Origin of the sequence: Paenisporosarcina quisquiliarum, assembly GCF_043641925.1 — a bacterium.
Taxonomy (GTDB): Bacteria; Bacillota; Bacilli; order Bacillales_A; family Planococcaceae; genus Paenisporosarcina; species Paenisporosarcina quisquiliarum_A.
This window is the reverse complement of sequence record NZ_JBHZRU010000009.1, coordinates 57,672-115,342: the sequence shown is the minus strand read 5'-3', so window position 1 is coordinate 115,342 and position 57,671 is coordinate 57,672. Positions and strand designations below refer to the sequence as shown.

Here is a 57,671-nt window from a genome sequence, read left to right as displayed (position 1 = left end):
TTGGCGGACAAGTAGGCTCAGGTAAACAATGGGTCTCATGGGTACATGTTTCAGATGTAGCTGCAGCACTTCTATATGCCATTGAGAATGACTCGATTAAAGGACCGTTTAATGTGACCGCTCCAGATCCAAAACAAATGAATGAATTCGGAAAAATATTAGGTGAAGTATTACATCGACCACATTGGATTCCTGTTCCTGCATTTGCATTAAAACTGGCACTTGGTGATAAGAGTCAACTAGTTTTAGAAGGTCAACGTGTTATGCCTGATAAATTATTAACCAACGGCTTTTCGTTTAATTACCCTCATTTGAAACAAGCATTACAAAACATTTACGCATAATTCGATATAGAAAACGCAACCTATCTAAAAAGAAAGGTTGCGTTTTTATGTGGAAAAATCATATTTTAGGAATCGTCGCTGCATGTTCCATTTTACTAATCGGAATAGTTGTTAATCCATTCCAAGCTGAAGCGGAATCACTTAATTGGGGCTTCAAAAAGGGTTCACAAGAGCAACAAGCTCAAGCAGGAAGTGCGTTTGACGAATTATTAAAAAAACATGGTGCTTTTTATAAAGGAAATGACACAGACAAAATCATGTATTTAACTTTTGATAATGGATACGAGAATGGACACACTGCGCCAATATTGGATGCACTAAAGAAAGAAAAAGTTCCTGCTACTTTCTTTTTAACAGGTCATTATGTTAAAAGTGCTAAGGATCTAGTCAAGCGAATGATTGATGAAGGACACGAAATCGGGAATCATTCTTATGATCATCCGAATATGGCAAATTTATCAGAAGAACGCATGAAAGAGGAATGGCATAAGTTTGATGAGCTGCTAAAAGAAGAAACGGGAATTAAGAGAACACGTTTCGCTCGCCCACCAGAAGGTGTATTTAGCGAAAAGTTACTCGCTTACGGGAACGAACTGGGTTACAGACATATGTTTTGGTCAGTTGCTTTTGTTGATTGGTACGCGGATCGTCCCCAAGGAAAAGCTTATGCCTATAACCATCTGATGAATCAAATTCATCCTGGCGCGATTATCTTGATGCATACCGTTTCACCAGATAATGCCCAGGCACTCCCTGATTTTATTCGAGATGCAAAAAAGATGGGGTACACATTTGAATCATTGGAATCGCTTGTAAATAAATACGATGATTCCCCCTTGTCTTTCCATTAACTCCAGTGTCCTATATACTGTAGACACCAGTAGTAAAGGACGTGAATGAATTTGTCTCAACAAACTCTTATTGAAGTAGGTCAAAAATTTCCTTTGACGATTAAAAGGCTCGGCATTAACGGCGAAGGAATTGGATACTTTAAACGAAATGTAGTTTTCGTAAAAGGTGCACTACCTGGAGAAGAAGTAACTGCGCAAGTAGAATTAGTAAAACCTACTTTTGCCGAAGCGAAAATCCTTAAAATTCGTAAATCTTCTCCCCATCGCCAACAAGCCCCCTGCCCGATTTATGAGGCTTGTGGTGGGTGTCAATTACAACATATGACATATGCACAACAACTTGTAGAAAAACGCGATATGGTCGTTCAGTCACTAGAGCGATACGTAAGAGATTTAGCACCAAGCATTGAAGTTCGAGAAACGATTGGCATGGATAACCCATGGCAGTATCGAAACAAAAGTCAATTCCAAGTTCGTAAAGATGGAAATAAAGTGCACGCTGGTCTTTTTTCAGAAGGCACTCATGAATTACTAAATATTGACGAGTGTATTGTTCAGCATCCTGATACCACTCGCGTGACTAATGAAGTAAAACGAATTCTAGAAATGCTTCAGATTCCTATTCATGACGGGAAAACACAGAATGGACTTGTTCGCACAATCGTTGTTCGAACCGGTTTACGAACTGGCGAAATTCAATTAGTTCTCGTAACGACTCGAGCTGAAATGCCAAAACGTCAGTTAATTATTGACAAATTAGCTGAAATTGATCCAGCAATTGTGTCAATTGTCCAAAACGTCAATCCAAAACAAACGTCACTAATATTTGGAGATCGTACAATCGTTCTTCATGGTAAAAAAACATTGCATGAAAAATTAGGTGAACTGTCATTTGATTTATCAGCACGTGCTTTCTTCCAACTTAACCCCTCTCAAACCGTACGATTGTATAATGAAATCAAGTCTGCTGCAGCTCTAACAGGTAATGAAACGGTTGTGGATGCTTATTGTGGAGTTGGTACAATTGGTTTGTGGTTAGCTGATCAAGCAAAAGAAGTTCGTGGAATGGATGTCATTGGCGATAGCATTTATGACGCGAAGAAAAATGCAGAAAAACACGGCTTTACTCACGCAACTTATGAAACCGGGACAGCGGAAGAATGGCTGGCGAAATGGAGTACAGAAGGTTTTGTTCCGGATGTTTTAACAGTCGATCCCCCACGTACTGGGCTTGCCGATAGCTTATTGCAAATGATTATAAATGTGAGACCGAAACGTTTTGTTTACACATCTTGTAACCCATCTACTTTAGCGAAAGATTTGAGTCAATTACGCAAAGTATACGATATAGAATATATTCAACCAGTTGATATGTTCCCTCAAACAGCTCAAATTGAAAGCGTCACATTATTAGTTCGTAAATAATTCTATATTCGAGACACGCTCATTTAAAGTGTGTGCGAAACTGTAGGCAAACTCAGATTTTTTGAGGGTGTCTACAGTTTTTTAAATCCAAGTCGAAACTTCCATTAAAAAAACGCATTCTTTTTATTTATTAGAGGATTGAACTTTTTGTTTCTAGGGAATAAAGACAGTAATGTTTATGCAATTATATTATAGAAAATTCGATTGACGGAGGAATTCTGATGAAGTGGAGAGGTCGAGGACAAAGCGCAAATGTTGAAGATCGTAGAGGAAAAGGTATTGGTGGTGTTGGAATAGCTGGTGGCGGTATTGGTCTTGTCATCGTTATTATCATGACACTAATCGGCGGTGGAGGTCCTGGAGACATCCTAAATAATATCACCGGTACATCTACAACAGATAATGGAACATATGAAGAGACCGAACAAGAAAAAGAACTCGCCGATTTCGTTTCAGTTGTTCTTGCTGACACAGAAACTGTTTGGACAGAACTTTTTGAAGAACAAGGCAAAGAATACCAAGAGCCTGTTATGGTTCTTTATACAAACCAAGTCGAATCTGCATGTGGTACAGCCGGTTCAGCAGTTGGACCGTTTTATTGTCCAGGAGATTACAAACTATATATTGACTTAAGCTTTTACGATGAATTAAGACAAAAATTTGAAGCACCTGGTGATTTTGCAATGGCTTATGTCATTGCGCATGAAGTTGGGCATCACGTTCAAACATTACTAGGCACAAACAAAGAAGTAATGGCCATGCGTAATCAAGTAAGTGAAGAAGAATTCAATCAATACCTAGTCAGATTAGAATTACAAGCAGATTACTATGCAGGTGTTTTTGCACGGTACGCTGAAGGACAAGGTTATCTTGAAGCTGGTGATGTAGAAGAAGCAATTACCGCGGCAAGTGCAGTTGGTGACGACAATATTCAAAAGAAATCTCAAGGGTATGTTGTACCAGAAAGCTTCACACATGGTACGTCTGAGCAACGTATGAGATGGTTTAAAAAAGGATATGAATCCGGCACGATTGAAGACGGAGATACATTTAGTGCTAACGAGTTATAAAAAAAAGCAGCAGATCACTTCGAGACTAACTCGAAAGGATCTGCTGTTTTTTTGGCGTGATTAAACTGATTAAACTAAAGACAAATAACACAAATGAAATGAGCCATAAAAAACTAAACTGGTTAAAGAACTCTAAAAAGACGCCTCCCATAAATGGCCCAGTTAAACTTCCAATGCTAAAGAAAATACCGCATAAAAGATTTCCAGAGGGTAATAAAGCCTTTGGTGTCAAATCAGCCATATAAGAAATCCCTAAAGAGAAAGTAGATCCGACAAACAAGCCAGCTATTAGAAATGCCGCAATAAGTGCCAAGCTGTTATTTTCTAACACAGCGGCTGCACTAAATGAAAAAGCACCACCGAATAACGAAAAGAGTACCACTTTTTTCCTTCCGATTCGGTCACTTAATGCGCCAAGGGGTAACTGTGACAATATTCCACCGGTTGAAAAGGCAGCTAAAATAATCGAAACACTTCCTACATCCAGCTGATTGCGTAAGGCGTAAACAGGAAAAATCGCATGCAAACTAGACTCTAAAAAACCATAACTAAACGGAGGAATAAAGGCTACCCATGCAAATCCAATCGTTGCCCCAAACCTTGCCCACGTCCCCCGCATCGTAGAAGTTTCATGCATATGTCCAGGAAAATCATTATCAAGGAAGAAAACAAGTGACCATGCTGACAAACATAATACACCAGAAACGATGAATGGTAAGCCTTCAAAAACATTTATTAGCGGAACAAACAATGGCCCGGCTGCAAAACCAATTCCAAATGACAACCCGTAAAGGGCAATGTTTCGGCCTAAACGTTCTTTAGACGAAAAACTCGTGATCCAAGTTTGTGTTGAAAAATGAAGTAAATGGTCTCCTATTCCAATAAACAGTCGGAGCACAAACCAAAAAATCACACTTTTCCATAATGGAAATAGAAGCAATGACATAAATACTAATATTCCACCAATCATGATGATTGGTTTATAACCAAATCGACGTAGTGGCTGTTCCATGAATGGGGAAACTAAAAGCGTTCCTATGTATAAGCCTGTTGCATTTAATCCGTTTAACGATGCAGAAAGCCCATCCTGTTCAAAAATAATAGATATGAGCGGAAGTAACATTCCTTGTGAAAATCCGGAAATGGACACAATGGTAACTAAAATCCAAAACCTTCTTTTTTCTGATGGTGTAAATTGCTTCATGATGCTCTCCTCTATTCAAGTTAAAATCGTGTTCAATTCCTTTAAGATTCGATACAATTTTAACATAAGGGAGGAATGCAAGTTGAAATATATCATGACAGAACACGGTTTTGAGACAAACCTTGAATTTGGAAAGCTTACGATTTCTTCAAATGAAAGTTATGGTTTTAGACCTTATCAATTATTGGTTTCATCATTGGTTAGTTGTAGTGGAGGCGTATTAAGAAAAGTTTGTGAGAAAATGCGGATGCCGATCGAGGAAATGGAAATCGAAGTAAAAGAAGTCGTAAGAAATGAAGAAATAGCAAATAGACTTGAAAAAGTTCATATTCATTTTAAATTAAAGGGATCGAATCTCGAAGAAGTAAAATTACAAAAGGCAATGAATTTAACAACGAAGAATTGTTCGATGGTTCGTTCTGTTGACCAATCAATCGACGTACACGAAACGTTTGAGATTATATAATTCCATTAGCAAAGGCTCAGACCATATCTGATTTCAGATGTTGGCTGAGCCTTCTAAATATCGCTGTTATCTAATTGAGTATCCATATATCGATTCACGGCTTATAGTGCCGGTGAAATGTTCGAACCCCCTCCTTTTAAACTTTTGAATGGTTTCGACTTTTCACTACGGCCTCCCCTCTCTTGTTGAAGTAAGTTAACCTTAACATCTTAATTGAATTTTGTAAATATTCTAAATACATTAAATATTAAAATATTTCTAAAGTCCTACCTGAAGTTGATAAAGAATTAAAAATCCGCTAGTATGGAAAACAATAAGCGAGGTGTTTTAAAATGGGCAAATCAATTACTGATAAAGAACAACAAGTCACTTATCTTAAAGAACGTTTGAACATTTTTTTAGAAGTACTTGATTCAATCGAACCAGAAACAACGAAATTGGAAGATATCGATCGTCTAATTTCAATGATGGATGATTTAGAAGACAAAATGGAACAATTTAAAAACAGTCCAAAATAAAAAAATAAAGGGGTTGTCTCAAATGTCATTTAGTGACTTAGAGACAGCCCCTTTTTATATCCCTGCAACTTGACTGGGGAATTATATACTTTGCGTGGAGATAACACGAATTGATCTGTATAAAAACAGTCCGAAATGTTTAATTTACAATAGCCAATTAATCTATCATCCCCTATCCTTTTTTAAAAGATTATTTAGGCGTATAATAGATGATGAAAACAATTTGGAGAATGATTGAGAGGGGCAAAACCATGTACTTAGAAACATTAGAAAAAAGCATATATGATTTAATTACAGAAACATCAACAAACTTACCTAAAGATGTCCGTCGCGCAGTACGCAATGCGAAAGCTGCAGAAAATGCTGGCACACGTGCGGCTATGAGTTTAGATACAATCACAAATAATATACAAATGGCTGATGACAATGTATCACCCATTTGCCAAGATACAGGAATGCCTACATTTAAAATTAAAACGCCTGTAGGTGTAAATCAATTAGAAATTAAAGCGGCTATTCGTCGTGCTATTGTAACAGCTACAAAAAATGCAAAACTTCGCCCAAATGCTGTGGATTCTTTAACTGGTGAAAACAGTGGTGATAACCTAGGCGAAGGTGTTCCAGTTGTGAAATTTGAGCAATGGGAAAAAGATTATATTGAAATGAAACTCATCTTAAAAGGTGGCGGCTGTGAGAATAAAAATATACAGTACAGTCTTCCTGCCGAACTCGAAGGAATCGGACGCGCTGGTCGTGACTTAGATGGAATTCGAAAGTGTATTCTTCACTCTGTCTATCAAGCACAAGGACAAGGATGTTCAGCAGGGTTCATAGGCGTTGGAATTGGTGGAGATCGCGCATCTGGTTATGATTTAGCGAAAGAACAACTTTTCCGCTCTGTTGAAGATGTAAACCCACATCCACAATTAGCGGAACTAGAAAATTACATTGTTGAAAAAGCAAATACACTTGGAATCGGCACGATGGGATTCGGTGGAGAAGCAACTTTACTTGGCTGTAAAATTGGTGTCATGCATCGTATTCCTGCTAGCTTCTTCGTTTCAGTTGCTTATAATTGCTGGGCTTATCGTCGTTTAGCTATCAACATTAATCCAACAACTGGTGAAATTAATGAATGGCACTATCAAGACGGAGAAAAAATTGAGTTTAAAGATCAAGGAGCCGATCAATCTGCTGAAGAAGCGGCAACTCGTATTGTTGAACTTCGTGCACCAATTACAGAAGAAGAAATTCGTCAATTACAAGTTGGTGATGTTGTTAAAATTAGTGGCATGATGTATACAGGTCGCGATGCCATTCATAAATATTTATCAGAACATGATGCTCCTCTTGACCTTAACGGCCAAATTATTTATCACTGTGGTCCTGTTGTTATGAAAGATGATGAAGGTAACTGGCACATTAAAGCAGCTGGACCTACTACATCGATTCGTGAAGAGCCTTACCAAGGTGATATTATGAAGAAGTTCGGTATTCGTGCAGTTATGGGTAAAGGTGGCATGGGACCAAAAACCTTGGCGGCATTAAATGAACATGGCGGCGTTTACTTAAATGCGATTGGTGGCGCAGCTCAATACTATGCAGATTGTATAAAAGGCGTCGAAGGAGTAGACCTTATGCAATTCGGAATTCCTGAAGCTATGTGGCATTTAAGAGTGGAAGATTTCACCGCTGTTGTAACAATGGACTCTCATGGGAATAGTTTGCATGCGGATGTAGATAAATCATCACTTGAAAAATTAGCGCAATACAGCGAACGTGTCTATAAATAATTCTTTCTATTGTCTTTGAAAACATTTCCATGTTATAATCATTCTAATCTAATAATTGTTATTTAAAACGCTGGTATTCCCTAGGGGAATGCCAGCTTTTCGTACATTATGGGACATATGATATTGACTATCATTATCAGGAGGTGCCACATGGAAGCCGTTCAACAACAAAATCAGTCTTTCTTTATCACTAGAATTTTACCGCATATTGAATTGATTGCAGCCCTTCTATCTGGTGTGTTAATTGTCATCGCATGGTTGTTTGGTAAAAATGGGGATAGTGCAATTTCCATTACTCTTTTTCTCCTTGCATTTTTTATAGGCGGTTATGCAAAAGCAAAAGAAGGAATTGAAGCGACTATTCACAAAAAAGAACTAAATGTGGAATTGCTGATGATTCTGGCTGCCATTGGATCTTCTATTATTGGGTATTGGGTAGAAGGCGCTATTCTCATATTTATTTTCGCCTTAAGTGGTGCTCTCGAAACGTATACGATGAATAAAAGCCAGCGTGAAATATCAGCTTTAATGAAATTACAACCCGAAGAAGCCTGGTTAATGGAAGCCTCTGGACAATCTAAAAGAGTGCTTGTTAAAGACTTGCATGTTGGAGATATTCTTTACGTTAAACCTGGAGAAAGAATTCCTGTTGATAGCATGGTAATCACAGGACATTCAAATGTGGATGAAGCTGCTATTAGCGGCGAATCTGTCCCAGTAACCAAACAAACGGGTAGCGAGCTTTTTGCAGGGACCGTGAATATGAATGGTTCCTTAACCATCAAAATGACCAAACCGAGTTCAGAGTCCCTATTTCAAAAGATTATCGATTTAGTACAATCTGCACAAAGTGAAAAATCACCGTCGCAACAATTCATCGAACGATTCGAGAGTCGCTATGTGAAAATTGTTTTAGTTACTGTCGGTGTTATGCTATTTCTCCCCCACTTCCTTTTGGGCTGGGACTGGACCACGACTTTTTACAGAGCAATGGTTCTTCTCGTAGTAGCATCACCTTGCGCTTTAGTTGCTTCGGTCATGCCGGCAACATTGTCCGCAATATCGAACGGTGCTCGGAGCGGGATATTATTCAAAGGTGGCGTTCACTTAGAGAATGTCGGGGATATAAAAGCAATCGCACTTGATAAAACAGGTACATTAACTAAAGGCAAACCCGAAGTGACCGACTTCTTCGTAACAGACGGTTATGTAGAAAGTGAAGTGCTCAGTCTTCTAGCAAGCATTGAAGCACAGTCGAATCATCCTCTTGCCCAATCAATTGTCCAATATTCTAAATTACAAGGAACAATTATTAAACAATCGATTGAAATAGAAGACATCGCCGGTTGGGGAATTAAAGCAACAATTGATGGGATTGAGTGGAAAGTTGGTAAACCTAAATTTGTCGGTGAAGAAAAGGCAAAACACTTCAACAACGGAGTTGCTCAATCTCTCGAAGACGAAGGGAAAACGGTTATTTTCATGGCCAATGAACATGAAATTGTCGCACTTGCAGCTATGAAGGATACGGTACGCGAAGAGTCTAAAGCAGCGATTGAAGAGTTGAAAAAATTAGGCATTACCACAATTATGCTAACTGGTGATAATGAAAGAACAGCAAAAGCGATCGCTGAAGAAGCGGGTGTAGATGCGTATTTTGCAGAGTGTTTACCGGAAACGAAAGTTAATCACTTAAAAGGCTTTTTAGAAACATACGGTATGGTCGGTATGGTTGGAGATGGCATTAATGATGCACCAGCCCTTGCAACTGCAACCACAGGTATTGCAATGGGCGGTGGTACAGATGTTGCACTTGAAACTGCTGATGTCGTTCTTATGAAAAATGATTTATCTCGCATTGCTTTTGCAATTCGTTTATCTCGAAAAATGAATCGCATTGTAAAGCAAAACATCATTTTTTCGATTGCCGTTATTGTTTTATTAATCATAAGTAATTTCTTCCAAGTGATTAATTTGCCATTAGGAGTACTCGGTCATGAAGGTAGTACGATTCTTGTTATATTGAATGGATTAAGACTTCTTCAAAGAAACGTATAAAAGCAGGAGCTGTCATATGACGGCTCCTGCTTTTTTCATAGCTATTTTTTCTTTCCGTTCTTGCATCACTGCATTTATTTGTCCACCCACCATCAAGATTGTCCCCGAGAAATACAACCACATCATCAAGACAATAATTCCTCCGATACTTCCATAAGTAGCAGAATAATTAGCAAAGCTACTAACATACAAAGAAAAACCAAGAGAAACAACAATCCATCCTACAGTAGCAAAAATTGCGCCTGGAATGACACTCTTCAAGTACAATTTTTTATTCGGTGCAATCCAATAAAGTAACATAAAGACGATAAAGATCATTACTGGAGGAATCGTCCAACGAACTTGATTCCAAACACCTAAGAATCCTTGTTCATACCCTAAGTAAGAAAACAGGAATGTACCAATCTGTTCCCCAAATATCGGCAATGCGAGTGCAACTACAAATAATACAATAAGTAACAACGTGAAAATGACGGAGATCCCTCTTGCAATAAAGAAGGGTCTTGTTTCATCTAAATCATATGACCGATTTAGAGACTTAATCAAAGCATTCATTCCATTTGAAGCCGACCAAATCGTCGCTATAATACCCACTGAAAGTAATCCCCCATTGCGATCTGACAGAACTTCATCTAACGTCCCATCAATTAAGGTATATACTTCGCCAGGTGCATATGTACGCAATATATGAAATAACTGATCTTCTTGTAGATTTAGATATGGTAGTAATGTCACCAAGAAAATTAACAATGGAAATAATGAAAGTAAAAAGAAAAAGGCTAGTTGCGCACCGAGTGCGGTGACATCAACATGTTGAATACGTGCAAGTAATTCCTTAAAGAATCCTTTTGATGAAGTGACATCAAAAGGATAATCAGGATCTGTCTTCTTCTTTTTAAATTGCATCATTTTTAGCTTACTTAAAAAATTAAAAGAGGAACTCGATTTTTGACTTCCTCTTGGTTTAATTGGTTGGTCTTTGTTCTCCATGGAACCAAATCCCTTCTATAGAGAATTTTTTTCTTCATACACATGCTCAGGTAATACTGGCATTGTGAACTCTTCATCTTCCTTCACAATTGTTTTGTACTCCTCTTTCGAATGCACAAAAGCTTCTTTTGTATCTGTCACTAACGTCTTAACTTGTGGAGATAGTGTTTTTAGCTCGTCCACTTTACCTGATAGGTATTGAGCGTCACGAGAAAATTGATTGTACACAGATTGTATTTTATCGGCTTTTTCTTGTAATTTTAATTTAAAATCCTCGCGGTTTTGTGAATAATATTTAATATCTGATGATAAATTATTAAGTCTGTATTTCACATCTTCACGTGTTGTACGATCTAATAAACTAATTCCCGCTCCTGCTACTGCACCAAATAAAATCCCTTTAACTAACATGCTTTCCTTCATAAAAAATTACCTCCTATTTGTAAAAATCAATTGTGTTTTAATATACCCAAGTATGTACATATTAAAACAATGGTACTCATCAATTTGACTTTCTATGCTCATCATGAAATGATTAACTATACCGCTTGAAAGGCAGGAATTTAAAATGAATTTAACACAACCATCACAAGAAAATGTGGAATACATGATTGAACAAATAAAAGAAAAACTTCGCATGGTGAATGTTGACGCTATGAGAGCCGAATCATTTGATGAGTCAGCTTATGAAGATTTACATTATTTATATACAATGGTTATGAAGCGTGAGTCCTTCAGTCCAAGTGAAATGCAAGCTATTGCTTCAGAAATTGGCTCGTTACGAAAATAACTTATTCTGACAAACCTCTAGTTTAATTACTAGAGGTTTTAGTTTTTAGACAGAAGATATTTAAAAATAGGATTAAATTCAAGTTCTTATTTATAAAATTGATTAAAAAATGTGATCAGCTATTTCTTTCTCTTTCCGCGGACGAAACGCTAGCCTTTTCGGCTGTTAAACACCTATACCTATGCTCCTACGGTTACTCGTTGCCTGTGGGGTCTAGCGAGCTTTGTTTTTCCGCAGGTCTTCAGAAATAGCTGATCACTGTTCTACTAAATAGGTGTTATGTATATATAAGAAATTCAGTTGATTGAAATGGAGGCGGCGACTCCGGCGGGAACAGCGCGAACCGAAGACCCTGCAGCGAGCAGAGCGAATGGTTTTGTATTTGCGACGAGTAATCGCAGGAGCAAGTGAAGCGGCTGAGGTCGTGCCCGCGGAAAGCGTCCGCTGCAATGGAAATCAGCGTATTTATGTACATACCAAAACCTCTAGTTTAGTTACTAGAGGTTTTTTTGTATTGCACAATATACCAGCTACCTTCTCGAATAACTGTTTGAATACCTAGGTTGGTTAATGCCGCTTTTTCTCCCCATTCAGCAAGTTCTTCTTTTTCTGGTAATGAGTGAAGATTTTCAAAGGAGTGGAAAAAGCTATCAAAGGCTGCTACAAATGGCGGACTACTTTGTCCACCTGATATTGGTGTTACGACCGATAATACACCGTCATCCTTCAACCATTCACTTAAACGATTAAATAAATCCTGTCGCTGTTCCCCAGGAATATAATGAATAATATTGTTCATGAAAATAGTATCAAACTTCTTGTTCGGTTCAAACTCCCATAAATCAGCTTGTTCTATTTCCACATTATCTAGCGACTCAGTCATTTTTTGTGCCGTTTTTGCCACGGTTTCACTCACTTCAATTCCCTGGAATTGAGACTTTGGAAAACGTTCTGCCAGTCGTTTGATGTAGCCACCTTCACCGCACCCAATATCTAAAACATGTTGTTCTTCGTTTTGTTTCAATAACTTAGCCATTTTTGGAAGTGCGATGACCTCGAGTAAACGACTCGTTTTTGCAACTGTATCCGCATGTTTTTCAGAGTCGAAATGATTTCTCTTTTTTTCTCTCATCATATCTGGATAATTAAGTAGACTCGGTATATGTAATTCCATCATTTCTTTCAAAATGACACCTGAAGTAGATTCATCTTTTGGACGTGGCAATTTCCACATGGATCCTGTGCGATACCGTGACCGACTCATTGCCTTTAAATGCCCAATAGACACTCCGACATTCACCCATTGTTTGAGTAGCTGTTCATCAATTTGATAGGCATCTGCAACGTCTTCAATCGAAACTCCTCGTTCAAACGCTTTAAATAAATCTAGTTCATATCCTACATAGGCATGCCAAGAATATAAAAATGGGACATTTCGCTTCATCCACATACGCGCTTTAAGCATTTTCATAACATCAATCATTCGTAATTCCTCCCATTTTTATCTCTACTATTTACATACACGTTAGCAGATTCACGTAAACCTTCCGATGTGCTAGCGGAGCCCACGCCACTTCCATGGGTAATCATCTTCTGCAGTAAAAAGTTTCATTTCCTTTTGTTCTTTAGGTAACTCTTTCTTCCTAGTTGGCATCATACCGCCTTGTATGAAACGGTCTCTAACCGATTCTTTCCACATACCAAGACCTGAAACATTTAACATTTGTTTAAAATGAAGAACCGGATCTTCCTCCATGCGCTCAAACGTTTTGCTTCGCAACCAACTTACTGGTTGAAATGGAAATGAATAAGCCAGTGCAGACAAATGACTTAATTGGATTAAATAATCGGCTCGCTCTTTTCGAACCTCTTCATATTGATTTAAATTTTCCGGACTTAACTTTTGTTGTTTATACATGTCTACCAGTAACTCGCCTAGAATATCAGCATCTTGAATGGCCATGTTCATTCCTTCTCCAGCCATTGGGTGAACAGCATGTGCGGCATCTCCGATAATCGCCATGTTGCCACTTACATACGTATCAGCATGATACATAATCGGAATCATCAATTGAATTTTAGACCAATCCACTAATTTTTGTACGTATCCATCGATTGCAGGTGCAAGCTCTGTATATAATTTATGAAAATGATCAATTGGTTTTTCTTTAATTTTTTTGTAATCCCCTGCTGGAATTAAATAAACCGAACGTACTTCATCATTCGGTAATGGAAATAACCCTAAGAATCGGTTATAACTCGAGAAAATTTGCCCTCCTACAAAGTTTGTAGGTCTTGGAAAGGTAACGGTTATAAAATGATGATTGTATTTTATCGGCTCAACTTTAATGCCCATTGCTTGTCTCGTTACGGAAGCTCGTCCTTCAGCTCCAATGAAAAATGAGGCTTCGACGTCAAATTGTTCTTTCCCTTTTTGAACAGTCGCAACCTTACCGTCAATGGATTTACAAGAAGATCCACTAAAGTAATGAAAATTAGAGTAGCTTTCAGCCTTCGTTCGAATAATCCCCTTTAACACTTCATGATGAATCATGTAGGCAGCATTGTACTTCCCCGGAATAACCGTATAATCCATAAATGATTGATCTTTTACCTTAAGGGTTTTAGAAAGCTCGATTAAATCGAGAACTTCAATGATTTGTCCTTGAGAAGTGACCTCTTCAAATACTTGTAGCCCATCGAAAATTTGCATGCTTTTGGGTTGTAATAACTCCCCTTTATAAACGGGTTGCTTTCCCGGTAATTTCTCCACCATCACGACATCAATTCCTGCCTTAACTAACTTTAAAGCAAGAGTGAGTCCACCAATCCCACCACCTGTTATAAACACATCCGTTTTCACGCAAATCCCTCCCTCTCTATATTGTTCCTCTTGGCAATGAATCCAAAACTTATCAGTGCTTTGATGGTATGCGTAGTGACTTCTAATTTGGCATATCGCAATAAGATCTCTTTAAAATGCCAATTAAAAAACCTTCACGTGGAAGGTTTTTGTCTACATATAATAGGCTGGATACGAAAACTGTTTAATCATGGCTAATGAAAATTCATCTGCCATGTGAAGGGCTTGAATTTCAATCTCGTCAAATAAGTCTATTGCCGCTGAATAATCTTTTTCTATTAAATATACAACTTCAGCTTTCAATAAATCTAAATGATTGATGAACATTTCTTCGGTTTCACTTTTTGAGAGAAAAGGGTTTATGGCACTCCAAAATTGAGCGATATCCGCAGCGTTTTGTAGCCATTGTTCATTGAGTTTGTTAAAAGCCTCATTATCCCCTTTTATAGCAGCACCTACCAAATCAGCAGCAATAGTTAAATGACTCTTAATTAAAGCACTATATTCATCTGCTCTCACTTTCCCGTAATAAGGGATTAAAATTGTACCCATATCGGTTGCGTTTCGTAACAACCTATTGAGTACTTGTTCTTTATTCGCCGAATTCATAATTAAAGCTTGAACAGCTGATTTAGTCCAGTAAACATGTTGTTCCCAAAGCAATCGCATTTCATTTTGTAAGCCAAGATCTTGCAGACTAAAGCAAGAAGTATACCAACAATTGAACGGATTCACCTATTTAGTTCCCTCCTATCTTATCCATTCATCATATTCAAATCATTCATTTGGGTGAATCATAAATGGATTTTCTAGAAAGTCTCCCTTTTACTTATTAATTGACTTAAAGCACTGAATTCGTGACTTTTATCACATCTATATCAGCAAATTATAGGTAATATTACTATATTCATATAAAACTCGGGGATGAGGTAGTTAATTAAAATGGATATTCAATCACCAATCAGTGATACAGCTCCTTTAACAATGAGCGAGACTAAATATTCAACCGCATTAAAACTGGCAAAATTGGGCGTGTGGGAACTAGAACTTGATACTGGAATATTAAATTTAAGTGCGGAACATATTGAAATGATGGGGTATCAAGTGGGTGAAATTAACGAAAAATTCTTTCTGTCCGATTATATTGAACGCTATGTTCATCCCGAGGATCAAGGTAAAATGCATCGATTTCATCACTTACTCAATGCCACCGTCACCGAATATATCGATAGCTTTGAATACAAACTAATTGATTCAAAATCATCCATTATTCATGTACTTGTGACAATTCATGAAACACATATCACTCAAAATCGTATCAGTGGAATTTCTCAAAATATAACGATGCAAAGAAAAACGGAAACTCGCCTGAAAGAAACGTTAAGACATTTAGCAGATTTAAAATTCGCACTAGATGAATCCACCTTGGTAACAATTACGGATGTGAATGGCGAAATCGTTTATGCCAATGAAACATTCTGCAAAATTTCAGGTTATTCTCGTGAAGTTCTAATTGGTAAAAAACACAGTTTTACGAGCTCGGGTCATCATTCCAAACAGTTCTTTAAGGAAATGTGGGACACAATTAGTTGCGGCAAGGTTTGGCGTGGGGAATTAAAGAATCGAAATCGAAACGGAGAATCGTATTGGGTAGACACGACCATTGTGCCTTTCCTGAATGAGCACGGGAAACCTTATCAATATGTTGCGATCCGAACAGATATCACACAAAGAAAACACGTGGAACAGAAAATTACCCATATGGCTTACCATGATTCATTAACAGGCTTGGCGAACCGCAGACTCCTTAACGAGAGACTAACTCGAATGTTATCAGACCGCACTGACTTGCAAATGCCAACTGTTATATTATTCGACCTGGACAATTTTAAAATGATTAATGATACATTAGGCCATCAAACTGGGGATGAATTTTTGAAAATGGTTTCAATGCGACTGCAAGAACTCGTAAAACCAGGTGAAACCCTCGCTCGTTTAGGTGGAGATGAGTTTGTATTAGCTATCCCTACAATTGATTCGAAGTATGCGTTAGAATCACGTTGCTCTGAATTAGTGAATCATATTAAAAAACCATTTTTAATTCAGCAAAAAGAGTTTTTTGTCACCATGAGTGTTGGAGCTGCGTATGCTCCATTGCATGGTTTTGAAGCTGAAGAACTTATAAAAAACGCTGATTTAGCTATGTATTGTGCGAAACACAACACTAAAAATGATTATCAAATCTTCGAATTTCACTTACGAAATCAATCACTTCAACGGTGGGAATTTAATTCGATCCTTAGACAAGCTATCGAAAATAATGAGTTTGTCTTGCATTATCAACCGAGAATTCATCCATCAAGTGGGATTCAAGGATTAGAAGCCTTAATTCGAATGCAAACACAGGATGGTCAGTTAATACAGCCAGAAGATTTCATTTCCATAGCAGAGGAAAACGGTTTAAATTCCACTATTGGTGATTGGGTATTAAAAGCTGCAATCGAGCAGCTCCGTAAGTGGTTAGATATGGGGTTACCCCCTATTGCAATTGCTGTTAATTTATCGAAGAGTCATTTTCAGCAAGATGATTTAGTTCAAAATTTAGCAAGGCTTCTTACAGAATATGAAGTTGAACCTCAATTCTTGGAGCTTGAAATTACGGAAAGTCTTTTAATGCATAATCCTGAGGAAACGGCAGTTAAATTAAAAGAGTTGAAGGAAATTGGCGTTAAAATTTCAATTGATAACTTTGGAACTGGATCCTCATCCCTTTATTATTTATCAGAATTTCCAATTGATTTGATAAAAATGGATCAAAAGTTCATTCAAGACATTGATAAAAAACCAAAAAGCCGTAAGATCATACAATCGATTGTTAACCTCGCACATGATTTAGAGGTATGTGTAACAGCTAAGGGCGTTGAAGAGAATTCCCAACACCTCTTTTTAAATGAAATAGGTTGTGACTTCATGCAAGGCTATTATTATTTAAATCCTAAAGACGTTGAAACGATTAGTGAACTTTTATTAAACAAAAGAGATTTCCACTTGTTTGAGGATGTTTTACATTCACCATTTCCTGATTCCATCTTAAATAAAGTAATAGAAAATTGATTACCTGGGGGTAAATTAAATGCTGTTTCAAATGAAATTAAAAAAACATCAAACTTTAACTGAGAAAAGTTTAGCTAATCAAATTCATTTTGACATTCCTCCAGGAAGTGAATTGGCTAGACAAATAGATGTTATTTCTCTTACTGAATCAGATTTAACCTTTATAAAAGAGCTAGAGCCAATTGTTACAGATCATATCGATTTCATTGTAAATCAGTTTTATGAAAACATTACGAAACAACCTAATTTGCAACTGATTATTGATACATTTAGTTCTGTGGACAAGCTAAAAATGACCTTTAAAAAACATATACTAGAACTCTTCACAGGTATCATTGAGGAAGAATTTATTGGAAAAAGAATAAAAATTGCTCATGTGCACGTAAAAGTTGGGTTAAATACAAAATGGTATATTAGTGCTTTTCAAAACCTATTAAATTCTTTGGTAGACCTATTCGATAGACAAATTGAGAATAGAGTGGATTTCGTTAACTCTGTCAAATCAGTGAGTAAATTATTGAATTTAGAACAGCAATTAGTTTTAGAAGCCTATGAGGAAGAGATGGAAAATCATCGTAGACTTCAAGAAGAAAAAAGAAATAAAATTAAACAAGTTGGAACTACTGCTGAAGAACTTGCTGCAATTGCTGAAGAAACCAGTGCTTCCATTGAATATTTGACAGGTCAATCTGTTGCTATTGTAAATTTAGCCAAACACGGTTCGGAATTATCCATCCAAGCTGAAACCTATTCAAACAATGGGATGATTCACTTACAAAAATCTCAGGAAAGTTTAGACTTCACTAAAAAAAGTGTGGAGAAAATCATCCTAAACTCTAATGAGTTAGAACGAATATCAAAGCAGATTTTTGAAGTCATTTCTATAATTAAGTCCATTTCCGAGCAAACGAATCTCTTAGCTTTGAACGCTTCCATTGAATCAGCCCGAGCTGGCGAGTATGGAAAAGGATTTAGCGTAGTTGCAAATGAGATACGTAAGTTATCAGACCTAACAAAAAATTCCATACTAGATGTATCCAAATTGATTACTGAAACAAACATTCAAGTAAGTAACGTTTCAGCTTCTGTCTTTGAAGTAGAGGAAATCATTCAAAATGGATCCACTATTATGAATGAAACAAATCAAGCTTTTAAAGAAATTATCAAATCTATGCTTCTGAATAAAGAGCAAAATAATTTAATTGAAAAAGAAATTGATTCTTTCAGTTCGGTAATCGCGGAAATTTCAAGTGCTTCTGCACAAGTGGCAAGCATTGCCGACGGTTTGAATGAAGCTACCCATGAACTCAATTGAATTTTGAATAAACAAAGAGGCTATCTCAAAAGTTCATCGAAAATGACTTTTTGGGACAGCCTCTTTTCATTTTTAGTTCGGCACTCGCTTTAAGTGAGCATGTTAATAACAGGATATTGGACTTAAAGCTCTTGTTCTTGGGAAAGGTAGTTTGCCCAGTTCCTTAACGTTATATGTGGTTTTGCTATTTATAACCTTGTCCATTAGTGTGAAAAAAGCTAACTAAGCAGCTTATTGATATTAAACTAAAGCACTCGTTAGCTTAATAAGGAACAATAACTTATTAGTCAGGTTTAATGTATTCTCCTGTTGAAGCATTAAAGCCCGCTGCTTTCATTTCTGCCCCATCACTATTCCAACCTACCACTAACATCATGATAATGTTGGTCTCTCGATTTTTTATAAGCATAAAACTATAACCTTTCGCCCAGTCTTTACCAGGATATACATTGCCCATTTTCAGTGCTTTTTTAAGCAGCTCTGGTGAATCATATTTAATATCTTCTAAGGCAATAAAATCCTTTTTGGGATAAGGAGAGTTACCATCCACTGTTAAATCTTTTTTTTCTTCAATTTCACCTTTATAAATGGTTACCAAAAAATTCATATGAGTATCTGGTACTCCAAAATTAATGTTCCAATATTTTCTTTTCCCATTGCTTCCAATTGACTTCTCAGCCTTATCATCTAAGTCTATATTTACCGCATCTAGTAATTGTGCATTTTCATCCCATTCCAAAGCAGCAGGATATGCTAATTCAATCGCTTGTTTTATTGATAATTCTTGTTGTTCATCGACTTTAAATCTACCTTCAGTTGATTCTTTTGAACCAACATATACTTTCTCAACAGCCCCAATTGAAATTATCAAAAGTAAGACAACAAAAACTATTTTTTTCATTTCTTATACCCCTTTTAAGGGTATTCTTTCCAAACCTTGTTCAACAATGATCATTAACTAAAGCAACCGTTAGTTGAATAAGCACATACTTTAATCAGAAAAGGTCACAATACAATTCATAGGATAAATTCGTAAAGAGGTGTATTGAAGAAAGTGAAAAAGATGTTTATCATTTTTATTTTATTACTATCTCTTGTTCTTATTATTTCTTTTCAAAAAACAATAATTTCATCAGCTAAACTAACTCAAGACCCTCAAACAGGAAAACAAGATACGATTCAGAGAGTTGTAACATCACACATAATATCTGATCTGTGGTATGAAAACATTTTTTTAATTGCTGATAAGGTAGATAGTATGGCTACAAAAAACTTTACCGTACAAGTTGGTGGTGGAGTGGATAGCATTGGTGGCGAAATATTATTCAACTTTCCAAATTGGTACAATGATAAATTTGCACCCACATTATTTTATGAAGATATTAATGGTGATGGACTAAAAGATGTAATAGTCGAATTGATTTCTGGTGCAGGTTCTGGAATTTCCTTAAAGGAAATACACGTGTTAAATCAAGTACAAGACCCTTATAGAAGATACGAAGAAGTATCAGTTGAAACCATTAATGATGCAGTCAAAAGACTTGTGAAAATAGAGCGACAAGGCGATGAGATTACTGTTTTAATTGGTAATAAGAAATACGTAGTGGACTATTTAAAATTTGGTTATCAATATTCTGATGATCCTCCAGGATTTGGCTCAAGGGAGGATTATAAACCTGAGAATGGTGTTCTTTATGGCTACACAACTGTATTTGTAACTATTCCTGAAGCAGGTATAGGTAGTCTGAAAGTTAAATATGGTTGGGATGGAAAAATGTATAAAGCTGAATCTGTTACTTTTGAGAAAACAGAACCATTACACTTATTAAACTAACCTGCTAACGGTAGTTAAAGAAGAAAAAAAGCTGTCATCGCAGCTCCCTTCTCTTGAACTCAAGAACCCGTTACTGGAATAACTTATACCAATACAAAGTAGTTTCTATATTTGGATTATATGACTGCTTCAATGTGTCAACTCCGCCTAGTATGAATCCTTGTTTCACATAGAACCTGCACGCTCCAAGATTAGTATCTTGAGCCTCTAGAGATATTCCGATAAGTTTTCTTTGTTTTGCCCACTCTTCAGCTTTAGTTAATAGCAGCTTCCCGATTCCATATTCTCTAAATTCTTTTTTTGTAGCGATATTTTCAATATAACAGAAGCGATTCCAATCCTTAATTATTCTAATTTGTCCAATGCAATTATTATTCTTATAAGCTAAAAATAGAGCTTTATCCTCATGGTTTATATACCGGCTCCAATCAAGTTTATCATCCGGAAAACGAACTTCTTTAGTTTCATCAAATAGCTTCTCTTCAAAAGACCATTTTCCTGACTGAAAACTTGGTACTACCTTACCAAACACTTTAAAATAATCATTTGTTTTATTGATGTCCTGAATTAATTCATCCTTTAATGGAGAAATTTTGATTTCCTCTGGAATATTCATTTTGACACCTCCCCATTCTGAAAAACAATTTCAATAGTAAAAGCCTAAATACCTATCTTATTCAACATTACTGCATCGTTAGTTTATTAAAAAAAGTGCTGACAATCAACGCGACGAATTCTAACTAAAGCACCAGTTAATAACAATAAGAAATTAACTTTTATTTGCTGGTTTAGCTCTGTAAGAACTAATTAAAAAGGTGCTCATTAAATACACAAATTGAATATATGTTTTCTTCTAATAAGTTATCAATTATCTGCCTTATTACATGCGGTTCTCGTAATTCCTCGTTTTCAAATGCTAAAAGGTCATTAACTTTTATCCATTTGCTGTCCGTAATTTCATCTTCTTCGAGATTTAATGTACCTCCAGTAACCTCACCAATAAAATGAAATAAAATTACTTGATTATTCGTATTACTGATAAAATTATATACTCCAGTCGTGCCAATCAGTTTTACATCTAACCCAGTTTCCTCTTTAACTTCCCTCTGAGCTGAATAAAGAATGTCCTCACCGGTTTCGACATGACCACTTGGAAAGTTCCACTTATCAATTGCAGCAGGTTTATTCTCCTTAATAATCAAGACTTTATCGTCATTAAAAATTGACACACTTGCTACTAAAACAATTCCATCTTGCAACATCTGATTCTCCCCAATTCTCTTTTAAAATTACATCTATCTCTTATACCTGTTTTAGCTTCTTTCACAAACCTCCTCGTTACTTCAATAAGGTACGGTGTTTTGACGATACCCTTATTCCACAAAAGCTTTCGTTTGTTCAAGAACAGGTTCAACAAAAAGAAACCGATATAGAGATATGCCCCAGTATCCATAGTCAGTGAAATTCTAAACACCGAATGATTTCTGATTCTGTTCTGACAACCACATTGAAACCAAGTGATACATAAAGTGCCTCGGCTTCACCGTTATCAGGTCTGTGTCCCAACGTCAGCTTGGTGCACCCGTATTCACTTTGAAGATGTCGAATCAATTCTCGAATTGTGGCTCTCCCTAATCCTTGTCGTTGATATTTTTGATCAATTAGTAAGGCAATGAGCCAATACTCTCCATCATCGGGATCAACCCCATAAACCAAGAAGCCCACGAGCAAGTCATCCGCATAAATTGCCATCGGCACAAATGAAGAATCTACTTTTGATTCAGCAATCCAATACACCACCGGGACTGGAAAAGTAGCTTTTTGCCCTTCACCGACTTCTAATTGTGTGCATTCAAGCCAGTTAGACTTGTCGACTTCTCTAAGTGTTACTGTCAAATAAGTCACTCCCTCTAGTTTGTCTCATTATGATTAAACCTGAATTGTTATTGAACTCTTCTACATTGTTAGTTGAAGAAGTTGGTGGATGATAGCTTTTCAATTTCATTCTTTTTTTCAAGAAATCGCCATTAATTGAACTGTTAATTCCATTTCTAACTCCTGCTTCGATAATTCCATAAAGAGCTAATAACCCAACAATGGATACTACAATAGATATTACAAATGACATATTAACTATATTCATAAAAAATCCCCCTAAAAATCTACTGATTAATTGAACTATCCTGCTGGTTTTTTTTAACCAAATTCCTTTACAATCTCATGATAATTTTAACATAAATATCCAACTGAAACTGGGGGTATTATATAAGCATGGCAAGAGTATCAACCTCATACTTTAATACACTCATCAAAAAACAGGTAGAGAAAAATTCATATTTTTCTCTACCTGTTTCTATGATGGGCTCTTGTAACAGCCCCGAGTATCTTTAAATATTATTTATTAATTTGTATTCGACTCAGTTCCATCTTTCAATACTAATGGTTGAATCAAAACTTCTACACGTCTATTTTGTGCTCTACCTTCAGCTGTGTCATTTGATGCGATCGGTTTAAATTCTCCATAACCTTTTGCACTAAATAGCAATGGGTTTAAATCTGGATTTTCAACAACCATTTTCAAAAAGTTCACAGCACGCATAACACTTAGTTCCCAGTTGGAGGCAAACTCTGATGTATTCATTGGAATATTATCAGTGTGTCCTGTAACGATGATGCTTCTTGGAGGATCGAATTCTAACAAAGTTGCTATTTCTTCAGCAATTTGACTATACTCAGATTTGATATTTGCACTACCGGGGTCAAATAACACACTGTCACGGATGGTTAATAATAAACCTTCGTCTGTTAACTCTGTTGCTAATTGACTCTCAAGTTCGTTTACTGCAATATACTCATCTACTCTATTTTGAATTTCTTCAAGTGATTTTTGATCTTCGATGAAAGCTGAGCTTTCTTGATCCGACTCATTTGGAGCCTCTGGAATAGGCAGTGGTGCTGGAGATGGGTTTTCCATGACGCCCATACCACCATCAAATATTTCATTAAATACAACCGATAGGTTTTCAAGCTTCTGAACGTCTACTGTACTAGAAGCAAATAACACGATAAATAATGCTAATAACAGTGTCAATAAATCTGCGTAGGGAATTAGCCAAGATTCATCTATATGTTCTTCATGCCGATGTTTCTTATGCTTCCTTGCCAAGGCCATCCGCCCCGCTTTCGCCCATTATTTTTTGTCGTTCTTCCAAGGATAAATAAGAAGAAAGCTTTTGTTCAATAACACGTGGAGCTTCTCCCTCTAAAACTGAAAGAATCCCTTCGATCATCATCATTTTTTGACGAACTTCTTGTTTTGATTTGCGTTTTAATTTATTTGCAAATGGATGCCATAGCACATATCCAGTAAAAATCCCTAGCAGTGTTGCCACAAAAGCAGCTGAGATAGCGTATCCAAGTTTATCGATGTCATTTAAATCTTTTAATGCCGCGATTAAACCAATAACCGCTCCTAATACCCCTAAGGTTGGAGCGTATGTACCCGCTTGAGTAAATATAAGTGCACCACTTAAATGACGTTCTTCCATCGCTTCTACTTCTTCAGTTAAAACGTCTCGGATATAATCCGCATTTTGTCCATCAATTGCAAGCGTAAGACCATTTTTTAAAAATAGGTCATCCACATCACCAGCTTTGCCCTCCAAAGCTAATAACCCTTCTCTTCTTGCTAAATCAGCCCATTGAGAAAATAGTTGAATGATTTCACCGTCTGATTGTAGTTTCTGTTCTTTAAATATTAGTTTAAATAATTTTGGAACTCGCTTTAATTCATTCATAGGAAAGGCAATTGTTACTGCCGCTACTGTTCCAACAATTATAATTAAGAAAGCCGCAGGGTTTATTAATACATGTAGTCCTGCTCCTTTAAAAATCATCCCTGCAAGTAAGGCGATAAATGCCAAAATAAGTCCAACAACTGATGATAAATCCATTTCTGTACCCCCAAAATTCTCTTTCTTCTACTTATTTCGGATTCTAAGTATTTTTTTGAAGTAAAGTAGGCAAAAAAAACGACATTCTGTGATTTATTTCGACATACGAATTTTACAATTGATTTACTCATTAGAAAATTGCTACTATAGGAGTAGACTGATCGAAAAGGAGTTTTTATTGAATGACAAATTTTAATGAAAAATTAACGAATTACGCTGAGTTAGCAGTTAAAGTTGGCGTAAATATTCAACCTGGTCAAAACTTATATATTGCTGCAGCAATCGATAATCCAGAGTTCGTTCGCTTATTGGTTAAAACAGCGTATGAAGTGGGTGCTAAAAATGTATATGTTGATTGGTCTGATGATGTGATCACTCGCACTCGCTTTGAATTAGCACCAGAAGAAGTTTTTTCTGAGTTCCCAGAATGGAAAGTCCAAGAACGTATGACATTAGCTGATGGTGGTGCTGCATTTATGAGTATCATGTCGCAAAGTCCTGACTTACTTAAAGGGATTGAATCGTCTCGTATTTCTGCATTCCAAAAAGCATCAGGTACAGCTTTGTCGAAATACCGTCAATATGTACAATCTGATAAAATCAGCTGGACTGTGGTAGCAGCTCCATCAGTAGCTTGGGCTGCTAAGGTATTCCCTTCGCTTCCAACTGAACAACAAATCCCTGCTCTTTGGGAAGCAATCTTTAAAGCAGTTCGTGCAGACGTAGAATCTCCAATCCAAGCTTGGACTGACCATGACGCAACATTGCATACAAAAGTGGATTATTTAAATGAAAAAAAATACCACAAATTACACTACACAGCTCCGGGTACGGATTTAACAATCGAATTGCCTAAAGGTCATCTATGGTGTGGTGCCGGAAGTATCAATGAAAAAGGCGATGCTTTCATGGCGAATATGCCAACTGAGGAAGTATTTACAGTTCCTTTGAAAACAGGCGTAAATGGATATGTTTCAAGCACGAAGCCTTTAAGCTACGGTGGTAATTTAATCGAAGATTTCAAAATCACGTTTGAAAATGGTCGAATTGTTAGTGTAGAAGCGAAAGAAGGCCAAGAAGTTTTAGAGCAACTTGTTGCAACTGATGAAGGTGCTAAGTATCTTGGAGAAGTAGCTTTAGTACCTCACAAGTCGCCGATTTCTGAATCTGGCCTATTATTCTACAACACACTTTATGACGAAAATGCATCCAACCATTTAGCGATTGGTAGTGCTTATGCTTTCTGTCTTGAAGGCGGCAAAAAAATGTCTCAAGAAGAACTAGCAGAACATGGTTTAAACCAAAGTATTACACATGTAGACTTCATGATTGGTTCTGAAACAATGGATATTGATGGAATCTTGGAAGACGGAACAAAAGAAGCAGTATTCAAACAAGGAAACTGGGCATTTTAATCGTTGCCAAAGAATCCATTTTCTTTCTCTATCGTTCTTTCTCTTAATCATGTATACTTTTAAGTAATAAATACTTGGTTAAGTAGAAAGGAGAATTCATTTGACTTTCGGAATTATCATCGTCATTGGATTTATGATTGCAATAGGAGTTACTGGAGTTACAATTATGCATTATCTTACAAAAGCAATGGTATCTCGTGATGCAGAAATAATCGATCCAAAACCTGAAACTCGTTTTTAAGCAATCGTCCCTAGGGGCGATTGTTTTTTTGTTATTACTTAACGTTTTCATTACATTTGTTAGTCAGTGAAGTAACAGTCGTATAACAAAATAGTTAGTGCGACTTAATTATTTCACAATATCTATTTCTATTGACCTATAAACGCTTGAAATAAATGATATTTCCCAGTAAGTACCATATGGCATTATACCTAATATCCTCTATACTTATGTAGCAAACTGTTTAAGGGGGAGTCTAAATGTTTTCTGGACTTGATATTGGAATTGACTTAGGTACTGCAAATATCCTTGTATATACAAAAAATAAAGGCATTATATTAAACGAACCTTCCGTTGTAGCGGTAGATACGAAAACAAAACACGTTATCGCTTTTGGGGAAGAAGCTAAAAGTATGATTGGTAAAACACCAGGTTCGATCACAGTGATTCGTCCTATGAAAGACGGCGTAATTGCTGATTTTGACATCACAACTGAAATGTTAAAACTAGTTATGAAAAAAGTAGGAAAAAAACTAGGAAGTTCCGTACGTAAACCGAATGTGATGGTATGTACGCCTTCAGGAGCTACGTCAGTTGAACGTCGTGCGATTCATGACGCTGTGAAAAATAGTGGCGCAAAAGAGGTTCATTTGATAGAAGAACCTGTCGCTGCAGCTATTGGTGCAGATTTACCTGTCAGCGAACCAATTGCTAGTGTCATAGTAGATATTGGCGGTGGCACAACTGAAGTAGGCATCATTTCATTTGGAGGCGTTGTATCTTCCAATACAGTGAAAGTTGCTGGTGATCGCATGGATGAAGATATCATTCAATATGTGCGTAAACAGTTCAATGTGTTAATTGGTGAACGTACTGCTGAACGTATTAAAATGGAAATTGGATATGCACTTATTCCTCACAAGACTGAAATTCTTGAAGTTCGTGGACGTGACGTGATGACTGGTCTGCCAAAAACGATTTCAATTAGTTCTGAACAAATTCAAGAAACGTTAAAAGAATCATTACTTTCTATCTTAGAAGCCATCCGTGCTACTCTTGAAAGCTGTCCTCCAGAACTATCTGGTGATATCGTCGATCAAGGTGTGGTTATAACTGGTGGTGGCGCATTATTAAAAGGCATGCAAGAATGGTTATCGAATGAAATATCTGTACCTGTACATTTAGCTCCAAATCCTTTGGAATCGGTAGCAATCGGTACTGGTCGATCATTAGTAATGATGGACAAAATACAAAAAGTTACCCGTTAGTCAAACATGAAACGGGCAACTTTTAACGCGGGATGATTCGTTCATCCCGCTTATTTTTTTGAGCAAATCTGGTTTAATTTGTGTTACGAAATTTGGCGAAAGTTCTTCCGAATTAATTCTTTGATGAAAGATCGGTGTGAGTGCAGGTGATACTGGTGGTATGAGCCACGTCCAGTCTCCTCTAACCTCTCGTTCCTTATTCTCTTCTTTCTCTCTAAAAGTTTGAAATTGCTGTGCGGCTGTATAATGATCCACCATTTGTACTCCAGCTTTTTTAAATGAATGATAGACCGCATGTTGTAATTCAACTAATGCTCGATCCCGCCAATATGTTGTGGTACTAGACGTGTCCATTCCTAATATTGCGGCTACTTCTCTCAATCGGTTATAACGATAAGGATCCACAAAATTTCTTGCTGCAATCTCTGTTTCCATATACCACCCATTAAAAGGAGCAGGATAATATAATCCACCAATTTCAAGTAAACGGTCGGAAATAATAGGAACTGCATACCATTTCAACTGTAATTCATCCCAATTTTCTTCATAAGGATGGACGATTGGTACTTCCAAGATTGATTCCTTAGGAATATCAATCTTTATTGGAGGCTTTTCATTCCACTGATAAATAATAGGAAGAACATCGAAATGATCATCCTTCCCTTCCCATCCCAACCTTTGAGCTATTTTCGTTAATGGAATAGATACTGGGTCTCCTATTTTTCCTCCTTTATTATCTTCATAACCTGCATATCGTATTAGTTGCTGACTCCATAATTTAACTTTTTGTATTTCACTTTCATGAAGTGCAGGAAAAATCGTAATCGTGGATTTTATTTTACCGTTATTTGTGGCGTATTTAATATGATGTAACAAATGACGCTCCACATCTTTTTCTGAATTCACATCTCTCGCGTCAAATACATCAAGCGTTTCCCAAAATAGACGACCTATACATTTCGTGCTATTTCGCCATGCAAGCTGTGCACCATATCTTAGTTCTTCTACATTAAGTTCATACGTACCTATTTCATCTATAGAAGAAAGGATTTCAATTTGTCTCTTTTTTAAAACTTCCGTGGATAGATTGTTTTCATTTATATATTGAGTTAGAAATGTCATCGCTTTTTGTTTTAATTGATCTTTCAATACCTTCACCTCAGTTTGACTATGTCTTCATTTTAATTAAGGAAGTTCTATGCCTCAACCAATAACCCCCTAATCAAAAATTAGGTGTGACTTAATTGTGACGTGATAGTAGCATGTAGGAGATGAAATCAATTACAATAAAGAGGAACTTAAAAAAGGAGGAGTCTCTATGTCCTTATTAAACGAAATTTTATCTCACAACCAAACATTTGTAACTGATAAACAGTATGAGCCGTTTATTACAACAAAATTCCCTGATAAACGACTCGTCATCCTAACTTGTATGGATACACGATTAGTGGAACTCCTACCGAAGGCCATGAATTTAAAAAATGGTGATGTTAAAATGGTCAAAAGTGCAGGTGCAGTCATCAATCATCCTTTTGGCGGCATTATGCGTAGCCTGCTTGTCGCTGTGTATGAGCTCCAAGCTGATGAGATATACATAATTGGTCATTACGATTGTGGAATGAGTGCAATAGATCCAGATCAAATGTTGCAAAAGATGGTGAATCGAGGTATTTCTGAAGAAACGATTCAAATGCTTAAATATTCCGGGGTCAAATTAGATGAGTGGCTTCGAGGTTTTAATGAAGTACAAGAAGCTGTGAAAAATAGCGTTGACATGGTGGTAAATCATCCATTAATGGTCAAAGATGTTCCTGTTCATGGATTGGTTATTCATCCAGCTACAGGACAATTAGACGTTGTCGTCGACGGAAATAAATAGTCAACTTTGATATTAAAAATCGCTTAACCAATTTATCGGTTAAGCGATTTTTTCATGCGATTTTTTTCCGTTTGTACTGCCATTGTTGATATTGAAAGCGAATAAAGCAGCCGATACAGAATCCAAGAATAGCAACCATTGCAGCAATGCCAACCATGATGGTCGCAATATTAAAGATGGTCATCATGTTGAACATGTAGCTTATAACTGCAATCGCTAAAAATGAAATAGCCATCCATTGATTAAATTTCAATTGATCTTTGTCTTCTTGTATATATTCATTTAAAGGTTTACTTAAGAATTTCTTTACGATCAGCATAATTGGGTGAATCCCAACAAAAACACTTAAAACACATGAAACTAGCGGTACGAATAAAATCCATGCATTCTGTGTTAGGAGTGCTATTATGACAGCAAGGACAATAGTCCACTGATTTGCTAGTACAAGCGGTTTTGGAATAGTGTTCATTTTAATCCCTACTTTTCTTATTGGTTTTAATGAATATAGTATATGATATATTTTTCAATCTGTACACAATCTACCCTTAGATTCGATTTATTTCCCGGGAAATCGACAAAAAAACTGGTTTCTCAAGTGAGAAACCAGTTTTTTAACGTTTTTCGATATTTCCGCCAAGCGGTCTTACCCTTTCAATAATCATCTTCAATAATTGCATAAAGATAATGATCTTCCCAGACCCCATTAATAAATAACAACTTACGTAGCAAGCCTTCTTGTTGCATTTTCGCTTTTTCTAAAACACGAATTGATCCAACATTTCTTGGTGATACATACGCTTCAATCCGATGGAGTTGTAGTGATTCCATTCCATATTTAACGACAAGTTGAACGGCCTCAGAAGAGATACCTTTCCCAGCATATTTCTCATCGATAGAGTAACCGATAAATGCACTAGAAAATGGCAATCTCTTGACGCTATACATGGAAATATGACCAAGTAGTTCACTTGTGTATTGATCAAAAATACCGAAACTATATTCGCGTTTATTTTTCATGTGATGCAAAGATTCACGTATTTTTTCTTTTTGGACAGCTTCTGTAAAATAAGAGTCTTGGTGTCTAGGTTCAAATACGGACCAATATTCCCTGTTTCTATGAACTAGATTGGCAAATACCCAAGCATCTTCTTCATAAAGCGTCCTTAAATAACAAGTCTTTCCTTCTAATAAAATCATCAATCATCATCCTTTAGATGAAGTAAGCTCTAAAAACTCTTCAACATCTTGAACACATAAAGCAATTCCTTTTTCCCAGAAAGCATGTTGAGTAATATCTTCACCTAAATGTTTCATTGCTAAATCTTCAACAGACATAATGGCTGTGTCACGAAGTAAAGCAATGTATTTTTCTTCAAAACTACTTCCTTCTTCAATTGCTTTTGCATAAATACTTAAACTGAATAAATACCCAAATGTGTACGGGAAGTTGTAGAATGGAACACTTGTGATATAGAAATGCAGTTTAGACGCCCAGAAGTGTGGATGAACTTCTCCAAGTCCGTCACCAAAAGCTTCACGTTGTGCCTCTTCCATCAATTCGTTCAAGCGATTTGCTGGAACAAAGCCATTTTTGCGCTCTTCGTAAAATCTTGTTTCAAAAAGGAATCGAGCATGGATGTTCATGAAGAATGCCACACTGCGTTGAATCTTGTCCTCTAACAAGGCTAGTTTCTCATCCGCAGACTTAGCTTCTTTAACTGCAGCATCTGCCACAATCATTTCTGCAAAAGTTGAAGCTGTTTCTGCAACACCCATAGCGTATCTGCGATTCATCCAATGTACTGGGCGAAGTGCATACGAATGATAGGCATGACCAAGTTCATGCGCTAAAGTCGCTACATTAGACATCGTCCCACTATACGTCATAAATATGCGAGATTGTTCAGATAATGGCATTCCAGTACAGAATCCACCTGGGCGTTTATTCGGACGATCTTCCGCTTCAATCCATTCATCTTCAAAAGCTTTTCGTGAAAATGCTTCTAATTCCGGTCCAAATTTACCGAAGTGTTTTAAGATGAATTCAGCACCCTCTTGGAATGAAACCTTTTGAGTTGAAGCCGTAACTGGTGCGTCTAAATCATGCCAATTCATTTGGTCAGTTCCTAAAATTTCTGCTTTACGTTTAAGGTACTTAACGAAAGGTCCTTTATTCGCAGAGATCGCACCCCACATTGCATCTAATGTTTCTTGTTTCATACGGTTTGTATGTAAAGGCTCTTTTAAAACTGAATCCCAACCGCGTTTTTTATAAACAGCTAATCGGAAGCCTGCCATATGATTTAACGTCTTAGCAAAGAAATCCTCTTTTTCAGTCCAAGCATTTTCTAACGCTTCAAACGATTCTTTTCGTACAGTTGGATCTGAATGAGAACTTAAATTGCTAGCTTGACCAACTGAGAATTCTTTTTCTTCTCCATCAACAGTCACGCGAACTTTTACTTCTCCAACTAAAAGATCATACATCTGACCCCACCCGTGATAACCATCCACACCAAGCGCTGTAATCATGTCTTCTTCTTTTTCAGACAATAATTCCTTCGCTTCATCTCGCCATTCATTTAATACGAAAGAGAATTCATTTAGTTCTTTTGACTTCATTAATTCAGCCCAAACGGAATCCGCTGTTTTAGAAAGTTGTTGTTGAACGATTAGCATCGAAGAAGAAAAACGTGCACCTATTGATCCGATCTCACCTTGAAGTAATTTAGCTTGAGAATCTGTTGTATCTTGTGCTAAATAACAACCTACTACTGCCCCTGCTTGAGTTAAGTTTTCTGCAACTTGTTTAATTTCATCAATTATAGAGACAATCTTTTCTGCTTCAGAACCACTTTGGGGCACTGAAAACGAAGACAATTGCTTCTCGAATGATTCTAATTTAGTTTTAAGTGTCTCTAAATGAGCGCGAAGTTCAGGAGAACTACTTCCTCCCTTGAAAAATACATCTAAATCCCATACTTCTGCATACGTTTTTGTCGTCAATTTATTATCCCCCATGTCTTTCTAAATTTTCCGAAAATACTACGTCATTATATCATGCTTCTTCGCCTTGCGAAACATCTTCTTGGTAAGGAATATACGGTATGTCTCGATACGCACATACTTGCATAATATGCTGTATGATAGCTTTTAACACGTAAATCCTTGCATAATTTTTATCATTTCCACCAACCACTATCCATGGAGCATAGTTTGTGTGCGTTTTTTCAAGCATGTCTTGTGCTGCTTCAATGTATAAAGACCATTTCTCTCTATTTCTCCAATCTTCTTCCGTTAGTTTCCATTGTTTATAAGGATCATCTTGTCTCTCGGTAAATCGAGTTAATTGTTCTTCTTCCGTAATTTGCATCCAGCATTTGACCATAATGTACGATTCATCTGTTAATAATTTTTCAAAGTCATTTATTTCTTGATATGAACGTTGCCATTCGGCTTTTGTCGCGTATTCCTCAATTCGTTCTACTAGAACTCTTCCATACCAAGAACGGTCGAAAATACCGATTTGACCATGTTGAGGCAACTTTCTCCAAAACCGATGTAAATAATGAAATCTATTTTCATGAGGTTGAGGTGCTGCAATGGGATGAACAAATAATCCCCTTGGATCTAGTCGTTCAGTCACACGTTTTATAGCTCCGCCTTTCCCAGCAGCGTCCATTCCTTCGAAAACGATGATCAAACCCACTTTTTGGTTGAATAAATGCTGTTGAAGGTTTAACATTTCATATTGGAGTGCTTTTAATTCTTTTTTATACGCTTTTTTATTTCCATCGTAGTCCTTCATCATAATTTCACTTAACTTAAGATTCATTAGTAAGACCTCATCTCTTTTATTCTATCTTACAGAATATTTTGTTAAATTGAAATTTGTTGTTAAGATAAGATGTCGCTATACTTACTCTAGGAGGTGAATGATATGTTCCGTTATATTCTTGTCATAGTGTCACTTTTGGCAGTCATAACAACCAATGCACTAGCAAATATACTTCCTTTAAACGGTCAAACTACAGGAGAAATCTCAAATCGTTTGCCTGTACTATTTACACCGGCAGGTTATGTATTTTCAATTTGGTCCCTGATTTATTTATTGTTGATTTTTTGGGTAATCGGGCTTTGGCGTAATCGCTTTAACAAGGATGCCCTGTATGAAAGACGTTCTCTATTGTTCATCATAAGTTGCGTGTTTAATATAGCTTGGATATTCTTATGGCATTATGAATATTTCCTTTTAACTATCGTAGTTATGATCAGTTTGTTGCTTACATTAATTATTCTCTATCGTACATATCCCTTACACGATAACCGCTTGTCGAGTCGCTTACCAATCTCGATTTACCTTGGATGGATAAGTGTTGCAACCATTGCCAACATTAGCTATGTACTTACAGTCTATGAATGGAGTGGTTGGGGATTAAGTGATCCTTTATGGGCAGTAATCATGATGACAATTGGTGCTGCTTTAGCATTGCATATTCGATTTCACCATTTTGACATTGCCTATCCAGCAGTCTTCATTTGGGCATTCATTGGAATTGCCGTAAGGAATGGCTTTGAAGAGCTTTTAGTAATGACAGCTGCTCTATTTTTAAGTGCTGTCCTACTAGTCGGAATTATATTCATCCGAAAAAAATCGTCACGAGTTGAATAAAATAAATTTAGACTGCCTAGGCAGTCTTTTTTGTTGGAAACAATTGGGCTTTCGTTCATAGAATTCGATTTTGAGTGAAAGGTCATCGTATGAAAGAGCAAGGTCTCAGTTTGAACGAGCAAGATCGGCCACTGAAGTGAAAGATCCAGGAAGACGATTTTTCTCCAGTGATATAAATCATCATCAAAATTCATAGTCATTAAAAAAAGACCTTCTGCGATAAGGGCAGAAGGTCTTCACGTTAGTTATCTATTTTTGTTAATAAAATCGGCGCGTCTTTTGTCACAATAATTGTATGTTCAATTTGAGCAACAAACGATTTATCTGCTGTTAAGAAAGTCCAACCATCACCTGATTCAATAATGTGTTCAGCTTTTTCAGAAATGAAAGGCTCAACAGCTAAGACCATGCCTTCTTTTAAAATTGTTGGTTCCCATGCGTCATAATAATTTAAAATATGCTGAGGAGCTTCATGTAGAGATTTCCCTACACCGTGCCCAGTTAAATTCATAATAACGGTAAAGCCATTTTGTTTTGCTTCTCGTTCTACAGCTTTTCCGATTTGATTTAAACGTGCACCTGCTTTAACTTTTAACATCGCACGATCAAATGAACTTTCAGCTACTTTACATAGCTTTTCTTTTAATTTATCGCCTGTTCCTACAACAAACGATATACCTGTATCGGCAAAATAACCATTATAAGAACCTGACACATCAATATTAACCATGTCTCCATCTTTAATGATTCGAGAGCCTGGAATACCATGAGCAACTTCTTCGTTAACACTGATACATGTGAAACCCGGAAAATCATATTCGCCTTTAGGTCCTGAAATAGCACCTTTTTCTTCGAACATTTTGCCACCGATTTCATCAAGTTCTTTCGTAGTAATGCCTGGCTTTGTAGCAAGGCGCATGGCATCTCTAATTTCAGCAACTATACGTCCAATGGTTTTTAACGACTCAAATTCTTCTGTTGTTTTAGCAATCATGGTTACAAAATCCCTTCTACTTCTAATTTCTACTCCATACTATACCATATAAAAAGAGGCTTTCCCATGTGTCAGAATCATTCTGAACATTTGGAAAACCTCAAGAAAATGATCATATTTAAATCAAGATTTTTCGGGATTCAATAGTCTTGGTGCAGTTAAAAACAACAGTGAAGTTACAACCGCTGTTAATAAAAATACCGGGATCATATAAGTTGCATTATAAACACTTGAATAAATAAATAAATTTTGTCCTTCCTCAGCATACATGCCAAAGAAGAATATTCCTGTAATTACATGTACGATATAGCGTAAAAAAGATCCAATAAATACAGCAGTCACAATAATTGTTATTAATCTCATTTTTGTTTTGCTATTTTCACCAAAGTATTGCTTGCGCATTACCCCTGCAAATCCAACTACTGCATACGCAATTAAATAATCTAGTATTACTTGCATGACCACAAAACTAAAGGATAAAGGAGCGACTGAAATTAAGCCAGAGACTATTTGTAAAAGTCCGACTAACAGCCCCGTTAACATACCCGCGATTACGCCTCTTCTGAATGCAATTAATACACTTGGAATCATCACTAGACTCACAGAGCCACCTTGTGGCATTTTAAATGCGACAAAGTCTAATACAAATCCCAACGCTGCAAAGATTGCAATCTCTACTAATAGTAATACTCTTTTGTTTCTCATTTTTTCTTCCTCCTTTTGCGATGTACTGTAAATCGCATGTTGGGGGTGAAAAAAACCAATAAAAAAAACGAATACAGGACAGAGCCTGACATCGTTGGTGTCGGTTTCTATCCACATCCCTGCGCAAGCATTAACTTACAGGTTCTAAGGGTTAGAACATGTCATGTTCACTCTCAGCCGTTTAACGGCTCCCCTTGTGGTTCATATACATCTAATTTTGTTAGTACGGATTAATTGTACATAAATAGGGAAAGAGAATCAAGAGACTTATTCCACGTTTGTGAGGAATACAAACCGTGGATATACTTATAGTACTAAATCTAATAAGGATGTGAATTTCAGATGATTGAGTTATTAAAAAATCTAATCGCCATTAAGAGTGATACTGAAGAAGGAGCAAACGAAGCACTTCGATACTGTTCAACATGGCTAAATAGTCATGATATCGAGCATACTGTGATCGAGAATGAAGGTCGTTTAATGATTCATGCTGAAGTTGGCACAGGTCCATCTACAATTGTTTGGAACGGTCATGTCGATGTAGTTCCAGGGAAGCTTGAACAGTTTAATCCTGTTATTGATGGGGATAAATTATATGGTCGAGGGTCTGCAGATATGAAAGCAGGCGTTGCCGCAATGATGGAAGCGTTCCGCCGAATTGCATTAACACCTGAGGAATTAACACACCGTATTGCCCTTCATATAGTGACGGATGAAGAAACGGGTGGTCGTAAAACTTCTGGTCATTTAGTTGAGACAGGATATACAGGTGATTTCGTTATTTGTGGAGAACCTACGCATCTAAAACTGAGCGTTCAGTCAAAAGGAATTATTCATGTAGATCTAACGTTTAATGGGAAAGGTGCACATGGGTCACGTCCATGGGAAGGTACAAACGCCATTGAATTAGCTTATGAATTCCACGACAAATTAAAAACTCTACCTTTTTATAAAGTGAGTAACGCTTACTATGAACATCCTTCAGTTAACTTAGCAAAAATACAAGCTGGGGATCGCTACAATATGGTTCCCGACACATGCGAAGTCGCATACGATATCCGCTTTGTTCCCGGTCAAAAATGGGAAGATATTGTCCAAGAAATGACAGACTTAGCATTATCGCTAAATAAAAACACGGTTGTGAAACCTGGTGGAAAAACGCCTGCAATTGTAACGACTGAAGATAATGAATTCGTTAAAACGTTAGCTTTAGTAACTGCAGATGTGACCCAGAAAGATGCTGTCTTATTTGGTCAACATGGAGCCGCAGATACTAGGTATTACGCAAGAACTGGAGCAGGTGCAATAGAATTTGGACCTGCTGGTGACGACTGGCATGGACCTGGAGAGTATGTCCTTATTTCTTCAGTAGAACAATATGCTGATATTTTAACGAAACATGCCCTTTCTTGAAACTAAATTCTCTCTCTTCCGTATAGTATGTATCTAAGATCAGTAGGAGGATTACAAGTGGATAACAATCGAGCGTTGTCATCATTGTGTTATTTCAGCATTTTATTTGCTCCTTTTTTACTACCCATCATTATTTACTTTGTATCGGTAGATCAAGGTGTCAAATATCACGCGAAGCGATCTTTATTGTCACATTTAATACCTGTTGGTTTATTGATCATTGCGTTTATAGTATTTGCTATTGGAATGGTATCAGCTTCAACTGTGACATTTGATGGCACTAACTCAGGGTTTGGAATACTTGCTACTGGCCTCCCCTTCCTATTCATGATTGTGTATGGCATTGTTTCACTTATTGTGTTGATTTGGAACATTGTACAAGGTGTCAAAGTGCTTCAGTATGTTTGATTTTCTTCGATTTGGGGAACTCATAGTAATATAGAAACAGCCGATAGGAGCGATTCAAATGAGAATTGGTAGCTTAATAAAAACAGCCATTAAATTTGCACCAATCATACTACCTATAGCAAAAAAGGTATTAGATTCACGTAAAGGCACAAAGATGACAACGCCAAGAAAATAGCAAAAAAGCTTGAACTCAGAAATTGAGTTCAAGCCTTTTTTATGATAATGGACGTAATTCCGTTAAGACCAGTAGGTTGTTTGATAAATTAGATGATGGCAATAAAGCCGACTCGTCTTTAGCAGGTTTCGAACTGTTTTGAGTTTCCATCAACTCTTCAAATGTTAATGGATTAGCAGGAGGTATTTCAGCTGGCAGCACTTGCGCTTGACCATTAGAATACATTGCTAAAAAATGATTAGCCATTGCGCGATACCCTTCGGCATTAGGATGTACATCGGTAGGGTTAGGGATTTTGTCTTTTGCTCGATCCCCAAATGCAGCATCAACAGAAACAAACTGAACGCCTGCTTCTTTTGAAACGAGAGCCAAAATTTCATTCAGTTTGTTTAATTGTTTAGCTGTCCCAATTTTTTGCGATTCGCGAACATGAGGATAAGCAAAATAGTAACCCATGACATAAATTTCTGCATTTGGTGCACGTTTCTTTAATTCGGCTAACAGCTTCACCATATTCTCACGAGCTTTATTCAACGAATAATCTGCAGGGATTTGTTGAAAAGCGATAGAACCTGATGCTCCATCTACTTGTATTAATCGAAGAAGATCGTTAGCACCCGCGGATACCGTAATTAGATTAGCATTTTCAAGTAAAGGTTTAGCTTCTTCAGACTGAACTCTTTCTAAAACTTGTGCTGTCGTATAGCCTGGAAATGCAAGAGCCTTAGAATAAAACGCGAGTGGTTGAATGCGCGCGATTTCTTGTGCGATTAAATCGCTATAACCTGTATCAATTTCCCGATTTGGCGTTTGTCCAGCTGCCAGAGAATCCCCTAAAGCAAGATAGCTAACAGGACCATTCACAAGTGCTGAGGCTTGAATCGGTAAGTACATGAACATAACGAAAACACTTAGGGCAAAAAGAAATTTTTTCTTCATAAATGGCACCTTCTTTATTAAGCCCAATTCCCTTTGCGGAAAATTGGCTCTCTTGTTCCATCTGACAATTCTCCATCGATGTCCATTTCTGCACTACCAATCATGAAATCTTCATGAGTAATGGATGTGTTTAATCCAAGTGCTTGAAGTTGAGCTTCTTCTAAATCACGAGCACCTTCATAACAAGTTGGATATGCCTCACCAATCGCTAAATGGTTCGAAGCGTTTTCATCAAACAGGGTATTGTAGAACAATATTCCTGAAGCAGAAATCGGTGATTCATGTGGAACTAACGCAATTTCACCTAGATAAGAAGATCCTTCATCGTTTTTAATTAAACCTTGAAGTAGTTCATTTCCTACTTCTGCATGGGCCTTGATGATTTTTCCGTCTTTAAAAGTTAACGTGAAATCATCAATTAAATTTCCTTTATAAACAAAAGGTTTTGTATTTTTAACGTATCCATTTACTCCATATTTTAAAGGAGCAGTGTACACTTCTTCAGTCGGCATATTAGCGATAAAAGCTGTTTGGTTTGGTGTTCTACTTGCACCTGACAGCCATAAATGTTTGTCTGGCAACTCAACTGACAACTCAGTTCCTGGAGCAGAATAATGAATCTTTTTGTATCTTCGATCATTCAACATCGTGGCACGTAATTCTAAATCGCGAATATGAGTCTTCCATTTTGCAACAGCGGTTCCATCCCCAATTCGAACAGTTTCAAAAATAACTTCCCACAAAGCTTTTACTTGCTCATCTTTTGGCAAATCAGGGAATACTTTTTTCGCCCAAATTTCAGAAGGAATCGCAATAATGGACCAAGCAATTTTATCAGACATCACGGCTGCTCTATATTTTTCTAAAGCGCGACCTGATGTTTTTTGATAATCAGAAATTCTTTTCGCAGGAACACCTGCAAGTAAATCAGGATCTTCAGCGTCAATCCAAAGGAGAGAACCTTGCTGATCAATAAGTTCGTTACGTTGGGTAACCATCCATGCTGGAAACTCTTTCATGGCTGACTCAGGTGCTAAGTCAAAAAACGCGCGATGAATGGGACCATCTGTAAAATTCACATGAACACTTTTTGCTCCAGCTTCATACGCTTTTTTGACTATTAGGCGGGAAAATTCTAGTGTATCCGTTGTAGTATTAATTAAAACATTTTGACCAGGTTGAACATTAATTCCGACACGAACTGCTAAATCAGCATACTCTGCTAATTTTTCTTCGAATGTCATCATTTCTTTTTCCCCCTTTGCTGCAACGTTTTAGATGAACCTTCAATTAAAACGCCTCGATCCCAAACTTTTTGAACTGGCTTGGAAGGTAACTCTTTCGTCCATTTTTTGAAGTTCTTTTCATCCATATAAGATAACAAAGTTAAAATTTCACCATCTGCACCTGCACGCCCTGCACGACCTGAGCGATGTAAGTATTGTTCGATCGTATGAGGAACATCTACATGGATAACATGAGTGATTCCTTCAATATCTAAACCACGAGCTGCAACATCACTCGCGATTAAAATATTGGCTTCGCCTTTTCTAAAAGCAGTAATCGCCTGTTTGCGCTCTTCTTTTTTCATATCAGAATGCAATGCCACAACATTCGCTTCTCTGAATTTAAGTTTATTTTCTTTCATCAATAACTGATCTAAATTATTTACAAATGCTAATCCTTTTAAGCCTTCCGTATGCGCAAGTCTTCTAAGCATATCGGTCTTATCTCGCTCTTCGATTTTAACGAACGAATGAACCACTTTTCCTTGTGCCGGCAGTTCATCGTGATTTACTTGAATACGAATTGGCTCTTTCATTAAACGAGAGGCCACTAGCTCAATCTCTTCCGTAATAGTTGCAGATACAACTACAACCTGACGTTCATGATTAGCTCCTTCGATTAATGATTTAATTGTCGTTCTATGATCACGAGCTAATAACTGATCACCTTCATCTAAAACAATGTAACAAATTTCATGCAATTTTAATTTTTTAGCTTTAATTAATTCATTTAAACGACCTGGCGTACCAACTACGATTGTGGGTTTTTTCTTAAGCTTTTCAAGCTGACGTTGCATATTTGCTCCACCAATTAGTTGAGTAACCGTTATGTCTGTACCTGCAGTCCATTCGCGCAATACTTCAAGTATTTGCATTGATAATTCTTGTGAGGGAGCAACAATAAGTGCTTGTGTCGCTTGCTTAGATCCATCAACTTTTTCAAGGATTGGTAATACATACGCTAATGTTTTTCCTGAACCAGTTGGAGATTGAGCTACAACATCTTTTCCTTCTAACATGGCTGGTATCAGCTGAGTTTGAACGGGCATTTCTGTATCGAACTTCCACTTATCTTGAAGTTCTTTTTTTAATTCATTTATAAATGACATGGTCTTCTCCACCTTTACACTACATGAGCTAAGTGTATCATAAATCGCGTAAATTAGCCCTTTATGCAACTAATAATAGCTATAAAATAAAGGCTCAATTGAGCAATTATTCTATGTGCGATTATAGAAAGAGTCTTAGACTCTAGACAAATAAAAAGTGTTGATTTCCTTTGCGACGGACGCTTTCCGGTTTCGTCCCCGGAAAGCGTTGGACTGAAACGGAATTTATAGCATAGGAAAAGGGACCATCTCTATATCATTAAATGATGACATTTGAGACAGCCCCTTAACTTTTATATTGTTTCGTAACCACATAATTCAATTGCGCAATCAGCTAAAACCATCAGTGAATCGATATAAAATTCATCTAATTTCAGTTCTTTGTTTACAATAGATAGCTCAGTGCAACCCAATATAATTCGATCACAACCGAGTGCGGTCATTGTCGCGATGATTTGTTGCCATTTTGAGAAATCAACTGATTTGCCAGCCTTCACGTCATCATATATAACAGACATTACGAGTTTTTGTGTTTCTTCATTTGGAACAATCGGTTGAATGCCTACATCACGACAAGCTAACTGATACACAGAAGCAGTAAGCGTACCAGTGGTTGCTAGAATCCCAACTTTTTTTGCACCCTCAAGCTTCGCCTTTTTAGCGGTTTCTTGAATCATATGAATAACTGGTAATCCAATCCCCTTTTGAATCTCTTCATAAAAGCTATGAGCTGTGTTACATGGAACCGCAATAACTTCAGCACCAATCGATTTCAGCTTTTGACCATCTGCGATCATAACGGGAACAGGGTTTTTCTTCGATCGGTCTAAAATATACGTCGTACGATCCGGAATCGACGTGTTATTGGTAATGACCATTTGGACATGCTCTTGGTCGACAGATGCAACTGTTCGTCTAACAATCATTTCACCAAGAAGCATGGTCGCTAGCGGACCAACACCACCGATGATGCCTAATACTTTTTTCTCCATAGTTTATGACAAACCTTTGTTGTTAAAATATTTTTTATATTTGCGATAATAGTTTAAATTATTTAACGTTAATTTCACCCAACGTTTTGGACTGAAGTCTTCCGAATAATACAAGTGGTTTGTTACTTTACCTTCTTCGATTAATTGTCTTGCTTCGTCCAATAACGGACCTTCTTTTCCGTATTTGAATAAAACACCTTTCGGGATAATCATCCACAGATGCTTATCTTTCGCGTACGTTAATTGTTGAGGAATATTCAACATATGATCGTCCGCAACATACTGCATTAAATTATGTCCACTTGCCGTAACGTAATAGCTACTACGACCATTTCTTAAATTAATTTCAAATAGCTTATATTCTCCATCACGAGAATCATATTTCATATCAAAGTTAGCAAATCCGTTATAGCCAATATCTTCTAAGAAGAATCGCACTTTATCCAACAATGCTTCATCAAACGTGTTGATAATAGCTGCGTAACTACCGATTCCTTCCGGTGAATGTTCTTCTAAAATCGGATTTCCTAGTGACATTAGCTTCACTTTTCCATCTTTCCCAACATACGCATTTAACACACGCATGAACGAATCGTCACCCGGAATAAATTCTTGGATGGTCAGATTATCTTTATAAGTCGATTCATAAATTGCTTTGATAATGGCATTTTTTTCTGCTAGATCATGTGCCACAAACACTTTCTTTTTACCTGGGAACGAGCAATTCCAGTAAGCCACTGAATTAGAAGCTTTAATAATGATTGGGTATGTGAAATCCATATTGAACTCATCTTTATTCTCGAACGTACATAAAGCAGTCTTCGGATAAGAAAAGCCGTATTGCTCACAGATTTCATAAAAGTTCTCTTTTAACACAATGCGTTCCATTAAGGATTCATCAATATATGGGACTGCAAAATGAGGAAGTAATTCCTGTTTGTTTTTAATGATTAACTTAGCATAATCATCTCCGCAAGCTAGCAATAGTAACTTTTGATTTGGGTGTTCACTTGCTACTTTAATTAGAGCAGGCACAAAAACATCTTGTTCATTTAATCGAGGAATAACTTGAAAATCTAAAATTTTGCTGTCTTGTGTTGCAGATAAATTCATACGACCCAAGACAAGTGGTTTAATTCCATAAGCTTCATGAAAGGCACGTGCCATACCGTATGCATTCATATCAGAACCTAATAATATGGGTAAAAATGAATTGTTTAACGTCATCTAATATCAACTCTCTTTTCTAGAAACATAATGTATGTTCATTGTATCGTGAATGTTGGTTTTCTCCGAGCATTAACTTTTTGTTCAAATGCATAAGCCATTGAGATGAGCATTGGTTCACTCCATGCTCTTGACGAAAACGTCAATCCGAAAGGTTCCCCAACTTGGCTAAATCCTGCAGGAACTGTTATCGATGGATATCCAGCAGCTGCCCCTATGCTACAACCATGATCTTGCGGAAAGACAAGAGCATCAAGTTTTAGGTCATCTAGAGATTTACCGAGTCCAATCTCACCTGCTAAATACCGATTGTTAGTAAGCGCTTGAATATATTCTTTTTCCGTTAATGTGCCAGAAGTTAGCTCTGAGCGTTCAAGCATAATTTGACCGAATTTTAGTGTTTCATTTGGGTGAAGATTATTAAAATGGATAACGTCACTAAGAGAACGTATTGGATTAGTTGCATTTGTGTTAGCTAAATAACTGTTTAAGTCGGCTTTAAATTCAAACGTCAATACGTCATACCCTAATTCATCTTCTAGACAACCTATATCGACTGGGTCAATAATTTCGGCTCCGAGTTCTTTTAGAACAGCTAGTTGTCTTTCAAATAATCCAGCGCGTTCTGCTGACATTTCTTGATCAAAAATAGCACGGGCAACACCAATTCTTTGCCCTTGGAGTGCATTAACATCCAAACAGTCTGTCCATGTCATATCCTTAAATACGCGACTTTTTTGAGTAATTGGGTCACGTTTATCCTGGCCGACAATCGCAGTAAACAGATGAAGCGCATCTTCAACAGTGCGAGTCATAGGTCCAGCTGTATCTTGAGTATGAGACAAAGGAATGATCCCAGCACGACTCACACTACCGACTGTTGGTTTTAAACCAACTAAGCCATTTTGTGCTGCTGGATTTAATATGGAACCAGATGTCTCTGTTCCTATAGCTGCAGCAGCCAAATTAGATGCGATAGCTGAAGCAGATCCTGAACTGGACCCCCCGACATCAAAAGGACCATAGGGATTAATAACCTGTCCACCACGAGAACTAAACCCATTGGTCATTTTATCTGACATAAAGTTAGCCCACTCAGTCATATTCGCTTTGCCTAAAATAACAGCACCGGCATTTCGAAGTTTTTCAACAATGGTGGCATCATTTGTGGCATAATGCTTAGCTAGTGCCAACGAACCTGCACTAGTATGTAATTCATCGGCAGTCTCGATATTATCTTTTAACAAAATAGGTATTCCATGTAGAATGGAACGTGGCCCACTTTCTGAGCGTTCACCGTCTAAAGCTTGTGCAATTTGAAGAGCTTTTGGATTCACTTCCAGTACTGCATTTACAAGAGAATTTTTCTCTGCAATCGCTTCTAAATACATCAAAACAAGATCTTCAGAAGTCATCTCGCTAGCTTCCATTTTCTCTTGCATTTGAAATATTGTTGCTTCTTCTAACCATTCATTTGAGAGTTGTTTTCGTTTCGCTTGATTCATTTGAAAACCTCCACAATAGACTTTATTGGTTTAACATATATAGCTTGTTTTTATTATTGCTTCAAACTGAAATTATAGCATTTATTCCAACTTTACATAAGTCGTCCTTTAGACGCTATTTCAAAGAAATTTTATATTTACTTACGTAAAAAAAGCCAGAATGGCAACATGTTACGTTGCCATACTGACCTATATTTATTAGTTTGCTTTTTCCATATGCTCTTTTATTAACTCATATAATGATAGTTCATATAATTGTTTGCCTTCTACTTTAAAAACGCCTTGAGCTACCAAGTCATCTATGACAGTCATTATTTTTCCGTCCATTTTTGTTTCTTTAGGTGGGATCATGATGCAAATCTCCTTACATATTTAGTCAGTAAGTATTTACCCCACCTTATTTTTTTTAAACCAGTGACGATGCTTTTTAGGAATAAACATAAAGCAAATAAAACCAATGAATGTGCCGAGTGTATTTAACCATAAATCATCGACGTCACTACTTCTCAATTGCGTCAACTGCAACAGTTCAATCGACAATGACAATAAAAACCCTGCTCCGACTGTCAATAAAACATGTTCGAACTTTCTCCAAAGTAAGGGCAATAGGAATCCAATAGGCATAAACATAAAAATATTCCCCATAAAATTGATTAAAAAAGGCTGCCACAAATCGAGGTATTTAATCGCATTATATGTTTCCCGAAATACACGGAAGAATTCTAAATTAACAGCTTGAAAATTGCCATTAACGAACTCAATGGAACCATTGTTAAATGATATGGAAGGAATAACCGTTTGGGAAAGCAAGCCTATTAAAAAAATCAAAAAAGCGATTACGCCAATTTCGTGTAATGGTTTAGCTTTATGTTTCGATTTCTTTATTCGATAAAAGCGGTAAATTAAGATGACTGGCAACGCGATGACCATGTAGAACCACATGTCTTGGAGATAATAAATAATTGTATGCATAGGGGCTCCCTCGTTAAATCTGATAGTCTAAGTGTAATCCCTTAACGGTTCTAAGTCCAAAGGAGATTCTGGTTGAATTAATCGTGTTGTAATATGTATCCAATATATTAAAAATGGTTACTCTAGTAGATAGAGCAATGCGTTTCTTTATGGATTCTAGCAAAGTCCGATTAAAATAGAAAGACAGGAGGGGATTTAAATGAGAACCATTGGATTATTGATTGTCCTTACAATTGGCGTATATGTAACTAGCCCCTTTTGGGAAAAATACGCTGACGATTATATAGATACCTCGTTTTTAGACAAAATAGACCAACAAGTTCAAGTTGGGATTGACTATATAAAGGAACAGCCAATTTTCACGGAATCTGTTGAAACAATTCAAACAGCTATAACCGAACTACCCGCTCAATTAGTCGAAGAAAGAAATCGAATCATACCCGCTCCCATTGAACCAATTGATAAGCCAACTTTGAAAACGCCTACCGAAGGCTTATTCTCGGTTCATAATATTGAGATTGGTGCTCCGAAGGATTCTGTTATTGCAGAAATAGGCGAACCTAAACGGATTACTGCGAATGAATACGGAACATCGTGGCAAACGTACCATACCGACTATCAAAACTTTTTCATGGTTTCCTATGACCGTGAAAACAAAGTGAATGGACTATTTACCAATAATGACTTAATCGCCTCTTCACTCGGAATCAAGTTAAATTCTTCTAAAGAAGATGTCAGAAAAGCTTTGGGCAAACCCCTAACGTATATCACCAAAGGCAATACCAATTTTATTTTGAATGAAGATCAAGGCGCAGACACATTTTTAATAGAAAATGTGTACGCAACGATCTTTTACGATGTTCATGAAAACAACACAGTAACTGCCATTCAAATTCTTTCTGAAAATCTTGAAAAGAGTAAACCGTCCGTGTATGCGGCTAGCAGTAAATCCTTGCAAGAAGGTCTAGAGCTCCAGCTATTTGACCTAACTAATGCAGCAAGAGTTCATCATGGTGTGAGAGCAGTGGAATGGGATTCATTAATTCAAATAACTGCGTTTGATCACAGCGAAGATATGGCCATCAACAATTATTTTAGTCATACGAACTTAAACGGTGAATCCCCATTCGATCGTATGACGAGTGACGGCATCTCCTATAGAGTCGCAGGAGAAAACCTAGCGTATGGACAATCCAGCAGCATTTTCGCACATGAAGGATTGATGAATTCTATCGGACATCGCGAAAACTTGTTAAAACCAGATTTCTCTCTATTAGGAGTAGGAGTCGCTTTTAACAAAGAAAACCAACCCTATTATACAGAGAATTTTTATGCCAAATAATAATATAAGCTGGGACAAAACAAAAAACATCAAAATTTCTCATTGAGAATTTTTGATGTTTTTTTGCTGACGCAAAATTGATTTCCATTGCAGGGAAGCTTTCTGGGGGCACGATGCTGGTTTCAAAGATAGTTAATTATTGGACGTTTCGTCATTACTCAATTTTATGAACATAAATCTATTGTTTTTACAGACTGTTGATTGTAATGGAGGCGGCGACTCCGAGGGGATAAAGAGCTTTAGACCCTGGAGCGGATATTAGAGGAACAAAGACTAAAACCGCCACATCACGTGGCAACGTCTTTGAAACCAACATCTTGTTGGCATCCCCCGGAAAGCGTCCGCAGCAATGAAAATCAATCACTTTATGCGAAGAAAGGGATGTTACCAAAGCCATTCATGACTTTTAGAACATCTCTTTGTTTTTAATTTAAATTACTGTTTTTTAATGAAGACCACTTTCAAATAGTCGCCTTCCTTGAACTCGGAAATCGTTTTAAAATCGGTTGGCAAAGTAAACTCTTCGACAATCGTGTATTTACCACCAGATTGTTTAAACGCTTTTTCAATAAACCCTTTAAACTTCTTCATACCGAATGTACTACAATTCGACGAAGCGACAATAATCCCATTTTCTTCCGTAATGGCAATCGCTTGGACTAATAAATCGGTATAATCTTTTTCCGCACTAAACGTATGTTTCTTAGATCGTGCAAAGCTAGGTGGGTCGAGAATAACCATATCAAAAGCTAACTTTTTACGTACCGCATATTTGAAGTAATTAAAGACATCTTCAACAATAATATCTTGCGCTTCAAAATCGATGTCATTGACACTAAATTGTTCAATTGTTTTACTCTTACTTCGATTAGCTAGATCCACACTCGTTGTTTTCACTGCACCACCTAAAGCCGCTGCGACTGAAAAAGCTCCTGTATATGAGAATGTATTTAATACTGTCTTACCTTCAGCGTAAGAGTCCCGAATTGTTTTTCGGACATCTCGCTGATCAAGGAAAATACCAACCATCGCTCCGTCATTTAAGTAAACAGCAAAATTCATCCCGTTTTCTTTTACGATTAAGGGAGTTGGTGCTTCTTCTCCACTTACAAAATCATCGTCTTCAACGTACATACCTTTAGAGGCAAATCGTTTTTTCTCATACAGCCCTTTTACTTCAACTATTTCATTCAAAGCTTGAACGATTACATCTTTAAAGGAATAAATCCCTTCGCTGTACCAGCTGATAACATAATAGTCATTGAAGTAATCAATTATTAGTCCACCAATCCCGTCCCCTTCTCCATTAAAAACGCGAAAAGCAGTCGTGTTCTTGTCTTGGAAAAGGGATTCTCTATGTGTAATGGCTTCTTTTAATTTCCCTGTGAAAAAAGCTAAATTAAATTCAACATCTCGATTTTTAGTAAGAACCCATCCACGGCCTTTATTTTGCTTGCCATAGTATCCTTTACTAATGAATTTTTGTTGCTCATCCACAAGCTCGAAGACAGAGCCTTCTACTTTTAAATCTTGATAATTTTGAACGGACTCCTCAGTAACCAGAGGGTATCCATCTTTGAAATTCTTCACAAACGAAGTTTTCGCTTTAAGTTTTATTGGTTGTTGCATCGAATCACCCATTCACTAATTTCCTCCTATTCTACAGATGTTTTCTTTGAAAATCATGTCATGGCTTGTTTTATGTACTATCGCTTCCCTGTAATTCATATTCTTTAGGAATGATTATTTTTGAAGGGAGGCTATTAAATGCCGATTCACCCACCTCAATTACGTCCAGGAGATACGATAGGGATAGTGACGCTTGGAACTCCGTTAGAAGCTGCTCGTATTGATGAAGGAATCGCCACACTAAAAGGGATGGGGTTTAACGTTGTTGTCGGTGACAGCACCTACGCTTCAAACGGCTTTCTTGCTGGCACACCTGAATCTCGTGCGGCTGATTTGATGAAAATGTTTGCTAACAAAGAAGTGCGTTGTATCTTGCCGACTAGAGGTGGTGTCGGTGTTGCAGCTATATTACCTTTTTTGAACTTCCCTATCATTAAGGCGAATCCTAAAATTATTTCTGGTTATAGCGATATCACAGTGTTATTGAATGTTCTTTATGAATACGCTGATTTGGTGACGTTTCATAGCTTAATGCTTCTCGATTTCAACAATCGAACCCCGGCTTACAATTTCAATCAGTTCTTTAGCGCAACGTCCGCCACAACCGCTCCTTGGGAAATTAAAAATCCACCAGAGGTGCCCCTTGTAAGTAAAGTTCCAGGAACCGCCACTGGTCCTGTAGTTGGTGGTAATTTAACATCATTTATTGATACAATTGGAACTTCGTTTGAAATTAACACGGAAGGTAAAATCCTTCTTTTAGAAGATACGCATGAACCGATTAATACGGTTTACCGTTACATCAATCACTTAAAATTAGCTGGTAAATTTGATGATTGTATCGGAATTCTTATGGGTGAATGTACAAACTGTGAAATTGCTTACGGCAAGACTTACAATGATTTGATAGATGAGGTGCTCGTTCCATTAGGCAAACCGCTAATTAGCAATCTCGCTACTGGCCACGGTCCATTAAAAGCAGCTATTCCGATTGGCACCAGACTGACAATGACTACTGAAACATTAACGCTAACTGTTATGGAACCTGCCGTCTCCATATAATTGAACAAAAGTAAACCCGATTACATCTAGCATGTAATCGGGTTTCATATTTTATTTCTTTGAAGCAGCTTCCCATTCACTTTCAAGCCACTTATCAAAGTCCGCACCTTTTTCGCCTTCGTATGCATCGTAAATATCTAAACGCATTTTTTTAAGCTTCTCTTTAAAATCTTCATAACTATGATCTTTTGGCAAACTTTTTTTGATTCGAATAAAGGTTTTCTTTGTTCCTTTAATCAATTCAAATTTATTGCGAACTGGTGCTTCTACATCTTCACCCATTTTTGTTAACTGGCGATATGCTGCTTCTTGAACTTTGTAAACCGAATCATTTTTCATGCGATTCGTTAAAACATCAATCACTTTTGGGTGCTTTGACTGACCTAATTCTTCTACAGCATCAAAGCGCTCTCTCCAACTAGATGTGCGATTTGCAGCTTTTTTAAGTTCATCATAATTTTCTGGTAGTTCTTGATTTATTTGTTTATTTGCCAAACGACTCAGTCTCCTTTACTTTCATCTCTAATGGAAATGAAAATATTCTTCTCTATATTGTACCATCAAATACCAAAACACATACTTTTTCCATTATTGAAATTTCATTTAGAAACTCGGATTCTAACCAATTTCATATTTTCATCAATTCCCTTTAAGTTTGCATGGAACGGTTCAAGAGTTGCATGGCTTTTTGTTAATAAAGAAAGGATACTCTCATTACTCAAGTATTCTTCATTAAAAACGATATCATTGCCTTCACTTTGTCCTTGAATACGAGCCGCAATATTTACGGTTCGACCAAAATAATCTAGGCGATCATTTGAGTTTACTGCAATGGCCGGTCCACTGTATAAGCCTATTTTCAATACAATCGGGTCTCGACGTCCTTTATTAAAATCAGTAACATGTTGTTGAATTTGAATGGCAGCTTTAAGGGCATCTTCCGGCATATGAAATACTGCCATCACAGCATCCCCGATCGTTTTCACAACGCCTCCTGAATTCTTCGCAATCCACTCTGTTAAAAATTCAAAATGTCTTCGAACTTGACCATATGCATCTGCATCTCCAACAAGCTCATATAAAGAAGTTGAACCCAGCAAATCACTAAACAATATGGTGACATTTTCGATTCCAACTTGTTGACCTCGAGATAATACTTCTGAAGAAAATAGGTCTCTAAATTCCTGCATAGAAGTCACTTGAGCAGCTGTTAATACATCCGAATTCCATTCCTTTTTCTCCAAAACTAAAACAATATCTGCAGAACTAGAATTCACGATTTGCATTGTGTTCATACCTTCACTAAATCTCACTTCTTCTTGAGTGAATCCTTCATCCACATAATCCACAACAATCGGTTCGGATGAAGTCGTATTAAACGCTTCTAATTCCAACACGTGATTGGCTTGTAAAATGCGAACTCGGAAATCATTTGGCTTTTGAGGAATTTTTAATTCGAATCGTTGCCCTCGTTCAATTACTTGTTGGATGTGGACATGTGGCGAAATCATTGGACCACCAACGCAATACACATTGTCATACGCAACTCGAACAGCTGGATGTACAGAAAAATTTAATTCTACATACTTTCCGAAATTCGCATTGTAATTAATTCCACATAAATCGCAATGGAATTGCTGTTCTAAGGATTTCAAAGAACTGTACTCAACTTTTGAGACACGACAATTTGGGCAAATTAAATTCCAACTTAAATTCATGACTCCGACCTTCGTGGCGTACAAAAACAAGCGAATAACCTCTAGTTCATCGACATTCCACTTTTTAGCTAAGTAAATCGGACGCATTTTAGAAACGTCTGAGCTATCACTTGTGCTCAGAAACTGATGGAGCTTTTCAATATATGTAGGATTAACAGGCATACTTGCTAGTTTTTCTTCAAGGATACTGAGCTGATCAAGATTAATTTTCACCTTTGGAGAGATGTCAGAAGGCAAAGGCTTTTCCGCTTGGATTGCTTCTAAATAATCATCAACATATTTCATCGTATTTTTCATGGATTGAACACCTGTAAATTGAACAGCCCCAATCCCAAGTATGTTTCTAGGCGTAAATTCTCCTATTAAACGAACTTTGGTTCCATTTGAACCATCAGGCAAAATGACATCCGTATCTTCAAGCTCCACTCCTCCACGAAAGTGCTTCAGAGGACCTCCTTCGTAAGCTCGTTCCACCATATAGTTTTCGTACTTGTCCCATTGAAAAGGATACTCTTTCCAAATTAACGGAACGATTCCACCAACCTTAGCTAATGCTTCACGGTAAAATGTTTTGCCCGGTAATTGATTGGCAGGCTTAAATTTAACCGAAAACAAACCAATAATTCGATTAAGCCGATCTGTATCGCTCAATAAATTCCAAACCGTTTCTCTTGATAGTGGATAATCTTTTTCCATCACAAATTTTTTTGCCGAGAAATCCATATTTTTTTCACCCATTTCAGAAATGAATCAATCATCTTTTTTAGTAAACAATACCACATTTTTCTATTGTTCGAGGGTTCAAATATGTTCAAATTCAATCAAACTTTAATAGAATCCCCCCATAATCAAGTTCTCCACAAAGCGAAGAGTAACGAAACTAATCGGCACTTATCAATTGCGTTCCAAGTGGAAACTCCTGGGCTTTCGCGCGTTGAATTGGAAATTGAGTGCAAGTCCGCGTTTGAACGTGAAAGATCCCGCTTTGAAAGTGAAAGCTCTCTCATTCTCATGTTAACCAAAAAGAAAAACGAGAATCTACAAAGATTCTCGTTTTTCAGCCTGCTCTTTCACAATCTCTTTTAACTCACTCCAATTCGTAAGTCGAGAAATGGTTAAGTGTTGATTGTATGGTTGATTTTTCACATAAACGGTCAATTCATCCTTAGCTAATGTATTCAACACATCTGGTTTATCGTCAAAGTAGAAATCCAATTGTAAATCTTGAATGATGTGGACTTTATCCTCATCTTTCATTCCGCAAAAGAACTTGTCTTCTTGAACTGGGAAACCTTGTTCGATCATCCACTGTTTTGTCCGCTCGCCATGTTCTTTTGGTCTAGCTGTAATGTAATAAATGTGATGGCCTTCTTTACTTAGTTCATTTAATGCTTCCACTGCATCTGGATAAGCAGGACAACTTGTAAAATAGACTTCTTCTAAGGAATCATTCCACATTTTAGAACCTTGTTCAGAAGTAAGGCCAAATGCTTCGTGAATCTCGACTTTTTTAATTTCATGAAAAATATCTATAGGTACGTTTTGATTCAATTTTTTATTGTAAATGTGAAAAGCATGCTCTCTTAAACTGATGAGTGTGTCATCAATATCAAAACCGAATTTCATAATCATATCCCTCTACTGTTCTTCTAATTGATAAATTGGATAACCAACAAATTTAAAATCTTTCCCTATTTTAACGATATCGACATCTCGAAGCTCAACTGCATCACTCATATGGCTAATTCCTGTACCTTCTAAAAATGTTGGGGCGTTTTTCCCGCCAATTAACTTTGGCGCGATATAGATAACGGCTTTGTCGATTAATTGATGATCTAAAAACGAAGCGTTGATCGTGCCACCCCCTTCTAGCAATAAAGAAGATATCCCTTTTTCACCCAATATGCTTAGTACTTCAGAAGGGTCCACTGTACCGACACCACTCGTGTGGAACACGGAAACATTCGATTTCTCTAACGAAGCTTTCTTATTGGCATCATATGTCTTACTCGTAAATATCCATGTATCAGCTAATCCATCCGTCACAACTTTACAATCCAAGGGGATTTTCAAAGAAGAGTCTAAAACAATTCGCAGAGGATGACGACCATTTGGAATTCGAGTCGTTAACTCAGGGTTATCTGCTATCACTGTATTGACCCCTACTAAAATCGCCATATGTTCATTTCGCAATCGATGGACATCTCTTCTGGCTTCTTCAGATGTAATCCATTTGCTATTAAATGTATGTGAAGCAATTTTCCCATCTAGTGTAATGCCAGCTTTTAATGTAACGAAAGGTAATTTCTCGACAATAAATTTATTGAACACTTCGTTCATTTTTATTGAAGCTTCTTCTTGAACACCAATAATTACTTCTAGACCCGCTTCTTCAAGAATTTTAACGCCATTGCCTGCCACTATCGGGTTTGGATCCAATGTGGCAATTACGACTTTTTTTATACCAGCTTGAACAATTGCTTCTGCACATGGACCTGTTCGTCCATGATGTGAGCAAGGTTCCAACGTGACATAAATAGTTCCTCCTCTAGCAGCATCTCCTGCCATGCGAAGCGCATGAATTTCAGCATGAGGTTCACCCGTTTTCATATGAGCACCAACCCCAACGATGCGATTTTCGTTTATAATCACTGACCCTACTAAAGGATTGGGATCCGTTTGTCCCTTCATTGCTATGGCGTTTTGTAATGCTATGTCCATATAAAATTCATGGTTAGTCATTTGGGCAAGTCACTTCTTCCTCTAAATGTCCTGAACGTTTGATTTTTGTTTGTAAATATTCTTCATTAAATTCCGAGACATCTCCCCATAACGGAGTTCTTCCTGAAACCATCATTCCCGCTTCTTTTAATGCTACTAATTTTTTTGGATTATTCGTCATTAATTTCACAGGTTTTGATCGAAGGACACGCAAGACTTGAATCGCATCACTATAATTTCGTGAATCATCAACAAATCCTAATTCTTCATTCGCTTCAACTGTATCATATCCATTTTCCTGCAAAATGTAAGCCATTGCTTTGCTAAATAAGCCAATGCCTCTTCCTTCATGGTTAGCTAAATAGAAGAGCGCACCGCTTCCGTGATCCGCAATCATTTGCAAAGATTGCTTTAATTGATAGCCACAATCACATCTTTTACTGCCAAAGATATCACCCGTGTGACAAATTGAATGCATGCGGATGAGCGCTTCTTCAGAATGCTCAAAATCTCCATAGACCAATACACTCGATTGCTGATATTCCGCAAGGTTTGCAGAAGATAGATTTTCAATGATTTGTTTTAAATCATGTCCTTCATCTTTACTGTTTAACCAGCAGTACCATTGAAAGATGATCGTCTCACCAAATAAGTTAATTGGTAAACGGATTGGTCCTACTAAATAAATGCTGCCTTCTTCCGTTGGAATGAGTTTAATTTTATCTTTTAACACCAATAACGCTTCTTTTGGAACAAATTTTATATCCGTCATTTTAATTCCCCTTTGAACTCTTTAAGTTACTTTATGTAAGTTATTATATTTTTGTAACTTAAAAATGTCAACAAAGGATATTTTTCAAACTCTCTTTAGTAGGAGTCCAGTCTATAATAAAATTACCTATAAAAACAAAAAAGAGCCGACTTTGATAACAAAGTCGACTCTTTTTATTTTTTAAACTCTACCAGCACGTTCTTCCGTTTCAGCGACGACTACAGCACAAGCTGCATCACCTGTGATATTAACAGCTGTTCTAGCCATATCGAGTAATCGGTCAATACCGATAATCAAAGCAATACCTTCAACAGGTAGATTAACTGCACTTAATACCATTGCGAGCATGATAAGTCCTACACCCGGGACACCTGCTGTTCCGATACTTGCTAGAACCGCTGTCATTACGACAATTAATAGTGCTGTCCAAGTAAGATTCACATCATAAACTTGAGCTATAAATACTGTAGCTACACCTTGCATAATAGCTGTTCCATCCATGTTGATTGTTGCGCCTAATGGTTGAACAAAACTTGAAATTGCTTTTGGAACCCCAAGATTCTTTTGTGCCACACTCATAGAAACTGGAAGCGTTGCATTACTACTTGATGTACTGAAAGCAACTCCCATAGCTGGTGCAAAACCTTTGAAAAATTTAATGGGATTTTGCTTAGCCAATAAAAGAATCGATGAACCGTATGTGAAGAGTCCATGAATAACTAGGGCCAGGACAACGACAATCATATAAAGTCCCATCGCTTTAATCGCATCTAAACCTTGCGTACCAATGGCAGAAGCAAGCAAAGCAAATGTTCCATATGGAGCAAATTTCATAACTAGATTTACAAGATACATCATGATTTCATTACCTTGCTCTAATAGTTCATGAACTTTATCAACTTTCGTACCTAACATAGCCAGTGCAAATCCAACAAAAATGGCGAATACAATAATTTGGAGCATATTTGCTTCTGCAAATGATTGAATTGGATTGGTTGGCACAATATTTAATAACGTTTCAGATATAGGTGGAGCTTCTTCCGAGCTATACTCTAATCCCTTTGTCTCAAATGTCCCTGCATTTCCAGGTTCAAGTAAGTAAGCTAAACCGATTCCTATGACGATTGCAACCGAAGTAGTCACTAGGAAATAACTAATTGTTTTTAACCCGATTCGCCCTAACTTCTTTGGATCCCCAAGTCCTGCTGTTCCTAGTGCAATCGAGATGAATACGATCGGCACCACAAGCATAGTGATTAAACTGATAAAAATTTTACCGACTGGTGAAAAAAGATATTTATCTAACGGTGGAAATAAATCAGGAGCAAACATGTTTAATAAAATACCTGTAATCGCACCTAACACTAACGCAATAATAATTTTGACAGATAAGTTCATAAATCATTCCCTCTTTCATATGAAAAACATAGATGCAATTCTTTTTTTCTATTAACTAGATTTTTAACTAGTATTCACTTTTTTTGAATTTGATAAACCACATTTAATCAAAAAAAAAAATGCAACTTTACCCAATAAAGAGTTAAGTTGCTTTTGACCAAATTAGAACCTAATTATTTTTCATAAATGATGAGTTTTATCAATTAATTCTTCCTCATCGGGATTTCTGATTTTCTGGACTAACATTTGTTTCACTTCATTATAGGTTAGACCAGATGTTGCATTTAGTTGTTTTACTTCATTAACATTCGTTCTATTTTCAAATGGTTTCGCGTTCAGATTTTGATGCATGAATTGAACACCTCCCTTACACTATTTATTCTTCCAAAAAATCCTCATTTGATTCTTCATGAATTTTTTCAATGTGAACATAAACAAGGTGTTGAGCATGGCTTATCAATTTCTGAGACAATGAACTATCCTGTGGAAGTCGCTGAAGAATCAATAACACTTGCAGGACAATTAAGACAAGTTACTGGAAGTTTAAGCGATTTAACGTAAGAAATTGAATCCTTTAGAGGATAATATGAAAACAGTCGAGAAGCTTTGTGCTTTCTCGACTGTTTTTTAACTTACTTATACTTTTCCATTTTTTCGAGCTTCTGTTTCATCTTTAATTTCTTCACGGAAACCTTCAATACTTGCTTCACGACGAGCATTTTTTTCACGGATGGCTTCTAGTTCTTTCCCTTCAGAAAAAGCCATCGTTTCTTCAGCAGCTTCCATATTGCCAATTGTATTTTTCACCATATCTTGAAGCTTTTCAACATTATCAGAACGGTCATCTGGTTTAGGTGTGTTTTTAGGCATATTTAGTCTCCTCCTTTCTGCAAAAAGATACGAAGGTAGGATTTCCAAAATGCCAAAACCTATTCGGAATAAAAATTCTCTATTCAGATTGACTTGATTGTATGAAGCGATTTCACAAATTTTTATTCAGTAATTCAATTCCTTTTTCATAAAAAAGGTCCATATCTTCACGGGGTACTAACGATCCACCAGTTGCCCAAACGATATGTGTAGCCTTCTTCTCTTTCAGTTGGTGTTCATTCAAATAATCTGTTGAAATCATATTCAATGGACCTAATAAACCCGATGCAGCAGACGGTTCCACTTGAATACCTTCACTGTCTGCAAGTAGAGCTAACAGCTTAAACAACTCATCGTCTTCGAGTGTATACATCCCACTTATGGTCTTTTCA

60 protein-coding genes and 1 riboswitch (2 of these 61 cut by a window edge) are annotated in these 57,671 nt (G+C 37.0%); of the genes, 22 read left to right on the top strand and 38 right to left on the bottom strand.

Going from position 1 to position 57,671, the window contains the following annotated elements; translation table 11 throughout:
* The 4 genes from ACHUE4_RS08730 to ypfJ form a co-directional block, all read left to right on the top strand.
* Window positions 1-344, top strand: the 3' end of a protein-coding gene (locus ACHUE4_RS08730; protein ID WP_394189044.1) for a TIGR01777 family oxidoreductase. The gene continues 556 nt to the left of window position 1, outside the view; the window shows 344 of its 900 coding nt (coding positions 557-900); the start codon falls outside the window, past its left edge; its stop codon occupies window positions 342-344.
* A 47-nt stretch (window positions 345-391) separates the two neighbouring features.
* Window positions 392-1,195, top strand: a complete 804-nt coding sequence (pdaA, locus tag ACHUE4_RS08725; protein ID WP_394189042.1) for a delta-lactam-biosynthetic de-N-acetylase — start codon at window positions 392-394, stop codon at window positions 1,193-1,195.
* A gap of 51 nt (window positions 1,196-1,246) precedes the next feature.
* Window positions 1,247-2,620, top strand: a complete 1,374-nt coding sequence (rlmD, locus tag ACHUE4_RS08720; protein ID WP_394189040.1) for a 23S rRNA (uracil(1939)-C(5))-methyltransferase RlmD — start codon at window positions 1,247-1,249, stop codon at window positions 2,618-2,620.
* 221 nt (window positions 2,621-2,841) lie between these two features.
* A complete protein-coding gene (ypfJ, locus tag ACHUE4_RS08715; protein WP_394189038.1) occupies window positions 2,842-3,690 on the top strand; it encodes a KPN_02809 family neutral zinc metallopeptidase in 849 nt (282 codons plus the stop codon).
* A 25-nt stretch (window positions 3,691-3,715) separates the two neighbouring features.
* Here ypfJ and ACHUE4_RS08710 read toward each other — a convergent pair whose 3' ends face one another.
* Window positions 3,716-4,894 carry an MFS transporter gene (locus ACHUE4_RS08710; protein WP_394189036.1) on the bottom strand — a complete coding sequence of 393 codons (1,179 nt, stop codon included), beginning with the start codon at window positions 4,892-4,894 and terminating at the stop codon, window positions 3,716-3,718.
* 82 nt (window positions 4,895-4,976) lie between these two features.
* Between ACHUE4_RS08710 and ACHUE4_RS08705 the strand changes: the two genes are divergently transcribed.
* The 4 genes from ACHUE4_RS08705 to ACHUE4_RS08690 all read left to right on the top strand — a co-directional run bounded on the left by ACHUE4_RS08705 (window position 4,977) and on the right by ACHUE4_RS08690 (window position 9,729).
* Window positions 4,977-5,360 carry an OsmC family protein gene (locus ACHUE4_RS08705; RefSeq protein WP_394189034.1) on the top strand — a complete coding sequence of 128 codons (384 nt, stop codon included), beginning with the start codon at window positions 4,977-4,979 and terminating at the stop codon, window positions 5,358-5,360.
* 332 nt (window positions 5,361-5,692) lie between these two features.
* Window positions 5,693-5,878 (top strand): SE1561 family protein, encoded by a 186-nt coding sequence (locus ACHUE4_RS08700; RefSeq protein WP_394189032.1) that lies wholly within the window; start codon window positions 5,693-5,695, stop codon window positions 5,876-5,878.
* A 251-nt stretch (window positions 5,879-6,129) separates the two neighbouring features.
* Window positions 6,130-7,671 carry a fumarate hydratase gene (locus tag ACHUE4_RS08695; RefSeq protein ID WP_394189102.1) on the top strand — a complete coding sequence of 514 codons (1,542 nt, stop codon included), beginning with the start codon at window positions 6,130-6,132 and terminating at the stop codon, window positions 7,669-7,671.
* A 150-nt stretch (window positions 7,672-7,821) separates the two neighbouring features.
* Window positions 7,822-9,729 carry a heavy metal translocating P-type ATPase gene (locus tag ACHUE4_RS08690; RefSeq protein WP_394189030.1) on the top strand — a complete coding sequence of 636 codons (1,908 nt, stop codon included), beginning with the start codon at window positions 7,822-7,824 and terminating at the stop codon, window positions 9,727-9,729.
* A 12-nt stretch (window positions 9,730-9,741) separates the two neighbouring features.
* On the opposite strand, the gene ACHUE4_RS08685 is transcribed toward ACHUE4_RS08690, so the two are convergent.
* Together ACHUE4_RS08685 and ACHUE4_RS08680 are read right to left on the bottom strand one after the other, a co-directional pair.
* Complete coding sequence (locus tag ACHUE4_RS08685; protein WP_394189028.1) at window positions 9,742-10,719, bottom strand: YihY/virulence factor BrkB family protein; 978 nt, start codon at window positions 10,717-10,719, stop codon at window positions 9,742-9,744.
* A 15-nt stretch (window positions 10,720-10,734) separates the two neighbouring features.
* On the bottom strand, window positions 10,735-11,142 hold the full coding sequence (locus ACHUE4_RS08680; RefSeq protein ID WP_394189026.1) for a YtxH domain-containing protein: 408 nt from the start codon (window positions 11,140-11,142) through the stop codon (window positions 10,735-10,737).
* Window positions 11,143-11,287: 145 nt separating this feature from the next.
* Here ACHUE4_RS08680 and ACHUE4_RS08675 point away from each other — a divergent pair, with 145 nt between their 5' ends.
* The gene (locus ACHUE4_RS08675) at window positions 11,288-11,509 is read left to right on the top strand and encodes a DUF1128 domain-containing protein (protein WP_394189024.1); all 222 of its coding nucleotides are present in this window, start codon (window positions 11,288-11,290) and stop codon (window positions 11,507-11,509) included.
* Between the two features lie 490 nt (window positions 11,510-11,999).
* Here the strand turns inward: ACHUE4_RS08675 and ACHUE4_RS08670 are convergent, their stop codons facing one another.
* The 3 genes from ACHUE4_RS08670 to ACHUE4_RS08660 all read right to left on the bottom strand — a co-directional run bounded on the left by ACHUE4_RS08670 (window position 12,000) and on the right by ACHUE4_RS08660 (window position 15,107).
* Complete coding sequence (locus ACHUE4_RS08670; RefSeq protein WP_394189022.1) at window positions 12,000-12,992, bottom strand: class I SAM-dependent methyltransferase; 993 nt, start codon at window positions 12,990-12,992, stop codon at window positions 12,000-12,002.
* Window positions 12,993-13,064: 72 nt separating this feature from the next.
* Window positions 13,065-14,372 (bottom strand): FAD-dependent oxidoreductase, encoded by a 1,308-nt coding sequence (locus ACHUE4_RS08665; protein ID WP_394189020.1) that lies wholly within the window; start codon window positions 14,370-14,372, stop codon window positions 13,065-13,067.
* A 153-nt stretch (window positions 14,373-14,525) separates the two neighbouring features.
* Window positions 14,526-15,107: an acetylglutamate kinase gene (locus ACHUE4_RS08660; protein WP_394189018.1), complete on the bottom strand. Its 582-nt coding sequence runs from the start codon at window positions 15,105-15,107 to the stop codon at window positions 14,526-14,528.
* A 207-nt stretch (window positions 15,108-15,314) separates the two neighbouring features.
* On the opposite strand from ACHUE4_RS08660, the gene ACHUE4_RS08655 reads away from it, so the two are divergent.
* Window positions 15,315-17,486: a sensor domain-containing protein gene (locus ACHUE4_RS08655; protein WP_394189016.1), complete on the top strand. Its 2,172-nt coding sequence runs from the start codon at window positions 15,315-15,317 to the stop codon at window positions 17,484-17,486.
* A 19-nt stretch (window positions 17,487-17,505) separates the two neighbouring features.
* Window positions 17,506-18,801 (top strand): protoglobin domain-containing protein, encoded by a 1,296-nt coding sequence (locus ACHUE4_RS08650; RefSeq protein ID WP_394189014.1) that lies wholly within the window; start codon window positions 17,506-17,508, stop codon window positions 18,799-18,801.
* A 283-nt stretch (window positions 18,802-19,084) separates the two neighbouring features.
* On the opposite strand, the gene ACHUE4_RS08645 is transcribed toward ACHUE4_RS08650, so the two are convergent.
* Window positions 19,085-19,702: a hypothetical protein gene (locus ACHUE4_RS08645; RefSeq protein WP_394189012.1), complete on the bottom strand. Its 618-nt coding sequence runs from the start codon at window positions 19,700-19,702 to the stop codon at window positions 19,085-19,087.
* Window positions 19,703-19,846: 144 nt separating this feature from the next.
* Here ACHUE4_RS08645 and ACHUE4_RS08640 point away from each other — a divergent pair, with 144 nt between their 5' ends.
* A complete protein-coding gene (locus ACHUE4_RS08640; protein ID WP_394189010.1) occupies window positions 19,847-20,635 on the top strand; it encodes a hypothetical protein in 789 nt (262 codons plus the stop codon).
* A 70-nt stretch (window positions 20,636-20,705) separates the two neighbouring features.
* Here ACHUE4_RS08640 and ACHUE4_RS08635 read toward each other — a convergent pair whose 3' ends face one another.
* From ACHUE4_RS08635 to motA, 6 genes are all read right to left on the bottom strand, one after another.
* Window positions 20,706-21,251, bottom strand: coding sequence for a GNAT family N-acetyltransferase (locus ACHUE4_RS08635; RefSeq protein WP_394189008.1), 546 nt, complete (start codon window positions 21,249-21,251; stop codon window positions 20,706-20,708).
* Between the two features lie 187 nt (window positions 21,252-21,438).
* On the bottom strand, window positions 21,439-21,897 hold the full coding sequence (locus ACHUE4_RS08630; protein WP_394189006.1) for an NUDIX hydrolase: 459 nt from the start codon (window positions 21,895-21,897) through the stop codon (window positions 21,439-21,441).
* A 193-nt stretch (window positions 21,898-22,090) separates the two neighbouring features.
* The gene (locus ACHUE4_RS08625) at window positions 22,091-22,531 is read right to left on the bottom strand and encodes a GNAT family N-acetyltransferase (RefSeq protein ID WP_394189004.1); all 441 of its coding nucleotides are present in this window, start codon (window positions 22,529-22,531) and stop codon (window positions 22,091-22,093) included.
* Window positions 22,515-22,778, bottom strand: coding sequence for a hypothetical protein (locus ACHUE4_RS08620; RefSeq protein WP_394189002.1), 264 nt, complete (start codon window positions 22,776-22,778; stop codon window positions 22,515-22,517). Before ACHUE4_RS08620 ends, ACHUE4_RS08625 begins: the two co-directional genes overlap by 17 nt.
* A gap of 258 nt (window positions 22,779-23,036) precedes the next feature.
* On the bottom strand, window positions 23,037-23,801 hold the full coding sequence (gene motB / locus ACHUE4_RS08615) for a flagellar motor protein MotB (RefSeq protein WP_394189000.1): 765 nt from the start codon (window positions 23,799-23,801) through the stop codon (window positions 23,037-23,039).
* A complete protein-coding gene (motA, locus tag ACHUE4_RS08610; protein WP_394188998.1) occupies window positions 23,785-24,588 on the bottom strand; it encodes a flagellar motor stator protein MotA in 804 nt (267 codons plus the stop codon). The genes motB and motA overlap by 17 nt, the downstream gene beginning before the upstream one ends.
* Window positions 24,589-24,770: 182 nt before the next feature.
* Here motA and ACHUE4_RS08605 point away from each other — a divergent pair, with 182 nt between their 5' ends.
* The 3 genes from ACHUE4_RS08605 (at window position 24,771) to mreBH (ending at window position 27,491) form a co-directional block, all read left to right on the top strand.
* The gene (locus ACHUE4_RS08605) at window positions 24,771-26,003 is read left to right on the top strand and encodes an aminopeptidase (protein ID WP_394188996.1); all 1,233 of its coding nucleotides are present in this window, start codon (window positions 24,771-24,773) and stop codon (window positions 26,001-26,003) included.
* Between the two features lie 100 nt (window positions 26,004-26,103).
* Complete coding sequence (locus ACHUE4_RS08600) at window positions 26,104-26,244, top strand: hypothetical protein (protein ID WP_394188994.1); 141 nt, start codon at window positions 26,104-26,106, stop codon at window positions 26,242-26,244.
* A 239-nt stretch (window positions 26,245-26,483) separates the two neighbouring features.
* Entirely contained in the window at window positions 26,484-27,491 is a 1,008-nt protein-coding gene (gene mreBH, locus ACHUE4_RS08595) for a rod-share determining protein MreBH (protein ID WP_394188992.1), read from the top strand.
* Here the strand turns inward: mreBH and ACHUE4_RS08590 are convergent, their stop codons facing one another.
* Window positions 27,492-28,640 carry a nitric oxide synthase oxygenase gene (locus tag ACHUE4_RS08590; RefSeq protein WP_394188990.1) on the bottom strand — a complete coding sequence of 383 codons (1,149 nt, stop codon included), beginning with the start codon at window positions 28,638-28,640 and terminating at the stop codon, window positions 27,492-27,494.
* Window positions 28,641-28,809: 169 nt separating this feature from the next.
* Here ACHUE4_RS08590 and ACHUE4_RS08585 point away from each other — a divergent pair, with 169 nt between their 5' ends.
* Window positions 28,810-29,370 (top strand): beta-class carbonic anhydrase, encoded by a 561-nt coding sequence (locus ACHUE4_RS08585; protein ID WP_394188988.1) that lies wholly within the window; start codon window positions 28,810-28,812, stop codon window positions 29,368-29,370.
* 52 nt (window positions 29,371-29,422) lie between these two features.
* Here ACHUE4_RS08585 and ACHUE4_RS08580 read toward each other — a convergent pair whose 3' ends face one another.
* From ACHUE4_RS08580 to ACHUE4_RS08565, 4 genes are all read right to left on the bottom strand, one after another.
* A complete protein-coding gene (locus tag ACHUE4_RS08580; protein WP_394188986.1) occupies window positions 29,423-29,839 on the bottom strand; it encodes a DUF4395 domain-containing protein in 417 nt (138 codons plus the stop codon).
* A gap of 182 nt (window positions 29,840-30,021) precedes the next feature.
* A complete protein-coding gene (locus ACHUE4_RS08575) occupies window positions 30,022-30,567 on the bottom strand; it encodes a GNAT family N-acetyltransferase (protein ID WP_394188984.1) in 546 nt (181 codons plus the stop codon).
* A 6-nt stretch (window positions 30,568-30,573) separates the two neighbouring features.
* Window positions 30,574-32,376 (bottom strand): M3 family oligoendopeptidase, encoded by a 1,803-nt coding sequence (locus ACHUE4_RS08570; RefSeq protein WP_394188982.1) that lies wholly within the window; start codon window positions 32,374-32,376, stop codon window positions 30,574-30,576.
* A gap of 52 nt (window positions 32,377-32,428) precedes the next feature.
* Complete coding sequence (locus ACHUE4_RS08565) at window positions 32,429-33,205, bottom strand: polyphosphate kinase 2 family protein (RefSeq protein ID WP_394188980.1); 777 nt, start codon at window positions 33,203-33,205, stop codon at window positions 32,429-32,431.
* Window positions 33,206-33,310: 105 nt separating this feature from the next.
* Between ACHUE4_RS08565 and ACHUE4_RS08560 the strand changes: the two genes are divergently transcribed.
* Entirely contained in the window at window positions 33,311-34,042 is a 732-nt protein-coding gene (locus tag ACHUE4_RS08560) for a tryptophan-rich sensory protein (protein ID WP_394188978.1), read from the top strand.
* A gap of 241 nt (window positions 34,043-34,283) precedes the next feature.
* On the opposite strand, the gene map is transcribed toward ACHUE4_RS08560, so the two are convergent.
* Both map and thiT read right to left on the bottom strand, forming a co-directional pair.
* On the bottom strand, window positions 34,284-35,036 hold the full coding sequence (gene map / locus ACHUE4_RS08555; protein ID WP_394188976.1) for a type I methionyl aminopeptidase: 753 nt from the start codon (window positions 35,034-35,036) through the stop codon (window positions 34,284-34,286).
* Window positions 35,037-35,159: 123 nt separating this feature from the next.
* Entirely contained in the window at window positions 35,160-35,741 is a 582-nt protein-coding gene (thiT, locus tag ACHUE4_RS08550; RefSeq protein WP_394188974.1) for an energy-coupled thiamine transporter ThiT, read from the bottom strand.
* Window positions 35,742-35,840: 99 nt separating this feature from the next.
* Window positions 35,841-35,946: riboswitch (TPP riboswitch) on the bottom strand.
* 137 nt (window positions 35,947-36,083) lie between these two features.
* Between thiT and ACHUE4_RS08545 the strand changes: the two genes are divergently transcribed.
* Entirely contained in the window at window positions 36,084-37,154 is a 1,071-nt protein-coding gene (locus ACHUE4_RS08545; RefSeq protein WP_394188972.1) for a M20 family metallopeptidase, read from the top strand.
* Window positions 37,155-37,211: 57 nt separating this feature from the next.
* On the top strand, window positions 37,212-37,562 hold the full coding sequence (locus ACHUE4_RS08540) for a magnetosome magnetite crystal formation protein family (RefSeq protein ID WP_394188970.1): 351 nt from the start codon (window positions 37,212-37,214) through the stop codon (window positions 37,560-37,562).
* Window positions 37,563-37,776: 214 nt separating this feature from the next.
* On the opposite strand, the gene ACHUE4_RS08535 is transcribed toward ACHUE4_RS08540, so the two are convergent.
* The 8 genes from ACHUE4_RS08535 to ACHUE4_RS08500 form a co-directional block, all read right to left on the bottom strand.
* Window positions 37,777-38,676 (bottom strand): SGNH/GDSL hydrolase family protein, encoded by a 900-nt coding sequence (locus ACHUE4_RS08535; RefSeq protein ID WP_394188968.1) that lies wholly within the window; start codon window positions 38,674-38,676, stop codon window positions 37,777-37,779.
* Window positions 38,677-38,693: 17 nt separating this feature from the next.
* The gene (locus ACHUE4_RS08530; protein WP_394189100.1) at window positions 38,694-39,920 is read right to left on the bottom strand and encodes an aminopeptidase; all 1,227 of its coding nucleotides are present in this window, start codon (window positions 39,918-39,920) and stop codon (window positions 38,694-38,696) included.
* Entirely contained in the window at window positions 39,920-41,071 is a 1,152-nt protein-coding gene (locus ACHUE4_RS08525) for a DEAD/DEAH box helicase (protein WP_394188966.1), read from the bottom strand. Before ACHUE4_RS08525 ends, ACHUE4_RS08530 begins: the two co-directional genes overlap by 1 nt.
* Window positions 41,072-41,364: 293 nt before the next feature.
* Window positions 41,365-42,063: a cysteate racemase gene (gene cuyB / locus ACHUE4_RS08520; RefSeq protein WP_394188964.1), complete on the bottom strand. Its 699-nt coding sequence runs from the start codon at window positions 42,061-42,063 to the stop codon at window positions 41,365-41,367.
* Window positions 42,064-42,066: 3 nt separating this feature from the next.
* The gene (locus ACHUE4_RS08515) at window positions 42,067-43,290 is read right to left on the bottom strand and encodes a carboxylate--amine ligase (protein ID WP_394188962.1); all 1,224 of its coding nucleotides are present in this window, start codon (window positions 43,288-43,290) and stop codon (window positions 42,067-42,069) included.
* A 38-nt stretch (window positions 43,291-43,328) separates the two neighbouring features.
* Entirely contained in the window at window positions 43,329-44,795 is a 1,467-nt protein-coding gene (locus ACHUE4_RS08510) for an amidase family protein (RefSeq protein WP_394188960.1), read from the bottom strand.
* A gap of 198 nt (window positions 44,796-44,993) precedes the next feature.
* A complete protein-coding gene (locus ACHUE4_RS08505) occupies window positions 44,994-45,122 on the bottom strand; it encodes a Fur-regulated basic protein FbpA (protein WP_394189098.1) in 129 nt (42 codons plus the stop codon).
* A 60-nt stretch (window positions 45,123-45,182) separates the two neighbouring features.
* Window positions 45,183-45,767 carry a VanZ family protein gene (locus ACHUE4_RS08500; protein ID WP_394188958.1) on the bottom strand — a complete coding sequence of 195 codons (585 nt, stop codon included), beginning with the start codon at window positions 45,765-45,767 and terminating at the stop codon, window positions 45,183-45,185.
* A 199-nt stretch (window positions 45,768-45,966) separates the two neighbouring features.
* Between ACHUE4_RS08500 and ACHUE4_RS08495 the strand changes: the two genes are divergently transcribed.
* Window positions 45,967-47,109 carry a CAP domain-containing protein gene (locus tag ACHUE4_RS08495; protein ID WP_394188956.1) on the top strand — a complete coding sequence of 381 codons (1,143 nt, stop codon included), beginning with the start codon at window positions 45,967-45,969 and terminating at the stop codon, window positions 47,107-47,109.
* Window positions 47,110-47,544: 435 nt separating this feature from the next.
* On the opposite strand, the gene ACHUE4_RS08490 is transcribed toward ACHUE4_RS08495, so the two are convergent.
* Window positions 47,545-48,738 (bottom strand): class I SAM-dependent rRNA methyltransferase, encoded by a 1,194-nt coding sequence (locus ACHUE4_RS08490; protein ID WP_394189096.1) that lies wholly within the window; start codon window positions 48,736-48,738, stop codon window positions 47,545-47,547.
* 138 nt (window positions 48,739-48,876) lie between these two features.
* Between ACHUE4_RS08490 and ACHUE4_RS08485 the strand changes: the two genes are divergently transcribed.
* Window positions 48,877-49,800, top strand: a complete 924-nt coding sequence (locus ACHUE4_RS08485) for a S66 peptidase family protein (RefSeq protein ID WP_394188954.1) — start codon at window positions 48,877-48,879, stop codon at window positions 49,798-49,800.
* A gap of 51 nt (window positions 49,801-49,851) precedes the next feature.
* Here the strand turns inward: ACHUE4_RS08485 and ACHUE4_RS08480 are convergent, their stop codons facing one another.
* From ACHUE4_RS08480 to ACHUE4_RS08450, 7 genes are all read right to left on the bottom strand, one after another.
* A complete protein-coding gene (locus tag ACHUE4_RS08480) occupies window positions 49,852-50,295 on the bottom strand; it encodes a HEAT repeat domain-containing protein (RefSeq protein ID WP_394188952.1) in 444 nt (147 codons plus the stop codon).
* Between the two features lie 104 nt (window positions 50,296-50,399).
* Complete coding sequence (locus ACHUE4_RS08475) at window positions 50,400-52,241, bottom strand: DUF5939 domain-containing protein (protein WP_394188950.1); 1,842 nt, start codon at window positions 52,239-52,241, stop codon at window positions 50,400-50,402.
* Window positions 52,242-52,556: 315 nt separating this feature from the next.
* On the bottom strand, window positions 52,557-53,144 hold the full coding sequence (locus tag ACHUE4_RS08470; protein WP_394188948.1) for a 5' nucleotidase, NT5C type: 588 nt from the start codon (window positions 53,142-53,144) through the stop codon (window positions 52,557-52,559).
* 12 nt (window positions 53,145-53,156) lie between these two features.
* A complete protein-coding gene (gene ribD, locus ACHUE4_RS08465) occupies window positions 53,157-54,260 on the bottom strand; it encodes a bifunctional diaminohydroxyphosphoribosylaminopyrimidine deaminase/5-amino-6-(5-phosphoribosylamino)uracil reductase RibD (protein WP_394188946.1) in 1,104 nt (367 codons plus the stop codon).
* Window positions 54,253-55,011: a GTP cyclohydrolase II gene (locus ACHUE4_RS08460; protein WP_394188944.1), complete on the bottom strand. Its 759-nt coding sequence runs from the start codon at window positions 55,009-55,011 to the stop codon at window positions 54,253-54,255. Before ACHUE4_RS08460 ends, ribD begins: the two co-directional genes overlap by 8 nt.
* Window positions 55,012-55,191: 180 nt before the next feature.
* Window positions 55,192-56,409: a dicarboxylate/amino acid:cation symporter gene (locus ACHUE4_RS08455; protein WP_394188942.1), complete on the bottom strand. Its 1,218-nt coding sequence runs from the start codon at window positions 56,407-56,409 to the stop codon at window positions 55,192-55,194.
* 180 nt (window positions 56,410-56,589) lie between these two features.
* Window positions 56,590-56,760: a hypothetical protein gene (locus ACHUE4_RS08450; RefSeq protein WP_394188940.1), complete on the bottom strand. Its 171-nt coding sequence runs from the start codon at window positions 56,758-56,760 to the stop codon at window positions 56,590-56,592.
* A gap of 3 nt (window positions 56,761-56,763) precedes the next feature.
* Between ACHUE4_RS08450 and ACHUE4_RS08445 the strand changes: the two genes are divergently transcribed.
* On the top strand, window positions 56,764-56,970 hold the full coding sequence (locus ACHUE4_RS08445) for a hypothetical protein (protein ID WP_394188938.1): 207 nt from the start codon (window positions 56,764-56,766) through the stop codon (window positions 56,968-56,970).
* 75 nt (window positions 56,971-57,045) lie between these two features.
* Here the strand turns inward: ACHUE4_RS08445 and tlp are convergent, their stop codons facing one another.
* Both tlp and ACHUE4_RS08435 read right to left on the bottom strand, forming a co-directional pair.
* Entirely contained in the window at window positions 57,046-57,279 is a 234-nt protein-coding gene (gene tlp, locus ACHUE4_RS08440) for a small acid-soluble spore protein Tlp (RefSeq protein WP_394188936.1), read from the bottom strand.
* Between the two features lie 112 nt (window positions 57,280-57,391).
* A protein-coding gene (locus ACHUE4_RS08435; protein ID WP_394188934.1) for a D-serine ammonia-lyase crosses the window boundary here: on the bottom strand, window positions 57,392-57,671 show its end. Its footprint extends 1,061 nt past the window's final position; 280 of the gene's 1,341 nt are visible here — the last part of the coding sequence; its start codon lies beyond the right edge, outside the window; its stop codon occupies window positions 57,392-57,394.

Bases quoted from the DNA above. Each gene is read 5' to 3' on its own strand.
- pdaA (WP_394189042.1), top strand. From the start codon at position 392: ATGTGGAAAAATCATATTTTAGGAATCGTCGCTGCATGTTCCATTTTA.
- ypfJ (WP_394189038.1), top strand. From the start codon at position 2,842: ATGAAGTGGAGAGGTCGAGGACAAAGCGCAAATGTTGAAGATCGTAGA.
- ACHUE4_RS08710 (WP_394189036.1), bottom strand. From the start codon at position 4,894: ATGAAGCAATTTACACCATCAGAAAAAAGAAGGTTTTGGATTTTAGTT.
- ACHUE4_RS08700 (WP_394189032.1), top strand. From the start codon at position 5,693: ATGGGCAAATCAATTACTGATAAAGAACAACAAGTCACTTATCTTAAA.
- ACHUE4_RS08695 (WP_394189102.1), top strand. From the start codon at position 6,130: ATGTACTTAGAAACATTAGAAAAAAGCATATATGATTTAATTACAGAA.
- ACHUE4_RS08690 (WP_394189030.1), top strand. From the start codon at position 7,822: ATGGAAGCCGTTCAACAACAAAATCAGTCTTTCTTTATCACTAGAATT.
- ACHUE4_RS08685 (WP_394189028.1), bottom strand. From the start codon at position 10,719: ATGGAGAACAAAGACCAACCAATTAAACCAAGAGGAAGTCAAAAATCG.
- ACHUE4_RS08680 (WP_394189026.1), bottom strand. From the start codon at position 11,142: ATGAAGGAAAGCATGTTAGTTAAAGGGATTTTATTTGGTGCAGTAGCA.
- ACHUE4_RS08675 (WP_394189024.1), top strand. From the start codon at position 11,288: ATGAATTTAACACAACCATCACAAGAAAATGTGGAATACATGATTGAA.
- ACHUE4_RS08670 (WP_394189022.1), bottom strand. From the start codon at position 12,992: ATGATTGATGTTATGAAAATGCTTAAAGCGCGTATGTGGATGAAGCGA.
- ACHUE4_RS08655 (WP_394189016.1), top strand. From the start codon at position 15,315: ATGGATATTCAATCACCAATCAGTGATACAGCTCCTTTAACAATGAGC.
- ACHUE4_RS08650 (WP_394189014.1), top strand. From the start codon at position 17,506: ATGCTGTTTCAAATGAAATTAAAAAAACATCAAACTTTAACTGAGAAA.
- ACHUE4_RS08645 (WP_394189012.1), bottom strand. From the start codon at position 19,702: ATGAAAAAAATAGTTTTTGTTGTCTTACTTTTGATAATTTCAATTGGG.
- ACHUE4_RS08635 (WP_394189008.1), bottom strand. From the start codon at position 21,251: ATGAATATTCCAGAGGAAATCAAAATTTCTCCATTAAAGGATGAATTA.
- ACHUE4_RS08630 (WP_394189006.1), bottom strand. From the start codon at position 21,897: ATGTTGCAAGATGGAATTGTTTTAGTAGCAAGTGTGTCAATTTTTAAT.
- ACHUE4_RS08620 (WP_394189002.1), bottom strand. From the start codon at position 22,778: ATGAATATAGTTAATATGTCATTTGTAATATCTATTGTAGTATCCATT.
- motA (WP_394188998.1), bottom strand. From the start codon at position 24,588: ATGGATTTATCATCAGTTGTTGGACTTATTTTGGCATTTATCGCCTTA.
- ACHUE4_RS08605 (WP_394188996.1), top strand. From the start codon at position 24,771: ATGACAAATTTTAATGAAAAATTAACGAATTACGCTGAGTTAGCAGTT.
- mreBH (WP_394188992.1), top strand. From the start codon at position 26,484: ATGTTTTCTGGACTTGATATTGGAATTGACTTAGGTACTGCAAATATC.
- ACHUE4_RS08585 (WP_394188988.1), top strand. From the start codon at position 28,810: ATGTCCTTATTAAACGAAATTTTATCTCACAACCAAACATTTGTAACT.
- ACHUE4_RS08580 (WP_394188986.1), bottom strand. From the start codon at position 29,839: ATGAACACTATTCCAAAACCGCTTGTACTAGCAAATCAGTGGACTATT.
- ACHUE4_RS08575 (WP_394188984.1), bottom strand. From the start codon at position 30,567: ATGATTTTATTAGAAGGAAAGACTTGTTATTTAAGGACGCTTTATGAA.
- ACHUE4_RS08565 (WP_394188980.1), bottom strand. From the start codon at position 33,205: ATGAATCTTAAGTTAAGTGAAATTATGATGAAGGACTACGATGGAAAT.
- ACHUE4_RS08560 (WP_394188978.1), top strand. From the start codon at position 33,311: ATGTTCCGTTATATTCTTGTCATAGTGTCACTTTTGGCAGTCATAACA.
- map (WP_394188976.1), bottom strand. From the start codon at position 35,036: ATGATTGCTAAAACAACAGAAGAATTTGAGTCGTTAAAAACCATTGGA.
- thiT (WP_394188974.1), bottom strand. From the start codon at position 35,741: ATGAGAAACAAAAGAGTATTACTATTAGTAGAGATTGCAATCTTTGCA.
- ACHUE4_RS08545 (WP_394188972.1), top strand. From the start codon at position 36,084: ATGATTGAGTTATTAAAAAATCTAATCGCCATTAAGAGTGATACTGAA.
- ACHUE4_RS08535 (WP_394188968.1), bottom strand. From the start codon at position 38,676: ATGAAGAAAAAATTTCTTTTTGCCCTAAGTGTTTTCGTTATGTTCATG.
- ACHUE4_RS08530 (WP_394189100.1), bottom strand. From the start codon at position 39,920: ATGACATTCGAAGAAAAATTAGCAGAGTATGCTGATTTAGCAGTTCGT.
- ACHUE4_RS08525 (WP_394188966.1), bottom strand. From the start codon at position 41,071: ATGTCATTTATAAATGAATTAAAAAAAGAACTTCAAGATAAGTGGAAG.
- cuyB (WP_394188964.1), bottom strand. From the start codon at position 42,063: ATGGAGAAAAAAGTATTAGGCATCATCGGTGGTGTTGGTCCGCTAGCG.
- ACHUE4_RS08515 (WP_394188962.1), bottom strand. From the start codon at position 43,290: ATGACGTTAAACAATTCATTTTTACCCATATTATTAGGTTCTGATATG.
- ACHUE4_RS08510 (WP_394188960.1), bottom strand. From the start codon at position 44,795: ATGAATCAAGCGAAACGAAAACAACTCTCAAATGAATGGTTAGAAGAA.
- ACHUE4_RS08505 (WP_394189098.1), bottom strand. From the start codon at position 45,122: ATGGACGGAAAAATAATGACTGTCATAGATGACTTGGTAGCTCAAGGC.
- ACHUE4_RS08500 (WP_394188958.1), bottom strand. From the start codon at position 45,767: ATGCATACAATTATTTATTATCTCCAAGACATGTGGTTCTACATGGTC.
- ACHUE4_RS08495 (WP_394188956.1), top strand. From the start codon at position 45,967: ATGAGAACCATTGGATTATTGATTGTCCTTACAATTGGCGTATATGTA.
- ACHUE4_RS08490 (WP_394189096.1), bottom strand. From the start codon at position 48,738: ATGCAACAACCAATAAAACTTAAAGCGAAAACTTCGTTTGTGAAGAAT.
- ACHUE4_RS08485 (WP_394188954.1), top strand. From the start codon at position 48,877: ATGCCGATTCACCCACCTCAATTACGTCCAGGAGATACGATAGGGATA.
- ACHUE4_RS08475 (WP_394188950.1), bottom strand. From the start codon at position 52,241: ATGGATTTCTCGGCAAAAAAATTTGTGATGGAAAAAGATTATCCACTA.
- ACHUE4_RS08470 (WP_394188948.1), bottom strand. From the start codon at position 53,144: ATGAAATTCGGTTTTGATATTGATGACACACTCATCAGTTTAAGAGAG.
- ribD (WP_394188946.1), bottom strand. From the start codon at position 54,260: ATGACTAACCATGAATTTTATATGGACATAGCATTACAAAACGCCATA.
- ACHUE4_RS08460 (WP_394188944.1), bottom strand. From the start codon at position 55,011: ATGACGGATATAAAATTTGTTCCAAAAGAAGCGTTATTGGTGTTAAAA.
- ACHUE4_RS08455 (WP_394188942.1), bottom strand. From the start codon at position 56,409: ATGAACTTATCTGTCAAAATTATTATTGCGTTAGTGTTAGGTGCGATT.
- ACHUE4_RS08450 (WP_394188940.1), bottom strand. From the start codon at position 56,760: ATGCATCAAAATCTGAACGCGAAACCATTTGAAAATAGAACGAATGTT.
- tlp (WP_394188936.1), bottom strand. From the start codon at position 57,279: ATGCCTAAAAACACACCTAAACCAGATGACCGTTCTGATAATGTTGAA.